The 56,703-nt window shown below is 59.8% G+C and carries 53 protein-coding genes, 2 tRNA genes and 1 pseudogene (1 of these 56 running past the window's edge); 33 read left to right on the top strand and 23 right to left on the bottom strand.

Going from position 1 to position 56,703, the window contains the following annotated elements; translation table 11 throughout:
• Positions 1–45: 45 nt before the first annotated feature.
• Positions 46–1,614 carry an RNA-directed DNA polymerase gene (locus C7U61_RS16090; protein ID WP_106999005.1) on the top strand — a complete coding sequence of 523 codons (1,569 nt, stop codon included), beginning with the start codon at positions 46–48 and terminating at the stop codon, positions 1,612–1,614.
• A gap of 118 nt (positions 1,615–1,732) precedes the next feature.
• Positions 1,733–2,881, top strand: coding sequence for an IS110 family transposase (locus C7U61_RS16085; protein ID WP_106999004.1), 1,149 nt, complete (start codon positions 1,733–1,735; stop codon positions 2,879–2,881).
• 255 nt (positions 2,882–3,136) lie between these two features.
• On the opposite strand, the pseudogene C7U61_RS16080 reads toward C7U61_RS16085, so the two are convergent.
• A pseudogene (locus tag C7U61_RS16080) lies at positions 3,137–4,275 on the bottom strand (IS3 family transposase); the annotation flags it as partial.
• Between the two features lie 77 nt (positions 4,276–4,352).
• Between C7U61_RS16080 and C7U61_RS16075 the strand changes: the two are divergent.
• On the top strand, positions 4,353–5,366 hold the full coding sequence (locus tag C7U61_RS16075; protein ID WP_106999002.1) for an IS110 family transposase: 1,014 nt from the start codon (positions 4,353–4,355) through the stop codon (positions 5,364–5,366).
• A 634-nt stretch (positions 5,367–6,000) separates the two neighbouring features.
• Here the strand turns inward: C7U61_RS16075 and C7U61_RS16070 are convergent.
• Positions 6,001–6,075: transfer RNA gene (locus C7U61_RS16070), tRNA-Thr, on the bottom strand.
• Between the two features lie 258 nt (positions 6,076–6,333).
• On the opposite strand from C7U61_RS16070, the gene C7U61_RS16065 reads away from it, so the two are divergent.
• From C7U61_RS16065 to C7U61_RS16005, 13 genes are all read left to right on the top strand, one after another.
• A complete protein-coding gene (locus C7U61_RS16065) occupies positions 6,334–6,528 on the top strand; it encodes a hypothetical protein (protein WP_106999135.1) in 195 nt (64 codons plus the stop codon).
• Between the two features lie 144 nt (positions 6,529–6,672).
• Entirely contained in the window at positions 6,673–7,965 is a 1,293-nt protein-coding gene (murA, locus tag C7U61_RS16060) for a UDP-N-acetylglucosamine 1-carboxyvinyltransferase (protein WP_106999001.1), read from the top strand.
• A 209-nt stretch (positions 7,966–8,174) separates the two neighbouring features.
• Positions 8,175–8,615, top strand: a complete 441-nt coding sequence (locus C7U61_RS16055) for a DUF2948 family protein (RefSeq protein ID WP_106999134.1) — start codon at positions 8,175–8,177, stop codon at positions 8,613–8,615.
• A gap of 59 nt (positions 8,616–8,674) precedes the next feature.
• The gene (gene hisD, locus C7U61_RS16050; protein WP_106999000.1) at positions 8,675–9,973 is read left to right on the top strand and encodes a histidinol dehydrogenase; all 1,299 of its coding nucleotides are present in this window, start codon (positions 8,675–8,677) and stop codon (positions 9,971–9,973) included.
• A gap of 3 nt (positions 9,974–9,976) precedes the next feature.
• Entirely contained in the window at positions 9,977–10,450 is a 474-nt protein-coding gene (locus tag C7U61_RS16045; protein WP_106998999.1) for a UPF0262 family protein, read from the top strand.
• 5 nt (positions 10,451–10,455) lie between these two features.
• Complete coding sequence (locus tag C7U61_RS16040; RefSeq protein WP_106998998.1) at positions 10,456–10,938, top strand: low molecular weight phosphatase family protein; 483 nt, start codon at positions 10,456–10,458, stop codon at positions 10,936–10,938.
• A gap of 141 nt (positions 10,939–11,079) precedes the next feature.
• Positions 11,080–11,298: a translation initiation factor IF-1 gene (gene infA, locus C7U61_RS16035; RefSeq protein ID WP_004117876.1), complete on the top strand. Its 219-nt coding sequence runs from the start codon at positions 11,080–11,082 to the stop codon at positions 11,296–11,298.
• A 113-nt stretch (positions 11,299–11,411) separates the two neighbouring features.
• Positions 11,412–12,032 carry a Maf-like protein gene (locus C7U61_RS16030; protein ID WP_106998997.1) on the top strand — a complete coding sequence of 207 codons (621 nt, stop codon included), beginning with the start codon at positions 11,412–11,414 and terminating at the stop codon, positions 12,030–12,032.
• A gap of 5 nt (positions 12,033–12,037) precedes the next feature.
• Positions 12,038–12,253, top strand: coding sequence for a DNA gyrase inhibitor YacG (gene yacG / locus C7U61_RS16025; RefSeq protein WP_106998996.1), 216 nt, complete (start codon positions 12,038–12,040; stop codon positions 12,251–12,253).
• A gap of 196 nt (positions 12,254–12,449) precedes the next feature.
• Positions 12,450–12,525: transfer RNA gene (locus tag C7U61_RS16020), tRNA-Phe, on the top strand.
• 334 nt (positions 12,526–12,859) lie between these two features.
• Positions 12,860–14,806 carry a PrkA family serine protein kinase gene (locus C7U61_RS16015; protein ID WP_106998995.1) on the top strand — a complete coding sequence of 649 codons (1,947 nt, stop codon included), beginning with the start codon at positions 12,860–12,862 and terminating at the stop codon, positions 14,804–14,806.
• A gap of 18 nt (positions 14,807–14,824) precedes the next feature.
• Entirely contained in the window at positions 14,825–16,096 is a 1,272-nt protein-coding gene (locus tag C7U61_RS16010) for a YeaH/YhbH family protein (protein ID WP_106998994.1), read from the top strand.
• Positions 16,096–17,646, top strand: a complete 1,551-nt coding sequence (locus C7U61_RS16005; protein WP_106999133.1) for a SpoVR family protein — start codon at positions 16,096–16,098, stop codon at positions 17,644–17,646. Before C7U61_RS16010 ends, C7U61_RS16005 begins: the two co-directional genes overlap by 1 nt.
• Here C7U61_RS16005 and C7U61_RS16000 read toward each other — a convergent pair.
• The 6 genes from C7U61_RS16000 to C7U61_RS15975 all read right to left on the bottom strand — a co-directional run bounded on the left by C7U61_RS16000 (position 17,643) and on the right by C7U61_RS15975 (position 24,180).
• A complete protein-coding gene (locus C7U61_RS16000; RefSeq protein WP_106998993.1) occupies positions 17,643–19,103 on the bottom strand; it encodes a DHA2 family efflux MFS transporter permease subunit in 1,461 nt (486 codons plus the stop codon). The genes C7U61_RS16005 and C7U61_RS16000 overlap by 4 nt on opposite strands.
• Before the next feature lie 209 nt (positions 19,104–19,312).
• A complete protein-coding gene (locus C7U61_RS15995; RefSeq protein WP_106998992.1) occupies positions 19,313–20,194 on the bottom strand; it encodes a DUF6030 family protein in 882 nt (293 codons plus the stop codon).
• Between the two features lie 240 nt (positions 20,195–20,434).
• The gene (locus C7U61_RS15990) at positions 20,435–21,145 is read right to left on the bottom strand and encodes a copper homeostasis protein CutC (RefSeq protein ID WP_106998991.1); all 711 of its coding nucleotides are present in this window, start codon (positions 21,143–21,145) and stop codon (positions 20,435–20,437) included.
• Positions 21,135–22,061 carry an ROK family protein gene (locus C7U61_RS15985; RefSeq protein WP_106998990.1) on the bottom strand — a complete coding sequence of 309 codons (927 nt, stop codon included), beginning with the start codon at positions 22,059–22,061 and terminating at the stop codon, positions 21,135–21,137. Before C7U61_RS15985 ends, C7U61_RS15990 begins: the two co-directional genes overlap by 11 nt.
• A gap of 101 nt (positions 22,062–22,162) precedes the next feature.
• The gene (locus C7U61_RS15980) at positions 22,163–23,524 is read right to left on the bottom strand and encodes an ATP-binding protein (RefSeq protein WP_106998989.1); all 1,362 of its coding nucleotides are present in this window, start codon (positions 23,522–23,524) and stop codon (positions 22,163–22,165) included.
• Complete coding sequence (locus C7U61_RS15975) at positions 23,521–24,180, bottom strand: response regulator transcription factor (RefSeq protein ID WP_106998988.1); 660 nt, start codon at positions 24,178–24,180, stop codon at positions 23,521–23,523. The genes C7U61_RS15980 and C7U61_RS15975 overlap by 4 nt, the downstream gene beginning before the upstream one ends.
• Positions 24,181–24,400: 220 nt before the next feature.
• On the opposite strand from C7U61_RS15975, the gene C7U61_RS15970 reads away from it, so the two are divergent.
• The 9 genes from C7U61_RS15970 to C7U61_RS15930 all read left to right on the top strand — a co-directional run bounded on the left by C7U61_RS15970 (position 24,401) and on the right by C7U61_RS15930 (position 34,205).
• Positions 24,401–24,856: an RbsD/FucU family protein gene (locus tag C7U61_RS15970; protein WP_106998987.1), complete on the top strand. Its 456-nt coding sequence runs from the start codon at positions 24,401–24,403 to the stop codon at positions 24,854–24,856.
• A 55-nt stretch (positions 24,857–24,911) separates the two neighbouring features.
• Positions 24,912–25,865, top strand: a complete 954-nt coding sequence (locus tag C7U61_RS15965) for a sugar-binding transcriptional regulator (RefSeq protein ID WP_106998986.1) — start codon at positions 24,912–24,914, stop codon at positions 25,863–25,865.
• A gap of 145 nt (positions 25,866–26,010) precedes the next feature.
• Positions 26,011–27,327 carry a sugar ABC transporter substrate-binding protein gene (locus tag C7U61_RS15960; protein ID WP_106999132.1) on the top strand — a complete coding sequence of 439 codons (1,317 nt, stop codon included), beginning with the start codon at positions 26,011–26,013 and terminating at the stop codon, positions 27,325–27,327.
• A 145-nt stretch (positions 27,328–27,472) separates the two neighbouring features.
• Positions 27,473–28,345 (top strand): sugar ABC transporter permease, encoded by an 873-nt coding sequence (locus C7U61_RS15955; RefSeq protein ID WP_106998985.1) that lies wholly within the window; start codon positions 27,473–27,475, stop codon positions 28,343–28,345.
• 1 nt (position 28,346) lies between these two features.
• Positions 28,347–29,177, top strand: a complete 831-nt coding sequence (locus C7U61_RS15950) for a carbohydrate ABC transporter permease (protein ID WP_106998984.1) — start codon at positions 28,347–28,349, stop codon at positions 29,175–29,177.
• 19 nt (positions 29,178–29,196) lie between these two features.
• Complete coding sequence (locus tag C7U61_RS15945) at positions 29,197–30,201, top strand: ABC transporter ATP-binding protein (protein WP_106998983.1); 1,005 nt, start codon at positions 29,197–29,199, stop codon at positions 30,199–30,201.
• A gap of 142 nt (positions 30,202–30,343) precedes the next feature.
• Complete coding sequence (locus tag C7U61_RS15940) at positions 30,344–31,825, top strand: mannitol dehydrogenase family protein (protein ID WP_106998982.1); 1,482 nt, start codon at positions 30,344–30,346, stop codon at positions 31,823–31,825.
• A gap of 101 nt (positions 31,826–31,926) precedes the next feature.
• Positions 31,927–32,601 carry an HAD family hydrolase gene (locus C7U61_RS15935; RefSeq protein WP_106998981.1) on the top strand — a complete coding sequence of 225 codons (675 nt, stop codon included), beginning with the start codon at positions 31,927–31,929 and terminating at the stop codon, positions 32,599–32,601.
• A 20-nt stretch (positions 32,602–32,621) separates the two neighbouring features.
• Positions 32,622–34,205, top strand: a complete 1,584-nt coding sequence (locus tag C7U61_RS15930; RefSeq protein WP_106998980.1) for an FGGY-family carbohydrate kinase — start codon at positions 32,622–32,624, stop codon at positions 34,203–34,205.
• A 5-nt stretch (positions 34,206–34,210) separates the two neighbouring features.
• Here the strand turns inward: C7U61_RS15930 and C7U61_RS15925 are convergent, their stop codons facing one another.
• The gene (locus tag C7U61_RS15925) at positions 34,211–35,062 is read right to left on the bottom strand and encodes a MurR/RpiR family transcriptional regulator (protein WP_106999131.1); all 852 of its coding nucleotides are present in this window, start codon (positions 35,060–35,062) and stop codon (positions 34,211–34,213) included.
• A gap of 254 nt (positions 35,063–35,316) precedes the next feature.
• Here C7U61_RS15925 and C7U61_RS15920 point away from each other — a divergent pair, with 254 nt between their 5' ends.
• A complete protein-coding gene (locus C7U61_RS15920) occupies positions 35,317–36,039 on the top strand; it encodes a sulfate transporter family protein (protein ID WP_106998979.1) in 723 nt (240 codons plus the stop codon).
• On the opposite strand, the gene nth is transcribed toward C7U61_RS15920, so the two are convergent.
• Positions 36,036–36,815 carry an endonuclease III gene (gene nth, locus C7U61_RS15915; RefSeq protein ID WP_106998978.1) on the bottom strand — a complete coding sequence of 260 codons (780 nt, stop codon included), beginning with the start codon at positions 36,813–36,815 and terminating at the stop codon, positions 36,036–36,038. The genes C7U61_RS15920 and nth overlap by 4 nt on opposite strands.
• Before the next feature lie 22 nt (positions 36,816–36,837).
• Between nth and C7U61_RS15910 the strand changes: the two genes are divergently transcribed.
• Positions 36,838–37,341, top strand: a complete 504-nt coding sequence (locus tag C7U61_RS15910) for a DUF2244 domain-containing protein (protein WP_106998977.1) — start codon at positions 36,838–36,840, stop codon at positions 37,339–37,341.
• Between the two features lie 111 nt (positions 37,342–37,452).
• Positions 37,453–38,325 carry a bifunctional helix-turn-helix domain-containing protein/methylated-DNA--[protein]-cysteine S-methyltransferase gene (locus tag C7U61_RS15905; RefSeq protein ID WP_106998976.1) on the top strand — a complete coding sequence of 291 codons (873 nt, stop codon included), beginning with the start codon at positions 37,453–37,455 and terminating at the stop codon, positions 38,323–38,325.
• Between the two features lie 129 nt (positions 38,326–38,454).
• Here C7U61_RS15905 and C7U61_RS15900 read toward each other — a convergent pair whose 3' ends face one another.
• The gene (locus C7U61_RS15900; RefSeq protein WP_106998975.1) at positions 38,455–39,444 is read right to left on the bottom strand and encodes a sugar-binding transcriptional regulator; all 990 of its coding nucleotides are present in this window, start codon (positions 39,442–39,444) and stop codon (positions 38,455–38,457) included.
• Between the two features lie 500 nt (positions 39,445–39,944).
• On the opposite strand from C7U61_RS15900, the gene tal reads away from it, so the two are divergent.
• Positions 39,945–40,910, top strand: a complete 966-nt coding sequence (gene tal, locus C7U61_RS15895) for a transaldolase (protein ID WP_106998974.1) — start codon at positions 39,945–39,947, stop codon at positions 40,908–40,910.
• A gap of 124 nt (positions 40,911–41,034) precedes the next feature.
• Here tal and C7U61_RS15890 read toward each other — a convergent pair whose 3' ends face one another.
• Both C7U61_RS15890 and C7U61_RS15885 read right to left on the bottom strand, forming a co-directional pair.
• Positions 41,035–41,871 (bottom strand): amidohydrolase, encoded by an 837-nt coding sequence (locus C7U61_RS15890; protein ID WP_106998973.1) that lies wholly within the window; start codon positions 41,869–41,871, stop codon positions 41,035–41,037.
• Positions 41,872–41,936: 65 nt separating this feature from the next.
• Positions 41,937–42,728, bottom strand: coding sequence for an IclR family transcriptional regulator (locus C7U61_RS15885; RefSeq protein ID WP_106998972.1), 792 nt, complete (start codon positions 42,726–42,728; stop codon positions 41,937–41,939).
• Positions 42,729–43,208: 480 nt separating this feature from the next.
• Here C7U61_RS15885 and C7U61_RS15880 point away from each other — a divergent pair, with 480 nt between their 5' ends.
• On the top strand, positions 43,209–43,940 hold the full coding sequence (locus C7U61_RS15880; protein ID WP_106998971.1) for an SDR family oxidoreductase: 732 nt from the start codon (positions 43,209–43,211) through the stop codon (positions 43,938–43,940).
• 108 nt (positions 43,941–44,048) lie between these two features.
• Complete coding sequence (locus C7U61_RS15875) at positions 44,049–44,723, top strand: DUF1345 domain-containing protein (protein ID WP_106998970.1); 675 nt, start codon at positions 44,049–44,051, stop codon at positions 44,721–44,723.
• 31 nt (positions 44,724–44,754) lie between these two features.
• On the opposite strand, the gene C7U61_RS15870 is transcribed toward C7U61_RS15875, so the two are convergent.
• The 7 genes from C7U61_RS15870 to C7U61_RS15840 form a co-directional block, all read right to left on the bottom strand.
• A complete protein-coding gene (locus tag C7U61_RS15870; protein WP_037196276.1) occupies positions 44,755–44,928 on the bottom strand; it encodes a DUF1328 domain-containing protein in 174 nt (57 codons plus the stop codon).
• A gap of 209 nt (positions 44,929–45,137) precedes the next feature.
• Positions 45,138–46,565 carry a gamma-aminobutyraldehyde dehydrogenase gene (locus C7U61_RS15865; protein WP_106998969.1) on the bottom strand — a complete coding sequence of 476 codons (1,428 nt, stop codon included), beginning with the start codon at positions 46,563–46,565 and terminating at the stop codon, positions 45,138–45,140.
• A gap of 13 nt (positions 46,566–46,578) precedes the next feature.
• Positions 46,579–47,394, bottom strand: coding sequence for an ABC transporter permease (locus C7U61_RS15860; RefSeq protein WP_106998968.1), 816 nt, complete (start codon positions 47,392–47,394; stop codon positions 46,579–46,581).
• Positions 47,384–48,358 (bottom strand): ABC transporter permease, encoded by a 975-nt coding sequence (locus C7U61_RS15855; RefSeq protein ID WP_106998967.1) that lies wholly within the window; start codon positions 48,356–48,358, stop codon positions 47,384–47,386. The genes C7U61_RS15860 and C7U61_RS15855 overlap by 11 nt, the downstream gene beginning before the upstream one ends.
• Entirely contained in the window at positions 48,355–49,341 is a 987-nt protein-coding gene (locus C7U61_RS15850; protein ID WP_106998966.1) for an ABC transporter ATP-binding protein, read from the bottom strand. Before C7U61_RS15850 ends, C7U61_RS15855 begins: the two co-directional genes overlap by 4 nt.
• 182 nt (positions 49,342–49,523) lie before the next feature.
• The gene (locus tag C7U61_RS15845; RefSeq protein ID WP_106998965.1) at positions 49,524–50,684 is read right to left on the bottom strand and encodes an ABC transporter substrate-binding protein; all 1,161 of its coding nucleotides are present in this window, start codon (positions 50,682–50,684) and stop codon (positions 49,524–49,526) included.
• Between the two features lie 191 nt (positions 50,685–50,875).
• Positions 50,876–51,784, bottom strand: coding sequence for a LysR family transcriptional regulator (locus C7U61_RS15840; protein ID WP_106998964.1), 909 nt, complete (start codon positions 51,782–51,784; stop codon positions 50,876–50,878).
• A 195-nt stretch (positions 51,785–51,979) separates the two neighbouring features.
• Here C7U61_RS15840 and C7U61_RS15835 point away from each other — a divergent pair, with 195 nt between their 5' ends.
• The gene (locus C7U61_RS15835; RefSeq protein WP_106998963.1) at positions 51,980–52,816 is read left to right on the top strand and encodes a hypothetical protein; all 837 of its coding nucleotides are present in this window, start codon (positions 51,980–51,982) and stop codon (positions 52,814–52,816) included.
• A gap of 41 nt (positions 52,817–52,857) precedes the next feature.
• Here C7U61_RS15835 and C7U61_RS15830 read toward each other — a convergent pair whose 3' ends face one another.
• Genes C7U61_RS15830 through gltX form a run of 3 tightly spaced genes read right to left on the bottom strand, consistent with a single transcriptional unit; the run spans position 52,858 to position 56,147 of the window.
• Complete coding sequence (locus C7U61_RS15830) at positions 52,858–53,124, bottom strand: hypothetical protein (protein WP_245410807.1); 267 nt, start codon at positions 53,122–53,124, stop codon at positions 52,858–52,860.
• Between the two features lie 52 nt (positions 53,125–53,176).
• Complete coding sequence (gene lysS, locus C7U61_RS15825; protein WP_106998961.1) at positions 53,177–54,673, bottom strand: lysine--tRNA ligase; 1,497 nt, start codon at positions 54,671–54,673, stop codon at positions 53,177–53,179.
• A 16-nt stretch (positions 54,674–54,689) separates the two neighbouring features.
• Positions 54,690–56,147 carry a glutamate--tRNA ligase gene (gene gltX / locus C7U61_RS15820; protein WP_106998960.1) on the bottom strand — a complete coding sequence of 486 codons (1,458 nt, stop codon included), beginning with the start codon at positions 56,145–56,147 and terminating at the stop codon, positions 54,690–54,692.
• 360 nt (positions 56,148–56,507) lie between these two features.
• Here gltX and C7U61_RS15815 point away from each other — a divergent pair, with 360 nt between their 5' ends.
• A protein-coding gene (locus C7U61_RS15815; RefSeq protein WP_106998959.1) for a hypothetical protein crosses the window boundary here: on the top strand, positions 56,508–56,703 show its beginning. The gene runs 215 nt beyond the window's last position; 196 of the gene's 411 nt are visible here — the first part of the coding sequence; its start codon is at positions 56,508–56,510; its stop codon lies off the right edge, out of view.

The raw sequence follows: 56,703 nt of genomic DNA, 5'->3' as shown, positions 1-56,703 counted from the left end.
TGCTCCTTTCATCTAGGATAAACTCAAACACACGATATAGATTCCATGCCGAGCATCGACATTCAGAAGGCCCTTCTTTCGAAAGGTTATTTTCCGAAGGAGCTGCCACCAACATTTACAACTGCCGACTTTGGCGCTTCGTCGGTTGAAATTCTCGGCGAATGGAGGGCAGCAAAGGTCTTCTCCACAAATGAGAAGGTTGGCAAGACGGCTTTGAAGAAAAAGCGACGTGATGCTTACACCTATGATGTCGATAGTGCGGAAGCAGAAATCATCACGAAACCGAAGCGTGGTTACGAGCGCCGTAATATTCATATCACGCACCCAGTCCCCCAAGCTTTGTTGACTCATGAGCTTTCGCAAAATTGGGCATCGGTGCAAAAGTGGCTTTCGAAGCAAACTTTCTCTGCAGATGAAATTCGGGTCTCCGAAACCTTCGATAGGTCGATTAAAGGGATAAATTTCCCTTTGCATCGGGCAAAGAAGGCCTATCTGGAGGCTACATCTGATTGGTTGGTGAAGACTGATATCACCCGATTCTATCCGTCCATTTATACCCACTCGATCCCTTGGGCAGCATACGGGAAAGAGCAAGTTAAATCAGCGATGTCCTCTTACAAGGGATCGCTCGCAGATCGCCTAGACGTTCTCGTACGGGCGTGTAACAGAAACCAGACCATAGGCATTCCGATCGGCCCCGAAACGTCTAGAATTCTCGCGGAAATCATCTCGGCCAGGATTGACGTGGATTTTCATACGAAATGCCCGTCAATTGGCTTCGAATCGGTTGACCGTCTCCAAGATGATTGGACGATTGGAGTCGAGACATTGGAGAGGGCGGAAAACGTTCTTTCAGTGATAACGACTATTTACCGAGCTTATGGCCTTGACATCAACGGTAGTAAAACGTCGGTTGAGAGGATTATTGCGTCACAACAGAGTGCATGGACGTCGGAAATCGGGGCGTTTCTTTCCCATAGAAGGGGTAGGCTATCGGGAGCACGCTTGCGAGAATTCCTAAACCTATGCCTGAGGCTCCAGGCTGAATTTGCATCAGACCCGGTTATCAACTACGCACTGTCTGTCATCGAGAGTTCGACGGTTCAACCATCAGATATCGAAGGTATGGAATCATTCCTTCTCAAGGCCGCTGTTGTTGCCCCAAACTCAATGGAGCGCATCTGTCGAATATTGCTGAATCTCCAGCACGTAACAAATAAGGTCTCCGCCAGGAGGATTGTAGACCGGTTCTTGGTTTTGGCTGAGCGGAACCTTGAGAATGGGCATTTATACGAGGCCATATGGTTACTCCATACGATCAGAGGACTTAAACGCCCCGTCTTTTCTAAACGTATCTGCGACCTTGCTGAAAACACCCCGTCTAGCGCGTTGGCCTTGATACTGTTGGACATAAGCAGCAAGGGATTGGGATTTGCAGCGCTTCCGAAAGCTCGCTGGGAAGCGCAAATCTCCGAAGAGAGCGTTTTAACCGATTGGACCTGGCTGTTAGGTTATGAGGGATTCAGACACGGCTGGTTGTCAGATACCAAGTCCCTAATGACGACTCCTGGAGTGCTCCCCATTTCACCGGACATGTCGGCTAGTTTGATTTAGCCCTGATGAACTGCCGTGGGGAAGCCATCTTGAGCGCGGAATGGGGATGGATTTCGTTGTAGATGCTATGGACGAGCCGCCCGGCTTATCCGCTTCATCGACAACGAGGAGGCCTCCGATGAACGAGAATGCCAAGCCCAGTGTGTCAGTGTATGCAGCCATTGAGTTGAGCAAATCGACATGGCTAGTTGCAGTGCTTTCTCCCAACTCAGATCGCGTGAAGCTTCGGCAGGTTCGAGGCGGCGATACCGCAGCGCTTGTCGGGATGCTGGAGCGCGAGCAAATGAGCGCGACCCAGGTGGATGGTTGTCCCGCCGAGATCGTGGTTTGCTTTGAGGCCGGGTATGACGGCTTTTGGTTAGCGAGGTTCTTGCGGAAGCGAGGCATACGCACGTCAGTACTCGACTCCACCAGCTTCTTGGTCAACAGGCGAAGCCGTAGGGCGAAGACCGACCGGCTAGACGCAGAGTCCATGGTTATGATGTTCAAATCTTTCGATCAGGGTGACCGAACGGTATGCCGCGAAGTTCGTGTTCCCACGCCGGAGGAGGAAGATGCCAAACGTCTTGACAGGGAACGCTTACAACTCTCGGCAGAGCGGACACGCCACGTGAACCGCATTCGTGCTCTGCTCAATCTTCACGGTGTCCGTGAGGTCAAGGCTCTCTGGGGAGGAGACTGGCGCGGATGGCTGCAGGTGGTGAGGACAGCCGATGACGAACCACTCGGCAAATTCCTTGCAGCAGAGCTAACGAGGGAGTTCGAACGCCTGGAACTGGTCCACGCGCATATTCGTGATCTCGACCGTCAACTCGAAGAAGGCCTACGGGATGGTGCATTGGGCATTCCCAATGTCGATAAAGTTCGCCGCATCGCCACGCTCAAAGGTATTGGCAGACTGAGTGCTGTACTGTTGGTGTCAGAGGTATTCCATCGACAGTTCGCCAATCGAAAGTGTTTGGCGAGCTTTCTCGGTCTGGCACCAAGTCCATATGCGAGTGGTGCTGTGAAGCATGATCAAGGGATCAGCAAAGCCGGTAACCGGTTCGCGAGGCGGCTTCTCGTTGAACTTGCGTGGTGCTGGTTGAGGTATCAGCCGACAAGCGCTTTGTCCCAGTGGTATCGGGGTACGTTTGGGGCGGGCTCGGGCAGATCTCGCAAGATCGGAGTTATCGCGCTGGCTCGAAAGCTTGCAGTCGCCATCTGGCGTTTTGTTGAAGACGGCTTAGTCCCCCAGGGCGCTTCACTGAAGCCGGAAGCCCCATAACAGTTCCAAGCGCCGACGGGCGACTGGAGAGAAGAGCGGCTGCCGAGATTGAAGATGGTCTGGATAACATCCACCGTGTTGTAGTGTAGCGCTGCTCTTCCGCACTGCTTGGCCCCCCATGAATGGGATCGTGGTTGAGATCAGATTCTCGCCGAATACAAGTCGATGCGCCGAGTGCGCTTGCATGCCAACGCAGTCCAGTCAGGAGTTAGAAGGAGAAGCCAATGACTGCTTGACAGAACCTGCCTCATACAAATCTTCAATCCATCCGTCGATGAGCCGGAGCGCCGTTTCGGAGTCCGGTAGAGCTGATAGGCGGATGTAATCCCGTTTCAGAGTTTTCACGAATGCCTCGGACATGCCGTTCGACTGAGGGCTGGCGACCGGAGTGAAGCAGGGCGTCAAATTGAGCGCCTGGGCAAACAGCCGTGTCTCCCGTGCGGTATAGGCCGAACCATTGTCGGAGAGGTGCTCGATAGCATGCGGGGCTCGGGTTGCGCCGAAGCGTTTCTCGACCGCCTCCAGCATCATGTCGCGTACGTCTGAGCCGGAGATGCCTGCATTGGCGACTGCCGCCCAGGCGATGATTTCGCGGTCGAAGGCGTCGATGATGAAGGCGAGACGAACGACTTCGCCATTCCAGCAGGTGAACTCCAAACCGTCGGAGCACCAGCGCAGGTTCGAGCGCATGACCATGACCTTGCCGTCATGGATGCGGCCCTTGCGAACGGCCGTATGCTTCTCCAGCAACATTGCGTGGTTGCCCATGATGCGATGAACCCGCTTGGCGTTGACGACAGGCTGATCGGCGGCTCGCCTTTCGCGATTGAGGAGCGCGGCGATCCGCCGATAGCCATAGGTTGGCCTTTGATCCACCAGCCTGCGAATGGCGGGCAGAAGCTCTGCATCCTCGGCCTTGTGATAGGGCCCGCGCGGCGTCGATCTGCCTTTTAACCGTTCGATGAGGTTTGAACGGGAAACGCCAAGCGTGTCTGCGACGGTCTTCATCGGGAACCGTCCTTCGGCAACAAGATCGGCCGCGATATCCGTTTTTTTGAGTCCGCTTTGGAAAGGGCTTCGCGGAGGATTTCGACCTCCATCGTTTTGCGGCCGAGCATGCGCTCCAGCTCGCGGACGCGGTCCTCCAGCTTCTTCACTTCCGAATTGCCAACAACCGGCTCGTCAGAATCCACGGCTGCAGCACCTCCCTCACTCAAGAGCCTGCGCCACCGGTAAAGCAGATTGGGCGCAACGCCATGGCGGCGAGCGGTGGAAGATACCGTCTCGCCTGGCTCGAAACTCTGCTCAATGATTGTCAGTTTCTGCTCGGTTGTCCACCGCCTGCGGCGAACATCACCCGTCAGCAATTCAACGTGTCGATACTCGTTAGACATAAGCCTGATGGAGTGGACGCCTCCTTCGCCACCGTTGTGGCAATATCGAGGATGTCCAGCACCAGGAGGTTGACCCTATGACACAGATAGTTCTCATCGGCTTGGATGTCGCCAAGCATGTTTTCCAGCTGCACGCCGTAGCTGCAGACGGACGTGTCGTTTTCCGTCGACAGGTCCGGCGACCGCAACTCACCACGCTGTTGATGTCAGTTCCCTCCTGCAGGATAGCGATGGAGGCTTGTGGCACAGCACATTATTGGGGGCGGCAGCTGGAAGAGCTAGGCCATGAAGTGCTTCTGATACCTCCGGATTACGTCAGGCCATTCGTGAAGAGGCAGAAGAACGATGCTGCTGACGCCGAGGCAATCGCGGAGGCGGCGCAGCGGCCGGACATGCGCTTCGTTCGTGTAAAGAGTGAGGCATCGCAGGCCGCGAGTGTTATCTTTCGCGCACGAGATCTGGTGGTGCGCCAGAAGACCCAGCTTCTCAATGCGATACGAAGCCATCTGGCAGAATTTGGTTACATCTTCCCGCAGGGTGCAGCCGCTTCTGCAAAGATGCTGGAGGTGATCGAGAATGATGATGATCTGCCGCCCGCAGCTCAAAGCATCCTGCGTTCGTTGTGGCAGCATCTCTCATCGTGTGAAGCTCAGCTAATAGACTTCGACAAGGAAATCCGAAAGCGGGCGCGTGAGGACCTAGATACGCGTCGGTTGACTTCTGTGCCGGGGATTGGCCCGGTGACAGCGGCAGCAATTGCGGCCCTTGCTCCCGATCCAGCGACCTTCCGGAAGGGACGTGACTTCGCGGCATGGGTTGGCTTGACCCCGCTTGAGCGATCCACCGGAGGAAAGCAGCGGTTCGGACGAATATCCAAAATGGGCGAACGGACGCTCAGACGTCTGCTGATCATGGGCGCCAGTGCCGTCGTCTCTTGGGTGAGGCGTGGGAAGATCAATCCAAGCGCTTGGCTCGCCAGCATTCTGCACAGAAAGCCACCGATGCTGGCGATCGTAGCGCTAGCGAACAAGATGGCTCGCGTCGTCTGGGCAATTCTAAAGCACGGAGGATCCTATATGCAGCCAGCCTAATGAATACCCGTGCAGCAATGAAGGTCTCAGGATCGCATGGCCGAAGAGTTTGAACGGGGCTCGGAGAACCAGATTGAGGATAAGTGCTGGCAGCACGTAAGCCTGAAGTGGATCGAGCTCGCGTAATCCATACTGGCTGGCGGCGGTGCTTCGCCGCAAAAGAAGCCGAACACATGTCCGCACCAAACTTCGACGCCATCACACGAAGATTCTTCTTGCGCACCCGGAGGCGTCCACACATGTCCTCAAGCCTGTGCTTGAGCCTTTCTGCTTATGCCGAGTGTCCGGTCGAAATTGGGGGCAGTTCAACTCCCTTTTTTAAGCCCATGGCGGACAGGAACGTCGTGTTTTACGACGATACGAAGAACATACGGACCTCGCGGAGCACGGTTGCAAAACGACTACAAGTCCGACGGGGAGACAATGCCGAAATCCGTCTAATGTGGAAGCTTATCCGAGGATTTGACACCGAGGAATATTAGTGGGCTTTATCGGGTCAAAATTACGCAGATATTCTTAGACCGCGGTCTGTGCATCTTTGCTCGGCTGGGCCATTCTCAAAACTATGCGTGTACCCGTGAGCGGTTACGGAACCCTTGAGAACCAGAATGTTCAGCATTTTCAGGGGGAAAACTGGTGCTGCTAGAGAGATTTGAACTCTCGGCCTCTCCCTTACCAAGGGAGTGCTCTACCCCTGAGCTATAGCAGCATTCCGTGGCGCCACTTAAGTGCGCCGTATTGGGCGAGGCGGCTATTGCCATAGGTCGGGGCGGAGTGCAAGCCGCAAATTGCAAGTTCTTTGAAAGATAGCTGGAAAAAATGTGTCGGTCTTTTGAAGGCAGGCGTTTTCCGCTATGGGAAAATCATGGCTGCGGACAAGACGAAAATCGATGGTGGGCGGGCTTTGCGGGGCGGTTCGGCGCCCGGTGGGGCAGGTGACGGGTTTGGCGATGAAGCGGGTGCGCCCGTGGGCGGCAAGCAGGTCACGGAAGCGGATCGGCGGCGCGAGCGTGCCGCGCAGAAGCTGCGGGAGAACCTGTCCCGCCGCAAGCAGCAGGTGCGGGCGCGGCGTGCCGGGCAGGCCGACGAGACGGATGGGCTGCCGGCGGCAAAGCCTGTGAATAGTGCTGAAACCGCCGCAAAAAGGGACGAATCGCAATGATTGATGTCGCCCATCATCAAACGAATTGATGCGTTAATCTATTTCGTCTAAAGAGCGCCTTTTACCAAGGTGCACGAAACCTGGCGCCGGCACTCAAGGCGCCCGGGACTATCAGGAAAGGCGGGCCTCGCCCGTATTGCTTATATGGATCGTATCAGGATTGTCGGCGGCAATGAGCTCAACGGTATCATTCCGATCTCCGGCGCCAAGAATGCCGCCCTGCCGCTGATGATCGCCTCGCTTCTGACAAGCGATACACTGACCCTCGAAAACGTGCCGCATCTCGCCGATGTCGAGCTTCTGATGCGCATCCTCGGCAATCACGGCGTCGATGTCGCCGTCAACGGCCGGCGCGAGCGCCAGGAAGACGGCTATTCCCGCACAATCCATTTCACCTGCCGCACCATCGTCGATACGACCGCGCCTTATGAGCTCGTCGCCAAGATGCGCGCGAGCTTCTGGGTCATCGGGCCGCTGCTCGCCCGCGAGGGCCAGGCGCGCGTCTCGCTGCCCGGCGGCTGCGCCATCGGCACGCGTCCGGTCGATCTCTTCATCGAGGGCCTGCAGGCGCTCGGCGCCACTATGGAAATCGACGGCGGCTATATCAACGCCACCGCGCCGAAGGGCGGCCTCATCGGCGCCCGCTATGACTTCCCGAAGGTTTCCGTCGGCGCGACGCATGTGCTGATGATGGCCGCCACGCTTGCCCGCGGCACTACGATCATCGGCAATGCGGCTCGCGAGCCGGAGATCGTCGATCTCGCCAACTGCCTGATCGCCATGGGTGCCAAGATCTCCGGCGCCGGCACCAGCACGATCACCATCGAAGGCGTCACCTCGCTCTCCGGCGCCCGCCACCGCGTGCTGCCCGACCGGATCGAGACCGGCACCTATGCCATGGCCGTCGCCATGGCCGGCGGCGATGTCACGCTCGAAAACACCGATGTGGCGCTGCTCGACACCGCGCTCGAAAGCCTGCGCCGCGCCGGCGCCACGGTTTCGCCCACCAATAACGGCATCCGAGTCATGCGCAATGGCGGCGGCATCCAGCCGGTCGACGTCACCACCGATCCGTTCCCCGGCTTTCCGACTGACCTGCAGGCGCAGTTCATGGCGCTGATGACCCGCTCCGGCGGCATTTCGCACATCACCGAGACCATCTTCGAAAACCGCTTCATGCATGTGCAGGAGCTTGCCCGCCTCGGCGCCAAGATCTCGCTGGCAGGCCAGACCGCGCGCATCGAGGGCGTGCAGAAGCTGAAGGGCGCCCCCGTGATGGCGACCGACCTTCGTGCCTCCGTCTCGCTCGTCATCGCCGGTCTTGCCGCCGAAGGCGAGACGGTGGTGTCGCGCATCTATCACCTGGATCGCGGTTTCGAGCGGCTGGAAGACAAGCTGACGCGCTGCGGCGCAGTGATCGAGCGCATCAGCGACTAAGGCCTGTCTCTGTCGCAAAGTCGCGACAAAGTTTTGCGCGACGTGTCCTTTTCCACCCGTCGGCGCGAAGAGAGCGGGCAAGCCCGCTTTCTTCGGTTGCGTCTTTTGCGCTCCCATTTTATGTCCATCATAGGGAAATCTCGCACAGGGAAATCTCGGCAATGGCATTTGCCGGCCGTTTGACCGGCGCGATCGGAGATGAAGGACGAATGAGCGATCTCAAGCTAATGGCACTCGACACCGAGGACCTGGATGTCATCTCTGCCTATATGCAGGATAGCGTCTTCAAGGTCGGCGACATGTCCTTTGCGCCGAAGCAGGAGCAGTTTTCGCTCGCAGCCAATCGTTTCGTCTGGGAGCAGTCGGATCGGCGCAACAAGCCTTATGAACGCCATCGTTCGGCGCTGGTGTTCAAGCGCGTCAAGGCCGTGCGGTCCACTGGCATCGACCGGCGCAAGCGCGACGAGGTGTTGTCGCTGCTCGCGATCCGCTTCGAGCAGAAGGGCGAGGGGCCTGACGGCACGATCGAGCTTGCCCTTGCCGCCAATGCCACGATCGCGCTCGATGTCGAATGCATCGAGGCGCAGCTTGCGGATATCGGCGGCGCGTGGGAAACGGCCCACAAGCCTCGACATCCGGATGCGGGTTGATAGGCTCAGAACGGTTGAATGCGGCTGCTGAAGGCGGCCTCGATGGAAGGATTATCAGTTTGGCTATCTGGCTGGATCAGGCGTCGGAAGGGTTCGAGCAGCAGTTCGCCGCATTCCTGACGACCAAGCGGGAAGTGTCCGAGGATGTGAATGCGGTGGTGCGCGGCATCATCGACGATGTGCGGTCGCGCGGCGACGCCGCCCTTGCGGACTATTCCAAAAAATTCGACGGCGTCGATTTCGCCGTAACGCCGATGCGCGTCAGCGAAGCCGAGATCGATGCGGCGATTGCCGCTGTTCCGGCCGAAGTGCTTGGCGCGTTGAAGGTCGCCGCCACCCGTATCGAATCGCATCACCGCCGGCAGCTGCCGAAGGACGATATTTATGAAGACGATCTCGGCGTCGGTCTGGGGTCACGATGGACGGCGATCGAAGCTGTCGGCCTCTATGTGCCGGGCGGCACGGCGAGCTATCCGAGTTCGGTGCTGATGAACGCCGTGCCGGCCAAGGTCGCCGGCGTCGAGCGCGTCGTCATCGTCGTGCCGGCCTCAGGCGGCGCCGTCAATCCGGCCGTGCTTGCTGCCGCCCGTATGGCCGGCGTTGAGGAGATCTACCGCATTGGCGGCGCGCAGGCGATTGCAGCGCTCGCCTATGGCACCGAGACGATCAAGCCGGTCTACAAGATCACCGGCCCCGGCAATGCCTATGTGGCGGCCGCCAAGCGCCAGGTGTTCGGCACCGTCGGCATCGACATGATCGCGGGCCCGTCCGAAGTGCTCGTCATCGCCGACAAGAATAACGATCCCGACTGGATCGCCGCCGATCTTCTGGCGCAGGCCGAGCACGATGAAAGCGCGCAATCAATCCTCATTACCGACGATGCCGAATTCGGCCGGGCGGTGGAAGCGGCGGTCGAGCGGCAGTTGAAGCAGCTCAGCCGCTCGCAGACGGCGGCAACCAGCTGGCGCGATTTCGGCGCCGTCATCCTGGTCTCCGATCTGAAGCAGGCGGTACCGCTTGCCAACCGCATCGCGGCCGAGCATCTGGAGCTGGCGGTCGACGATCCTGAGCCGCTCTTGGCCGGTGTTCGCAATGCGGGCGCGATCTTCGTCGGCCGTCATACGCCGGAGGTGATCGGCGACTATGTCGGCGGCTCGAACCACGTGCTGCCGACGGCTCGCTCCGCGCGCTTCTCCTCCGGGCTCTCGGTACTCGATTTCGTCAAGCGCACGTCGATCCTGCGGGTTGGGCCGGAGCAGCTTCGCGCACTCGGGCCGGCGGCGATCGCGCTTGCCAATTCCGAGGGGCTGGATGCCCATGCGCGGTCGGTTGCGATCCGCCTCAATCTCGAGGGGTAAGGCATGGCCAAGGGCGTCTTCCGGCTGAGCGATGTGGTCCTGGACGACACGATCGGCCGCTCGACGCCCGATGTCGAGCATGAGCGCGCCGTCGCCATTTTCGACCTCATCGAGGAAAACAGCTTCACTCCCGTCGGGCATGAGGGCGGCCCCTATCTGCTCAATCTTTCGCTGGTCGATCAGAAGCTGGTTTTCGATATCCGCATGGAAGACGGCGGTGTTGTCGCTACCCATATCTTGTCGCTGACGCCGTTTCGCCGCATCGTGAAGGATTATTTCATGATCTGCGAAAGCTATTACGAGGCGATCCGCTCGGCCACGCCAAGCCGCATCGAGGCGATCGACATGGGGCGGCGCGGTATTCACAACGAAGGCTCGCAGACGCTGATGGACCGGCTGAACGGCAAGATCAGCGTGGATTTCGATACGGCGCGCCGGCTCTTTACGCTCGTCTGCGTGCTCTACTGGCGCGGGTGACTGCTATGGACGAGCCGCAGGCGATCGAGCACAATGGCGGATCGCCCGGGGGCAAATCCCCCGGCGCCATCCTCTTCATGTGCGGCCTCAATGCCATCCGCTCGCCCATGGCCGAGGCGATCGCCCGGCAGATGCTGCCGCAGGGCACTTATATCGCCTCGGCGGGGGTGCGGGCCGGCGAGCGCAATCCCTTCGTCGATATCGTGCTTTCCGAGATCGGGCTTTCGCTCGGCCGCCGCCAGCCGCAGACCATGGAGGAGCTGGAGGATGATTTCTTCGATGTCATCATCACGCTCTCTCCCGAGGCGCATCATGCCGCGCTGGAACTGACGCGCGCCAATGCCGTCGACGTCATCTATTGGCCGACGATAGACCCATCCGCGACGGACGGAACGCGCGAGCAAATTCTGGATGCCTATCGCGGCGTGAGGGACTATCTTCTCGGCCTGATCGAGAGCAGGCTGGTGGAACATCGCGGCTCGCTATAGAGCTGCGAATGAAACTAATGCAGAAACCCTTATCAACGAGGTTCACAAAACCGCGGCGATTGTGTAGTTTCCGCGCAAATTTCCGGCGACCCCCGCTTTTTGGCATGGGCGCCGCCCCAACCGACAGGAAAAGAAGCTTTAATGCCGAAAGAAGAAGTCCTCGAATTTCCCGGTGTCGTCACCGAACTCCTGCCGAACGCGACCTTTCGCGTGAAGCTGGAAAACGAGCACGAGATCATCGCCCACACCGCCGGCCGCATGCGCAAGAACCGCATCCGCGTTCTGGCCGGCGATAAGGTGCTGGTGGAAATGACCCCTTACGACCTGACCAAGGGCCGCATCACCTATCGTTTCAAATAGTCCGCCGTTCTGGAAGCATAGATCAGAGCATGATGTCGTCCGAAAACCTCTGACACTTTTCGGCATCATGCTCCAGAACCGGCTCTCATTCCCGCATGACAGGTCGAGATCTGATGGCGTTGAAACATAAGCTGATACTGGCCTCCGGATCGCCGCGTCGCGTCGAGCTCCTGCATCAGTCAGGCATAGAGCCCGCGCGCCTCATGCCCATGGATATCGATGAGACGCCGAAGAAGTCGGAGCATCCGCGCTCGCTGGCGCGGCGTCTTTCGGCTGAGAAGGGCGATGCCGCCTTTGCGGCCATCAAGAGCGACGCCGCCTGGCAGGGGAGCTATATTCTTTCCGCCGATACGGTGGTCGCCGTCGGACGGCGCATCCTGCCGAAGGCGGAATTCGTCGACGAGGCGGCTGCGGCCCTGCATCTGCTTTCCGGCCGCGGCCATGTCGTCTATACCGGCATCTGCCTGATCACGCCGGACCGCAAGGCTCGCCAGAAGGTCGTGGAAACCAAGGTTCGCTTCAAGCGTCTCTCCCGCCGGGATATCGATATGTATCTTGCCTCCGGCCAGTGGCGGGGCAAGGCGGGAGCCTATGGCATTCAGGGGCTTGCCGGTTCCTTCGTGCAGAAACTTGTCGGTTCCTACACCAATGTCGTCGGATTGCCGCTTTATGAAACCATGCTGCTGCTGGTAGGCGAGGGCTTCGATGTCCACGCCGGATGGCAGGAAGGATAGTTGTCATGACGAAAGCTGAAGAGATCAAGGTCGGTTCGAAGGTCGAACCGCTGCGAAAGACGCGTCCCTGTCCGGAATGCGGCCGTCCTTCGCTGCGTGAACATTACCCCTTCTGCTCGGATCGCTGCCGATCCGTCGATCTTTCCCGGTGGCTCAACGGCTCCTATGCCATTCCCGTCAGCGAGGACGAGACGAAGGCCGACGGCTCCGATCAGGACTGAATACGGATTTCCAAAGAGGTTCGGTGTTGCGAACCCCTTCTTTTTGTTCGGGAATTGGCAAAATTCCATTTCCTGTCAAAAAAGAGTCATTTGCGGCTGGACATGGCCGAACAAGATGCTATAACCCCGCTCGCTTCTGGGGCGAACCAACCGCCCGGTGCCTTCTAAGGCTCCTTCTTGGACGTGAAGCACGGATGCCCAGATAGCTCAGTTGGTAGAGCAGCGGATTGAAAATCCGCGTGTCGCTGGTTCGATTCCGGCTCTGGGCACCATCTTTTCTCCCCAATCATACGGACAATGAAGCTTGACGCTGGCTTCGATCAGTTCATCGCTGCGATCGTGTATTCGCAGGAATACGCGGCCATAGGCTGACGGAGGTTGCATAACCAGTGGGTGCGTTGTGTGGCAACAACAATCCTGTGGTTGCGTTTCATTAATTCGGTGCATGACCCCATCAAGATATTGATGACATTTGGAATCAAGCGTACGAATTATTGACAGATCACCTATTGATTCGAAGCGAGTCATACCGCACTTTAGATACAGCGGGATCAAGTGATCTCGTAAAAGCCGGCGTTAATTGCAATAGCAAGCTACCGAGGCGCCATGTTAAACAACGATGTTCTGTTCAACACGTTCGCCCGTACTTTTGAAGCACGGCGCGAAGTCGAGATGTCATTCTCAGAATACCTGGAAGCGTGCCGGGACGATCCGCTCATGTATGCAAATGCAGCGGAGCGGCTGCTGGCAGCGATGGGCGAACCACTGCTGATCGATACGGCCAAAGATACAAGGCTTGGACGTATCTTCATGAACCGGACCATCCGGACTTATCCGGCTTTTTCCGGCTTTTTCGGCATGGAAGAGACGATCGAACGCATCGTCGCCTTCTTCCGCCATGCGGCTCAAGGTCTGGAGGAGCGGAAGCAGATCCTCTATCTGCTCGGGCCCGTCGGCGGCGGCAAGTCATCGCTCGCCGAGCGGCTGAAATCCCTGATGGAAGTCCATCCTATCTATGTCCTCAAGGCCGGAAACGAGCTGAGCCCGGTCTTCGAAAGTCCGCTCAGCCTGTTCGATCCCGTCACTATGGGGCCAATGATCGAGGAGCGCTACGGCATTCCGCGCCGCCGTCTGACCGGCCTGATGAGCCCCTGGTGCCTGAAGCGGCTGGAAGAGTTCGAAGGCGATATTTCCCGCTTCCGCGTCGTCCGGATGCAGCCCTCAAGGCTGCGGCAAATCGCCGTCGCCAAGACGGAGCCGGGCGACGAAAACAACCAGGACATCTCCTCGCTGGTCGGCAAGGTGGATATCCGCAAGCTCGAAAGTCTCGCGCAGAACGATCCGGACGCCTATAGCTATTCCGGTGCATTGAACCGCGCCAATCAGGGCATTCTCGAATTTGTCGAAATGTTCAAGGCGCCGATCAAGATGCTGCATCCCCTGCTGACGGCGACGCAGGAAGGCAATTACATCGGTACGGAAAATATCGGTGCCATACCATTCTCCGGCATCATTCTGGCGCATTCAAACGAGTCGGAATGGCAGACCTTCAAGGCCAATAAGAACAATGAGGCATTCATCGACCGCATCTGCGTGGTGAAAGTGCCTTATTGCCTCAGGGTCACCGAAGAGCAGAAGATCTATGAGAAGCTCATCGAGGAATCCGAGCTCAGCGACGCGCCCTGCGCGCCGTCGACCCTGGAGACACTCGCCCGCTTCACGGTTCTGACGCGGCTTTCCAAGCATGAGAACTCGACCGCTTTTTCCAAGCTTCGGGTCTATGATGGCGAGAGCCTGAAGGAGACCGATCCGAGAGCCCGCAGCGTGCAGGAATATCGCGACGCGGCCGGTGTCGACGAGGGCATGGACGGGGCTTCCACCCGTTTTGCCTTCAAGGTGCTGGCGGCGACCTTCAACTACGATACGACCGAGGTCGGCGCCGATCCGGTGCATCTGATGTACATGCTGGAGCAGGCAATCCGCCGGGAACAGCTGCCGCTTGAAACCGAAAAGCTCTATATCGAGTTTATCAAGAGTGAATTGGCACCGCGCTATGCGGAGTTCATCGGCAACGAGATCCAGAAGGCCTATCTGGAATCCTATGCGGATTACGGCCAGAACCTCTTCGATCGCTACGTCGACTATGCCGACGCCTGGATCGAGGATGTGGACTTCAAGGATCCCGATACGGGCCAGCTTCTCGACCGCGAGCTTCTGAACCAGGAGCTCACCAAGATCGAAAAGCCGGCCGGTATCGCCAATCCGAAGGATTTCCGCAACGAGATCGTCAAATTCTGCCTGAGGGCACGAGCGAGCCATGGCGGCAAGAATCCGTCCTGGACCAGCTATGAGAAGATCCGCGAAGTCATCGAAAAGCGGATGTTCTCCCAGGTCGAGGACCTTCTGCCCGTCATCTCGTTCGGTTCCAAGAAGGACGGGGAGACGGAGAAGAAACATGGCGAATTCGTCGAACGGATGATGGCGCGGGGCTACACCGAGCGTCAGGTCCGGCGGCTTGTGGAATGGTACATGCGTGTGAAACAGGCTGGATGAGCCACCAAGGAAGAAGGAATGCACATTGTTGACAGGCGCCTGAACCCAGGCGGAAAAAGTCTGGAAAATCGTCAACGGTTTTTGCGAAGAGCAAAAGCGCTGGTGCAGAGAGCGGTCTATGAATCCTCTCAAAATCGCGACATTCAGGACATTCTGAAGGGTGGCGAAGTCAGCATTCCCCTGGATGGAACCGAGGAACCTCGGTTCCATCGTGGCCCAGAGGGCCTGAAGGAACACATTCTTCCCGGTAACAAGGACTTCATCGAAGGCGATATCCTGCCGCGGCCCGAAGGCGGCGGCGGCAAGGGCCGCGCAGGTGGCGACGGCTCCGGCGAGGATGCCTTCCGCTTCATTCTGACGCGGGACGAGTTCCTCGATCTCTTCCTCGACGATCTCGAATTGCCCGATCTTGCCAAGCGCCGCCTGATGTCGGCGGATCAGATCAACCCGGTGCGCTCGGGCTATTCGGTGACGGGATCGCCCGCCAACCTCGCCATCAACCGCACGATGCGCCTTGCCATGATGCGCCGTGTCGCGCTTCACCGCCCGAAACCGGAAACGGTCGAAAAGCTCATCGAGGAGGCCGAGGAGTGCACGGACGAGAAGCGCCGCGCACAGCTCGAAGAAGAGATCAAGAGGCTGGAATCGAAGGTCCGGCGCATTCCCTATATCGACCCGATCGACATCCGCTATCGCCGCTTCGAGAACGAGCCGAAACCGGTGGCGCAGGCCGTCATGTTCTGCCTGATGGATGTCTCGGGTTCGATGACCGAGCATATGAAGGATCTCGCCAAGCGCTTCTACATGCTGCTTTATATCTTTCTGACCCGGCAGTATCGCCGCGTCGAGATCGTGTTCATCCGCCACACGGATGTCGCTGAGGAGGTGGACGAGGAGACCTTCTTCCGCAGCCCAGCGACCGGCGGCACCCAGGTTTCGAGTGCGCTCGAGGCGATGCGGCAGATCGTGCGTGACCGCTTTCCGGCGTCCGACTGGAACATCTACGCGGCGCAGGCATCGGACGGCGACAATGCCTATTCCGACAATGCGACGACGGCGGCTCTGATGACGAGCGAGATCCTGCCCGTCTGCCAATATTTTGCCTATCTCGAAGTGGGGGAATCGCGCAGCGTCGCGATATCGTCGGGCTCGGCGATCTGGTCGCTTTATGAGCGGATGCAGGCAGCCTGGCCGGTGCTTTCCATGCGGCGTGTCAGCGATCGCAGCCAGATCTATCCGGTCTTCCACGATCTCTTCCAGCGTCGGACGGCGGAAACAAGGAGCGGATGATGGCAAAGAAGGCATCGATGGAGCGGCTTTTCGAAGGCGCGGACTGGGATTTCGCCACCATCCAGCGAATTCACGATGCCTGCGAAAAGATCGCTGTCGACGACCTCGGTCTCGATGTCTATCCCAACCAGATCGAGATCATCACCGCCGAGCAGATGCTCGACGTCTATTCCTCGATCGGCATGCCGCTGTTCTACAAACACTGGTCCTTCGGCAAGCACTTCGCCCATCATGAGGCCTTTTACCGCAAGGGTCTGCGCGGCCTTGCCTATGAGATCGTCATCAACAGCTCGCCCTGCATCTCCTATCTCATGGAGGAGAATACGGCGACGATGCAGGCGCTCGTCATCGCGCATGCCGCCTTCGGCCACAATCACTTCTTCAAGAACAATTATCTCTTCAAGCTCTGGACCGATGCCGAAGGCATTCTCGACTATCTCAATTTCGCCAAGAGCTACATCGCGCGCTGCGAGGAGCGCTATGGCCACGCCGCCGTCGAGCGCACGCTGGATGCCGCCCATGCGCTGATGTCGCATGGGGTTCATCGCTATGCCGGCAAGAAGACGCCGGACCTGCGCGACGAGGAGAAGCGCGAGCGCGAGCGGCGCGAATATGACGAGAAGATTTTCAACGATCTTTGGCGCACGGTTCCGAGCGGGCCTGGCAAGAAGACCCACGACCTCGATCTGGAGCGCCGGCGTGCGCTGGCCGGTTTGCCGCAGGAGAACATCCTCTATTTCCTGGAAAAGATGGCGCCGCGGCTGAAACCCTGGCAGCGTGAGATCATCCGCATCGTGCGCCATGTCGCGCAATATTTCTATCCGCAGAGCCAGACCAAGGTGATGAACGAGGGCACGGCGACCTATGTGCACTATCGCATCATGACGCGGCTGCACGAGCTCGGCGGCATCGGCGACGGCGATTTTCTGGAATTTTTGAAATCGCATACCAACGTGGTTTTCCAGCCGACCTTCAACGATCCCCGCTATTCCGGCCTCAATCCTTACGCGATCGGCTTTGCCATGATGCAGGATATCGAGCGCATCGTGACGAAACCGGAGGAGGAGGATCGCCAGTGGTTCCCGGAGATCGCCGGCACCGGCGATGCCATGGCGGTGCTGCGCGATCTTTGGGCCAATTATCGCGACGAGAGTTTTGTTGCGCAGTTCCTCAGTCCGCACCTGATGCGCAAGATGCGCATGTTCCAGCTGACGGATGATCCGGAGGAAGAAGAGGGGCTGAGGGTTGCAGCCATTCATGACGAGCGCGGCTATCGGCGTATACGCCGCGAGCTGTCGCGGCAATATGACGTCGGCTGGATCGATCCCCATATCGAAATCGTCGATGTCGATCTTGCCGGCGACAGGCGGCTGCTGCTCAAACATACGGTGCTGAACGGCGCGATGCTTGACGACATGGATGCAAAGCGCGTCTTGCAGCATCTGGCCGATCTGTGGAGCTATGACGTGCTGATGCAGGAAGTCGACCGCTCCGGCGCAGTACTTCGCGATCATCTCGTTCATCCGCGTGCTTCGGCACTTGCGGCTTAGCCCCGACTACGGCTGGTTTTCGGCTGGCGTTGATGGCCGCTCACCTGCACGCCATCCTCGGGCTGCAGTTTCAGGAAGCCGGGTATGCCGAGCAGCGGTATGACCGCCATCAGCAGGAAGGCCAGATGGAACTTGTCCGGCGTGAGCGGCGAGCCGTCCAAAGTCACCAGCCCCAGAAGCATGGCGGCGACGGAGACGCCGAAGCTGACGCTCAATTGCTGCAGCACACCGCCCAAGCTGGTCGCGCGGCTGAGCTGTGCCGCGGGGGTATCGGAATAGGACAGGGTGTTTGACGTCATGAACTGTCCGGCCCGCGCCAGCCCGAAGATGAAGACGTAGACGATGATGAACCAGTGCGGCGTATCGGGCGTGATCAATGCAAAGCCCGCGACCACGGCGGCGCCGAACACGGCGCTCCAGGTCAGCATGCGATCGAACCCATAGAGCTTCAGCAGCTTTGCCGAGACCGGCCGTACGGCCAGCGCGCTCAGGGCGCTGACGAAGGTCAGCGTGCCCGATACGATCGGACTCAAGCCGAAGCCGACCTGCAGCATCAGCGGCAGCAGGAAGGGCACACCGTTCAACCCGACGCGACAGATACCACCGGCAAGCGTGCCGATGCGGAAGGTGCGCAGCCTGAAGAGGGTGAGATCCACGGCTGGCGACTCCACGCTTTTCGCATAGCGGATGAAGCCCACCAGCAGCAGACCTGCGGCGGCAAGCGTGAGGACAATGGCCCAGACGGGGATGGCCGGGCGGCCGATATTCTCGATGCCGTATTGCAGCAGCACGCAGCCGAGGCCGACCATGACGAAGCCGGGAAAATCGAATTTGATCGGCGCGCCGCGCTCTGTATCCTCGACATAGCGCAGTGCCATGGCCATGCCGATCAGTCCGAAGGGCAGGTTTACCCAGAAGATCCAGCGCCAGGACAGATAGGTTGTCAGAAAGCCGCCAAGTACCGGCCCGATCACAGGCCCCATGACGGCGGGCAGTGTCATGTAGGTCATGGCAGTCACGAGCTGGCTGCGCGGAAAACTGCGGATGAGGATGAGGCGCCCGACCGGCGTCATCATCGCGCCGCCGAAGCCCTGCAGCGCGCGCGTGGCGATGAGCATCGGCAGGCTGGTTGCCAGTCCGCAGAGGATCGAACCGATGGTGAAGATGAAGAGGGAAAGCGTGAAGATGCGCCGGGCGCCGAAGCGATCCGCAAACCATCCGCTCACCGGAATGAACATGGCAAGCGTCAGGATATAGGTCGTGACAGCCAGATTCATGCGAAGCGGTGTCGTATCGAGGCTCTTGGCGATATCGGGAACGGCGGTAATCAGAATGGTCGAATCCAACTGCTCCATCAGGAAGGCGACTGCGACCACAGCGGGGATGATGTAGCGCAGGCGGGGATTGCGTTCGACCGCAAAAGCCTGACCCTGCGGATTGGGATCTATCGAATCCATGAAATGAAACGGCTTTCCAACGCCCGGCCGACGGACCGGCGCGTTTGACGATTTGCATGAATCCCTTCGGAAACCGCGTTGTGCTCTCGGGAAACATGATGCTGATGGCCGGTGTTCCGCCGACCTTCGGAATCGCTGCCTATATGAACACCATCCATGGCGCAGCGCAACAGGAACCCGGCTTTTCAAATCGGCGGGAGTCCATATGGTCAGTCGGTCGATGGGGGAGAGGGCAATGTCCAGCGTGCCTTGTCGAAGACGATCGATGTTCGCAGCTGCTCGGGCGATGTTCTCCGCAATTCCAGCTGCAGGTTGAAATTGTTGTTGCTCTGGAATTCCTTGAAAAAGGCAAGCTTGGCGCCGAAGGCTTGCAGCGTCACGTCCTGCAGCTTGCCGATCGCCTCGAGCGCGGCCTGAAAGTCCAGCCAGCGGGTCTCGTTCAGCAATAGGACGACAGTGTCGACGAAGGTGCCGGCAATGGCCTTGCCGTCGTCATTGTCGGGCATGATGACCTTGATGCGGATGGCATCGATTTCGCCTGATGGTTTGCCTCGGGCGATGATAAAGAAGGATGCAGCCTTGGGATCGCCATAGGTGCCCTTCTGGATGGCATAGCTGCACTCCGAAGTACCGGCGCCCAGCTCGCTTTGCCGCCATTCGCCCACGGACAGGCCGAACTTCCGGAGATCGGCGCAAAGCATCTGACCCGATATCCGCCAGCTGCGCACGAAGGCGCTCAGCAGCGCGTCGACGGGCTCGTCCAGCAGATGGGACCTTTTCTTGACGGATGTCTTGGCGGCAATCGTCGCCGGCTTGACCCGGACGTTTCGTGCTGCCGGGGCTGATGCTTTCGGTGCCGCCGCCTGAGGCGTGACTGCATGGGATGGCTGCTGTTCCTGGACGGGCGCGGTCGGTGCGGCTGCGTGTTCTTCCGGTTTCGGAAACAGATCGAGATGATAGCGATCATCCAGCGCCCGCAGATTATGCATATCGTTAGCCAGGAGCGCAGTTGCCAGGATGATCGAACCGATGACAACGGCGGCAATCCAAAAGACAGCCCTGCTTTTCTTGCGAGGTGGCGCCACCGACATGATTCAGATCACAGCTACTCCCGAGGAAACTTACCTTGCTGCAATAACTATATGTTGCGCAGCCATGTTCATGACTACAGCATATGCGTTTATGAACGATTGATCATTCTAATGTTTCTTTTGTCAATTCATGATGTTGCTCAAAGCGGATCGCGATCTTGCGCGGCCGGTTCTCGTGTTCCGGGCTTTCCGCCTTTGGGGCTCCTGCTGCAGAGCCGCTGCCGTCCTATGCAGTCAGCTTTAGGCGAAATATGCCTTCAGCGCCCTGACGGTGGCGGCATCCGTGCGGCGGGCCGATGGCGCCGAGAAGCCGAGGGCGATGACTCGCGCATCCGTCTCGAAGACGGTTGCCGAGCAGGAGGCATGGATCTCACTGATCTGCAGGCGCGGCCATAGGTGGCCGACCGTCGCAAGCGTCACGCCGGAACCGGGCATGATGGAGATGCGGCCGGCGGCGGCCGCAATCGCCTGTTCGAGCATATCAAGCCCTTCCGCCGCGGTCTTTGCGCCGCCGGATGTCAGGATGCGCTCGAAGCCGAGGGAGACCGCGGCATCGACGGCTTCCTCGATGTCGGGTACCAGATCGAAGGTGCGGTGCAGCGTCTTGCCGAGGCCTTCCGCATGGGCAGCGAGAGCCGTGAGCGTGTCAACATCGAGCCGCCCATCCGGCAGGGAGGCACCGAGCACGACACCCGACAGCCCGGCGGCGCGCGTCGCGTCGATATCGCGCTTCATGATATCACGTTCATCCGCCGAGTAGACGAAGTTGCCGGCGCGCGGCCGAATAATTGCATATGCGGGGACGGGCATCTTGGCGGCTGCGGCCATCAGCCCGGCACTTGGCGTCAGCCCGCCGAGAGGGAGTGCACTGCAAAGCTCGATGCGGTCGCCGCCACCCTCGACGGCGGCCTTGAGGCCGGCAATATCCTCGACGCAGACCTCAAGCAGCATGGATATGCTCTCCGGCATATTGCAGGCCCAGCAGGGCGGCACCGATGAGCCCCGGTTCCAGCTTGCACTCGCTGGGCACGACAAGCGGTCTGCCGAACTTGCGCAGGATGCGGGCACGCACCGCCTCGTCCAGCCTTGCCAGGAGCGGTTCGACGTTGGAAAGGCCGCCGCCGACCGGCACGATGGTCGCCCCGGTTATGTTGACGGTGAGGGCAAGTGGCGAGGCGACCAGATCCACCATAACGTCGATCGTGCGTTCCGCGCGGCTTTCGCCCTTCAGCCATTGGCCGATGATCTCCTCGCTGGAGAGTTCCAGGCCATGAAGCGTCCTGTGCAGGCGTTCGATGCCGCGGGCGCCGCCGACGGTGTCGACGCAGCCCTTCTGGCCGCAGCCGCAGGGATAGGCGGGAATGGCAATCGGCGGATTGCCGGCGAAGGAGGCGATGATCGGGCCATGGCCCCATTCCCCGGCAAAGCCGCCCGCAGCGTTGACCAGCCGGCCATCTGCGACCAGACCGCCGCCGACGCCTGTGCCGAGAATGGCGCCGAACACGATGCGATGGCCGCGGCCTGCGCCCGACATGGCTTCGGCCATGGCGAAGCAATCCGCATCGTTGGCAATCAGCACTGGATAGCCAAGTTCCGCTTCGAGGTCGGCGGCAAGGTGCCGGCCGTGAATGCAGGGAATATTGGCGCAGGTCAGCGCCTGCGTATCGGGATCGACGACGCCGGCGATGGAGAAGGAGAGGCAATCCGGCTTGCCTTCCGCCTCCGCGATCACGTCGCGCAGGGCGGCGACGAATTCTGTGAACTCCTGCCTGGGCGTCGGGCGCCGCGTCAGCGGAACGATATCGGTCATGGAGCGGGCAATGCCGCCCTTGATGGCGCTGCCGCCGATGTCGAAGGAAACGATCATGGATACCGACCTGCTGGAAACATGGCGCACTTGCTCGCACCCTTTGCCGGTCTTTGCAAGATCATCTTTTGCGGGGCAATCCGTCCCGAGAGGGGGTGTCGTCAATCCGCCGCCGGAAGCGGCAAGGTAATTCTAGCTTCGAAACCATCGGTCCTGCCGGTCGCCGGCGACAGCAGATCGAGATGACCGCCAATCTGGCCGACGATGCGCTCGACGATCGACAATCCCAAGCCGGAGCCCGCCGCTTTCGTCTTGCCGCGCCGGAACCGCTTCTTAAGGCCGGCAAGCTCATGGGCGGACAGGACGGCTGCACGATTGATGACCCGGACGGTGCGGTCGTCGACGCTGACCGTCACTTCGTCATCGGCCGGGCCATGGATCAAAGCGTTTTCGATCAGGTTGCGCATGACGATCGCAAAGGCGTCGATATCGACATTGCGGATCAGTTTTCCCGAAGTCTCGTTCTTCAGCAGGACGCGGCCGGCCGTGCCGGTATCGCGGTCGTAATCGCCGATGACGGTTTCGATGACGGCGAGAAGATCGGCCGGTTTGTCTCCGGCGCCGATCCCGGCCTGGGCGCGGGAAAGCTGCAGCAGCTTTTCGGCCAGCCGACCGAGATTGGAGAGCGACGTCTCGATGCGGCCGGCGCGTTCCGTCAATTGCCCTTGCGGCAGCTCGGCAATCAGCCGCTGCGTCTGGGCAAGGGCGCCAGCAATCGGAGTGCGCAGCTCATGGGCGCTGTTGGCGGTGAATTCCCGCTCCGCTTCAAGGGCGAGCCGCAGGCGCTCCAGCAGCAGATTGACGGAGCGGGCGATCGGCTGCAGTTCGAGCGGCAGTGTTTCGCTCTCGATGGGCGCCATGTTGCCGCCATCCTTGGTGGCGATCTCGGAGCGCAGGCGGTCGATCGGTCGGAGCGATCGGCCGACGATGATGCCGATGGCGATGATGCTCGCCGGAATGAGCGCCAGCAGCGGCCAGAGCAGCGCGACGCCGCTTTCGCGCGATGCCTCGCGGCGGTTCTTGAAGGCGTCGGCCACGTGCAGGAAGATCGTCCCGTCGGCAGAGGATTCGGTATAGATCCGGTATCGCGACGTATTGTGGAAGCCGATCTTCAACGGCACGTCATAGGCGATTGGAGGAGCATCATGGGAGTGCAGGATGACCTTGCCGTTCCCATCGAGCACCTGATAGGTCAGATACTCCCGGTTCAGGCCCTTATTGAGCTCTTCCAGGCTCTGAGGATCGCCGGAACGGTCGCGGTTGGCGAGATCGTCGAGTACCAGCGGCAGCAGGCGCTCGGCGGTTTCCTGCAATGTGCCGTCGAAGGTCTCGGAGAGTTCTTTATTGACGACATAGACGCCGATGCCGACCGCAATCAGCCAGAAGACGACGACGGTGCCGGTGAGCGCAGTGATCAGGCGGCGGGTGATGCTGGCACGGCTTGCGGTTTTGGGCTCACTCATCGGTCGCCCAGGCAATAGCCGACGCCGCGGGCTGTCCTTATGCGGTCCTTGCCAATCTTCTTGCGCAGGCGGCTGACATAAACCTCCACCGTGTTGCTCTCGATCTCGGAGCCGAAGGCGTAGAGCGCTTCCTCTATCTTATCCTTGGAGACGATGGCGCCCGGCCGGGTGATCAGCAGATCGAGCACGGCCCATTCCCGGCCCGTCAGAATCACATCCCTGCCCGCCAGCTTGACGCGACGCTGTGGCTGGTCAATTTCGAGGTCGTCAAAGCGCAGGGTCGGCTGCGGGCTGCCGGCATAACGCCGGGCAACGGCTAGGATCCGGGCCGTGAGCTCGCCGAGGTTGAACGGCTTGACGAGGTAATCGTCAGCGCCGCTGTTCAGGCCTTCGATGCGGTCCGAAATCTGATCGCGTGCCGTCATGATGATGACGGGCGTTTCATCCGGCCTGCGGCGTAACTGCTTCAAGAAATCGATGCCGCTGCCATCCGGAAGCTGGAGATCCAGCAGGATGAGGCCGTATTGCACGGCGCTGGTAACCTCCTCCGCATCGGTCAGGTTTCTGACCAAATCCACGGCATGAGGCCCTGCCGCGATATGGTCGCGAACCGCGCCGCCGATCGTGTCGTCGTCCTCCACCACAAGAATGCGCACCTGCACCTCTCAACCGTTGAACGTACTTCAGTTAATGCCGACGAACCTATCGGGTCAATAACGGCTGAAATAAGCCATGGCTGGATACACAGTTCATGGTTCGCCGACGCATCGAAAACGTTCCCGGGACCTATGGACAGACAGAAACGTGATGGTTACTTGTTTGCGCGAAGAACGAAGCGGCACGGTTGCCGCCACAGGCTATCGGAGGATATCGGTCATGCTGAAGGGAATTTCGCCGCTGTTGAATGCGGATGTACTCTACGCACTCAAATCCATGGGGCATGGCGATATGCTCGCCGTCGTCGATACGAATTTCCCCGCTGAATCGGTGGCCAGCCAGACCGTTCTGGGCGAGCTGCTTCGCATCGACAATGTGTCGTCCGCCGATGCGGTTGCGGCAATCTTGTCGCTGATGCCGCTCGATACCTTCGTCGATGACGCGGCGGCACGCATGGAAGTGGTTGGTGCGCCGGATGAGGTGCCGCAGGTGCAGCGCGAAGTCCAGGCCGTGATCGACAAGGCCGAAGGCAAGCATTGGCCGCTGACGCCGGTCGAGCGTTTTGCCTTCTACGAGCGTGCCAAGGATGCTTTTTGCGTCATTCAGACCGGTGAGCGCCGTTTCTACGGTTGTTTCACCTTGACCAAGGGCGTCATCCCGCCGGAAGCTGAGTGACCCCGCACTCTTGATCCGGATGGCGGCAAGGGCGCTGTTTCGATAAAGGAAGGCGATGGCGAGAAAGCTGGATTCCCAGGGGCGGCTTGACGATGCGGCGCGAGCCGGTTGGCTCTATTATGTCGCCGGCCGGACGCAGGACGAAATCGCCGTCGCGATGGGAATATCCCGGCAGTCGGCCCAGCGGCTGGTGTCGCTTGCCGTCGCGGAGCGGCTGATCAAGGTCCGGCTGGATCATCCGATCGCCGCCTGTCTGGAATATGCGGCAGCGCTCAAGAAGAAATTCAACCTGCGGCATGTCGATGTCGTGCCGAGCGATCCGGACAGCACATCCTCCACCATCGGCATCGCCGAAGCCGGTGCAGCCGAAATCGAACGCTGGCTGCGGCGGGCCGACCCGATCGTGCTGGCGATCGGCACGGGGCGCACGCTGAAGGCCGCGGTCGATCAACTGCCGGCGATCGAATGTCTGCAGCATCGGGTTGTGTCGCTCACGGGCAATATCGGCCCCGACGGTTCGGCCGCCTATTACAACGTCATCTTCAGCATGGCCGATGTCGTCAAGGCGCGGCACTTTCCGATGCCGCTGCCGGTACTGGTGTCTTCCGCGGAGGAGCGCGAGCTGTTGCATGCGCAGGCGCTGGTGCGCTCGACGCTCGATATCAGCGCTCAGGCCGACGTGACATTCGTCGGCGTCGGTGAGATGGGCGTCGAGGCGCCGCTCTGCCTCGACGGCTTCTTGGAAAAGGACGAGATGCTGGCGCTGATGGACCGGGGCGCCGCGGGCGAGATCTGCGGATGGGTTTTCGATGGCAATGGCAAGCTCATGCCGAACGATGTCAATGAACGCGTCGCCAGTGCGCCCCTGCCGTCACGCGATACCTGTAGCGTCATCGGAATCGCCAAGGGACGGCGTAAATTCCAGGCAATCAAGGCTGCTGTTGTCGGCGGCCAGATCAATGGTTTGATCACCGACGAGGCAGTGGCCGAATTTTTGCTCAAAGCCTGAGCAAAAAATTTCCCTTATGGAAACAAAAGGATAGGCTCCTTGCTCGGCAATGCAGCAACGAATCTGCCTTGACATTTTGCCGCAAGGAGTGAGTAATTGCCCACGAGCAAAGCGAATGCTCATTTTAGTCTTCTGGGAGGAAGATATGAAATTGAAAACTTTACTGCTGGGCGCTTGCTCGGCTCTGATGTTTGCTGGCCTGGCGTCTGCCGAAACCCTCACGATTGCGACTGTCAACAACGGCGACATGGTCCGTATGCAGAAGCTGACGGACGATTTCAAAGCCAAGAACCCCGGCATCGACCTGCAATGGGTCACGCTTGAAGAAAACGTATTGCGCCAGAAGGTTACGACCGACATCGCGACCAAGGCAGGCCAATATGACGTGCTCACCATCGGCACCTATGAAGTGCCGATCTGGAGCAAGCTCGGCTGGCTTGCCTCGCTCGACAAGCTGTCCGCCGACAAGAACTACGATGTGGATGACCTTCTCCCGGCCATTCGCAGCGGCCTGACCACCGACGGCAAGCTCTACGCAGCACCGTTCTACGGCGAAAGCTCGATGGTCATGTATCGCAAGGACCTGTTCGAGAAGGCCGGCCTCAAGATGCCGGATGCGCCGACCTGGGATTTCATCGCCGATGCTGCCCGCAAGATCACCGACAAGGATCATGAAGTCTACGGCATCTGCCTTCGAGGCAAGGCGGGCTGGGGCGAGAACATGGCATTCCTGACGGCGATGTCGAACTCGTTCGGCGCGCGCTGGTTCGACGAGCAGTGGAATGCACAATTTGACCAGCCCGAATGGAAGGACACGCTCGACTTCTACGTCAAGCTGATGAAGGACGCCGGCCCTCCGGGCGCTTCGTCCAACGGCTTCAACGAAAACCTCTCGCTGTTCCAGACCGGCAAGTGCGGCATGTGGATCGACGCGACGGTTGCCGCCTCCTTCGTTTCCGATCCGAAGCAGTCGAAGGTTGCCGACAAGGTTGGCTTCGCACTGGCCCCGGACAAGGGCCTCGGCAAGCGCGGCAACTGGCTCTGGGCATGGAACCTTGCCATCCCGGCGTCATCGAAGAAGATGGAAGCTGCTGAAAAGTTCATCTCCTGGGCAACGAGCAAGGACTACACCAATCTCGTCGCTCAGAAGGAAGGCTGGCTGAACGCACCTCCCGGCACCCGCACCTCGCTCTATGCGAATGCGGACTACCAGAAGGCAGCACCTTTCGCCAAGATGACGCTCGACTCGATCAACTCGGCCGATCCGACCCATCCGACCGTCAAGCCGGTTCCCTATGTCGGCGTCCAGTTCGTTGCCATTCCTGAATTCCAGGGTATCGGCACGGCCGTCGGCCAGCAGTTCTCGGCCGCTCTCGCCGGCCAGATCTCGGTCGATCAGGCTCTCAAGGCTTCGCAGCAGCTCACCACCCGCGAAATGAAGAAGGCCGGCTACCCGAAGTAAGTCTTCGAACCGATCGGAAAGCAGTGCCCCCTCTCGAGCACTGCTTTCCTCTAGGCCGCCGAGCGCCGAACTGCCCTTGGCGGCCCTTTTGTTTCAGCCGGTCCGCGGTCACCTCTCCCTGCTTAAAGATAGGTCGGTCCTTGCTATGGCAACGTTGCACACCCGTTCCACCGCGCGCATCATGATGGCGCCTTCGGTTCTGCTCCTCTTTGCGTGGATGATCGTCCCGCTCGTGATGACGATCTATTTCTCGACGCTGAACTACAATCTCCTGAATCCTGTGCCGCCGGATTTTATCGGCTTTACGAACTACGAGTTCTTTCTCACGGATCCGGCCTTCTTTGGCGCTTTGATGAATACGCTCGTGCTGGTCGGAGGCGTGCTCGTCATCACGATCGTCGGCGGCATCGCGCTCGCGCTTCTTCTGGATCAGCCGATGTTCGGCCAAGGGATCGTGCGCATCCTGGTGATAGCGCCGTTCTTCGTCATGCCCACGGTTGCGGCGCTGGTCTGGAAGAACATGTTCATGAACCCGGTCAACGGGCTCTTTGCCTATCTTTTCAAATTGGTCGGCCTTCAGCCGATCGACTGGCTGGCTAGCGTGCCACTGTTTTCGATCGTCATCATCGTTGCCTGGCAGTGGCTGCCCTTTGCGACGCTGATCATGCTGACGGCCTTGCAGTCGCTGGACGAGGAGCAGAAGGAAGCGGCCGAAATGGACGGCGCCGGCTTCTTCTCGCGCCTCATCTACATCGTTCTGCCGCACATGGCCCGCGCGATTACCGTCGTCATCCTGATCGAGACGATCTTCCTGCTCTCCGTCTTCGCGGAAATCCTGGTTACGACCAATGGCGGTCCGGGAACGGACAGCACGAATCTCACCTATCTCATTTATTCGCAGGCTCTGCTGCAGTTCGACATCGGCGGCGCGTCCGCCGGCGGTATCGTGGCGGTGGTTCTTGCCAATATCGTCGCAATCTTTCTCGTCCGCATCGTCGGCAAGAATCTGGAGGCGTAAGATGGCTCGCAGCGTTTCTACCCGTCGCAAGGTCGTCGTCTCCGTCGTCGCCTGGGCGATCGCCATCCTGATCTTCTTCCCGATCCTGTGGACGCTGCTGACCAGCTTCAAGACGGAAGGCGATGCGGTGGCGACACCGCCGCAGCTGCTCTTCTTCCACTGGACGACGGAAAACTATTCCGAGGTGCAGGCGCGTTCCGATTATTTCCTGCATTTCTTCAATTCGGTCATCATCGCATTCGGCTCGACGATCCTCGGCCTCATCATCGCCATTCCCGCCGCCTGGGCCATGGCCTTTTCGCCGACCAAGCGCACGAAAGATGTGCTGATGTGGATGCTGTCGACCAAGATGATGCCGCCCGTCGGCGCGCTGATCCCGATCTATCTGATCTTCCGCAACAGCGGCCTGCTCGACAGCCGTATCGGACTGGTGGCGGTGCTGACGCTGATCGACCTGCCGATCATCGTCTGGATGCTCTACACCTATTTCAAGGAAATTCCCGGCGAGATTCTCGAAGCAGCCCGCATGGATGGCGCCAGCCTGATGAAGGAAATCGTTTATGTGCTGACGCCGATGGCCATTCCGGGCATTGCGTCGACGCTGCTGCTCAACATCATCCTTGCCTGGAACGAGGCCTTCTGGACGCTCAATCTCAGCACGTCGAACGCGGCGCCGCTGACGACCTTCATCGCCTCCTATTCCAGCCCCGAGGGATTGTTCTATGCCAAGCTTTCGGCGGCTTCGACCATGGCGATCGCTCCGATTCTCATTCTCGGCTGGTTCAGCCAAAAGCAACTCGTCCGCGGCCTGACCTTCGGCGCGGTCAAATAAAGACTCCAGGGAGAGAAACATGGGCAGCATTACCCTTCAAAAAGTCTCGAAGGTCTTCGGCGAAGCCAAGGTCATTCCGTCGATCGATCTAGAGATCAAGGATGGCGAGTTCGTCGTCTTCGTCGGCCCATCGGGCTGTGGCAAGTCCACGCTCCTGCGTCTGATCGCCGGCCTCGAGGATGTATCCGGCGGCAAGATCGTGATCGACGGCAAGGACGCCACGCAGAGCGCGCCGTCCGAACGCCGCCTGGCCATGGTGTTCCAGTCCTATGCGCTCTATCCGCATATGAGCGTGCGCAAGAACATCGCCTTTCCGCTGAAGATGGCCAGCATGCCGCAGGCGGAAATCGATAGGAAGGTCGAAGACGCCGCGCGCGTCCTGAACCTGACCGATTATCTGGACCGCAAGCCGCGCCAGCTGTCCGGCGGTCAGCGCCAGCGTGTCGCCATCGGCCGCGCCATCGTGCGCCAGCCGGCAGCCTTCCTGTTCGACGAGCCCTTGTCGAACCTCGACGCGGCATTGCGCGTCAACATGCGCCTCGAAATCAGCGAGCTGCATCAGCAGCTGAAGACGACGATGGTCTACGTGACGCACGATCAGGTCGAGGCCATGACCATGGCGGACAAGATCGTCGTGCTTAATCGCGGCAATATCGAGCAGGTCGGCTCGCCGCTGGAACTCTATCGCAGCCCGCGCAATCTCTTCGTCGCCGGCTTCATCGGCTCGCCGAAGATGAATTTCGTCAAGGGCGCCTATGCCCAGAGCCTCGGCGGCGACACGATCGGCGTGCGCCCGGAGCATATGGTGCTGTCCACCACCTCGGGCGACTGGCAAGGCAAGGTGCTCGTGGCCGAGCATCTCGGCTCCGATACCTTCCTGCATATCGATGTCGACGGGATCGGCACGGTGACGGCACGCGGCTCCGGCGATTTTCCGGCCCGCGCCGGCGATACCGTCTACCTCACGCCCGACAGGGCGCATATCCATCGGTTCAACGCCGAGGGAATGGCGATCGCAGCCTGAAGACGTTGGCCGTGCGCGATCGGCGCACGCTCAACGTACATTTCTCTCGTCCGCATCGATCGATCCTTGCGGGCGGGCAAGCATACCAGCCGGCGCGGTCCCCCAGCCCCCGGAGCCAAAGACCTTTAGAAGGACCAGAGACATGACGTGCAAATTATCGCTCGCAACTCTCCAGCAGGCGGCGGCAAAAGCGGCCATTCCTGCCTATGACCGGAAGTCGCTTTCGGCGGGCATCGTGCATTTCGGTGTCGGCAATTTCCATCGCGCCCATCAGGCCGTCTATCTCGACGATCTTTTCAATGCCGGCCAGAATCACGACTGGGCGATCATCGGCGCCGGCGTGCTGCCGTCCGATGCGGCCATGCGGGAAAAGCTTGCCGCTCAGGATTTCCTGACGACCGTCGTCGAGCAGGACAATAATCGCACGGCTGCGCGCGTGACCGCGCCCATGATCGATATCCTTCCTGTCGGCGATGCCAAGGCCATCATCGCCAAGTTTGCCGATCCCGCGATCCGCATCGTGTCGATGACGATCACCGAGGGTGGCTACTTCATCGATGCCTCGGGCAAGTTCAACCCCGCCCATCCGGCGATCGTTGCCGACGGACAGAATCCGGATACGCCGAAGACGGTGTTCGGGCTGATCGTGGCCGGCCTCCAGGCGCGGCGCGCCGCCGGCCTGCAGCCTTTCACCGTCATGTCCTGCGATAACATTCCCCATAATGGCGGCGTCACCAAAGCCGCCGTCGTCGGTACGGCGAAGCTGTCCGATCCGGCCTTTGCCGACTGGATTGCCGCGAATGTCGCCTTCCCGAACGGCATGGTGGACCGCATCACACCTGCAACGGGTGCGCGCGAAATCGACTTGCTCAAAGAAGCTTTCGATATCGAGGACAACTGGCCGGTCTATTGCGAAGAGTTCAAGCAATGGGTGCTGGAAGATAATTTCCCTGCCGGACGACCGGCGCTGGAAAAGGTCGGCGTGACCTTCGTGCCCGATGTCACGCCCTATGAGCACATGAAGATCCGCATCCTCAACGGCGGCCATGCGGCAATTGCCTATCCGGCGGCTCTGATGGATATCCATTTCGTGCATGAGGCCATGGAAGAGCCGCTGATCCGCGCCTTCCTCGCCAAACTTGAAAATGACGAGATCATCCCCGTCATCCCGCCGGTGCCGAATACGGTGCTTGCGGATTATTTCAAGCTGATCGAACGGCGTTTCTCCAATCCGAAGATTGCCGACACCATACCGCGCCTGGCTCAGGACGGCTCCAATCGCCAGCCGAAATTCATCCTGCCATCGACGGCCGATCGTCTTCGCCGCGGCGAGGATATCGTCGGCCTGTCGCTCGTCTCGGCGCTGTGGTGCCGCTACTTCGCCGGTAAGAGCGACAGCGGCAAGGAGATCGCCTTCAACGACACCAGCGCCGACCGGCTGCATGAAGCGGCACTCAAGGCGAAGGACGATCCGAATGCTTTCCTGGTGTTCGACGACATCTTCGGCGAAGTCGCCAAATCCGATCTCTTCCGCAAGCGCTTCGCGCATGCACTGAAAACGCTGTGGGAAAAGGGTACCCGCGTCACCCTGCAGCTATACTTGGACAACAAACTCGCGGAATGATTTTCGAACGGCCGGACTTCTCCTGTTCCGGCCGTTTTCCATTGTCTTGCCGGTGTTTCGGATAGGGCGGGACTACGAATAGAATTCAGGTTGGATCTGTGATGGCGGATGCGGGAACAGGGCTCGTAATCTTCGATTGCGATGGTGTGCTTGTCGACAGCGAGCCGCTGTCGGTCAGCGTGCTCATCCAGGCGATGCATGATGTCGGGGTGAAGATGAGCGAGGAGGATGTCTATAGCCGCTTCCTGGGCAAGAGCCTGGCGACGCTCGTCGATACGATGCAGACGGAATTCGACGTCTTTATCGACCAGGCGTTTCTCGATCGCATCCGCAACGATCTCTACGAGCGCTTCAAACACGAGCTGAAGCCGATCGAAGGGATCGCCGCGACGCTGGATGTGCTTCCGCTGCCGCGTTGCGTTGCCTCGTCCAGCCAGCTGGAGCGCATCCGCCTCTCGCTCGGCGTGACCGGTCTCCTCGACAGGCTGGAGCCGAATATCTTCAGCGCCAGCATGGTGAAACGCGGCAAGCCGGCGCCGGATCTCTTTCTTTATGCGGCCGAAAAAATGGGTGTGGCGCCGAAGGAATGCATCGTCGTCGAAGACAGTCCGGCGGGGATTACGGCGGCGCGCGCCGCCGGCATGACGGTGTTCGCCTTTACCGGCGGATCGCATGCTCATTCGCCGAGCTACCGGGCGGAGTTGGAGCAGCTTTCGCCGGAAGTCGTGTTTGACGCGATGCCGGAATTGATACAACTTGTCCGCAACAAGAGATAAGTGGGCGGGACCTCTTTTGCATGCGTGATCACGTGGTTGCGGTCGATATCGGCACAGGCAGCGCGCGCGCCGGTGTCTTCACGGCGGGCGGCTCACTGCTGGGCAAAAGCGAACATCCGATCCTGATGAATCGCCCGCGTGAGAACCATGCCGAGCATGATTCCGAAGACATATGGGCTGCCGTCTGCATCGCCGTTCGCGCCGCGATGAAGGCTGCAGGCGTCGATTCCTCCGTCGTTGGCGCGATCGGCTTCGATGCGACCTGTTCGCTGGTCGTGCGCGACCGGGATGGTCGTCAGCTCACCGTGTCCACCGGCGGCGAGAAGCGGTTCGACACCATTGTCTGGCTCGATCATCGGGCGCTGGCCGAGGCGGATTACTGTACGGCGACGCGGCATGCGGTGCTCGAATATTCCGGCGAGTTCATGTCGCCCGAAATGGAAATGCCGAAGCTGATGTGGGTGAAGGAAAACCTGCCGGAAAGCTGGGCGCAGGCCGGCTACTTTTTCGACCTTGCCGATTTCATGACGTGGAAGGCCACCGGTTCGCTTGCGCGGTCGCGGTCGACGCTGGTGGCGAAATGGAACTATCTCGCGCATCGCGAACCCGGCTGGCAGGCCGATTTTCTCAATGTGATCGGCCTTGGCGATCTGCGCGAGCGCGGCAGCCTGCCCGACGAGAGCGTCGCCGTCGGCCGGTCCATCGGCACGCTGACGGCCGAAGCGGCGCAAGCGCTGGGTCTCGACCGTGAATGCCATGTCGGCGCGGGCTTGATCGATGCCTATGCGGGCGCGCTTGGCGCGCTTGCAGCCCATGCCGGCGACGCCGACATGCTGGAGCATCAACTGGCATTGATCGCCGGAACCTCGAGCTGCGTGGTTTCCTTTGCGCGTGAGCGCAAGCGCAGCACCGGCATGTGGGGGCCTTATTATGAAGCTGTCTTTCCAGGCATGTGGCTTGCCGAGGCCGGGCAGTCGGCCACGGGCGCGCTGCTCGACCATATCGTCAGCATGCATGCGGCCGGCGGGCCGCCGACAGCGGCTTTGCACGACCGGATCGTCCGGCGGATCGCGGAATTGCGGCTGGAGGAGGGCGATACCCTTGGCGGGCGTATCCATGTGCTGCCCGATTTTCACGGCAATCGCTCGCCGCTTGCCGATCCACATGCGCTGGGTGTCATCAGCGGCATGACGTTGGACGCCTCCTTCGATGGCCTTTGCCGACTGTACTGGCGCACCAGCGTCGGCATTGCGCTCGGCATTCGCCATATCCTGGATCGGATGCGCGATTACGGCTACGTGCCCGACACGCTGCATGTCGCCGGCGGCCATGTAAAGAATTCGGTGCTGATGGAGCTTTATTCCGACGTGACCGGCTGCAAGGTCGTGATCCCGAAGATGAACGAGACGGTGCTCCTGGGCACGGCAATTGCTGCCTCCGTCTCCTGCGGGATTCATGAAAGTCTCGGAGTTGCCGGCGTCGCCATGTATCCGGGCGGTCATGAGCGGCTGCCGAATGCCGAAAAGAGGAAGCACTACGATCGCGACTACCGGCGTTTCCTCGCCATGTATCGCCACCGCGCGGAGCTGGACGCCATGGAATAGGCAGTTTACCGGAGCGGTGCCTGGGCGAACATGCCCCGAAGCTCTTCTATACGGCGCGCTCTTGTTTCCGCCGTTTCACCCACTGCCTGAGCAACCGAAGTTGCCAGATATTCCAGCAGCGCCATTATGGCTGAAAGATTTTCGCGGCTGTTGGCGTGCTGCGGCGGCAAGGACAGCGTGATGTTTGAGAATTCATGCGCCCATTCCGTGAATTGGCCTGTCACCAGCAATACCTTGTAGCCTGCCCGACGAGCCGAGCGAGCCAGAAGCCGTGACGCGACGAAGCTCGGGGAGTCGATGATAACGAGCAGTCCGTCCTCGGCGGGCTTGCCGAACAGCTCGATATAGCTGCCATTGGCGCCGTCGAGGAAGAGCACCTGATCGCGGGCAAAGATGAGGCGATCGCGGAAATAGCGACCGATCCCGGCGAGATTGGGGTGTGAGGTGACGAAGACATTTCCGGAGGACAGAATTGTCGAAACCGCGTCGCGCCATTGCGGCTGGCCGGCGAGCTTGTAGATATGCTGCAGCATCTCGACCAGCTCGGCAATCTGCGTTGCAAGCGGGTGCCCTTCGCTCGCATCCTTCTGCAACTGTTCCAGGATATTGGGCAATTGCGAGGTGACGCTGGGTGCATTTTCCTTGAGGTGAACCTTTATGCCGTCCAGACCATGATAGCCGAGCGACCGCAGAAACCGACCTACCGTCATCGGGCTCAATTCCAGCCTGTCGGCGACGGAGGAGGCTGTCTCGAACGGTAGTTCGTTCAAATGCTCGGAGAAATACTTAGCAATTCTTCGTTCGGCCGGAGTGCCGATCTTTATATATTGTCTAAGTTTCTGGCTAAGGTCTTCCAAAATTTGCGCCTCTTTGGTGGTCTTTTCGATGTTGTGTCGCGCCAATTTCTACGCCCCATTGGCTATTCAATTCCGATCCGGGCGCCGTTCTTGTTGCGGTTGTTATTCTTAATGTGGCCTACAGAATATATTAGTGCAAAATGTATTACAATAATTCAAATTTTTAATTGTCATAATCATATATCTTTGCGGGATATTGATATCGCTACAACCGCTTCTTACGTGTTCAGCTGCCACCACGAGAGATAGAACGAATGATTGGCCTTGCTGCCCGCCGCGCTTTCGAAAATCTTTTTGCGCCCGAGACGCGCAAGGTTTTCTGGAAGGTTCTCGGCCTTACATTGCTGGCGCTTCTCGTGCTCTGGTTCGTCCTGCGCGGCGCTTTCAATTCCTTCGTATTGCCCTGGCTGCAGGGCTTCATGCCTTCCACTTCGGATTGGGGCGGCTGGCTCTCATTGTTTCTTGCCATCTTCGCGGGCATTGCATTGGCATTGGCGATGGCGCTGCTGATTTCACCGGTCACGGCGCTGATTGCAGGCCTATTTCTCGACGATGTCGCCGAAGTGGTGGAAAGACGCGATTATCCGAACGATGCGCCGGGAGCCGCAATGCCCGTCGTCGCGGCGATGAAGAGTTCCCTGCGCTTTCTCGGGGTCGTCATTGTGGGTAATATCGTGGCGCTGTTTCTGCTGTTCATTCCGGGCGTCAATCTCGTCGCCTTCTTCCTGGTGAACGGCTATCTGCTCGGTAGGGAATTCTTCGAATTCGCCGCCATGCGCTTCCGTCCGCCGGACGAGGCGCGGGAATTCCGCGTCAAGCACGGTTTCACGGTCTTTCTGGCCGGCCTGGTGATTGCCGCCTTTCTGGCCATCCCGCTGATCAACCTGCTGACGCCGCTCTTTGCTGCCGGCATGATGGTGCATCTGCACAAGCTGATCTCGCACAGGGAGACGAGCCTGCGGTCAAGACAGGCTTAGCCTGCGGCTTCCGCTCCGATGACCTGAGGCGGGAGTTCGATCAGGGGAGCGGGTATGTCACAGGTTTTTTCCGGCGAGCGACAGAGGTCGGCAATGACGCAGCGTTCGCATTCCGGCTTGCGCGCCTTGCAGACATAGCGGCCATGCAGGATCAACCAATGGTGCGCATGATAGAGATACTGATCGGGGATGATCTTCATCAGCCGCTGCTCGACTTCGTCGGGCGTTTTCCCGGGAGCCAGCAACAGCCGGTTGGCGATGCGGAAAATATGCGTGTCGACGGCCATCGTCGCCTGGCCGAAGGCCATGGAAAGCACGACATTCGCGGTCTTGCGGCCGACGCCGGGCAGGGTCATCAACTCTTCGCGGGTGCGCGGCACCTCGCCGCCGAAATCCGTCATCAGCTTTTCCGACAAAGCCATGACGTTCTTCGCCTTGTTGCGGTAAAGGCCGATCGTCTTGATATATCCGCGGATGCGTTCCTCGCCGAGATCGAGCATCTTCTGCGGGGTATCGGCGACGGCGAAGAGGGCGCGCGTCGCCTTGTTGACGCCGGCATCGGTCGCCTGCGCCGAAAGCGCCACGGCAACGACCAGCGTAAAGGGATTGACGTGCTCCAGCTCGCCCTTGGGTTCCGGCCGCTGGACGGAGAAGCGCCGGAAGATCTCTTCCAGATCCGCCTTGGAATATAGGCTCTTTCCCGCGGGCTTGCGGCCTGCGGTCGCATTTGACTTTTTCACGGTTTGGGCGCTGGATTTGATCTTTGGATTTGCCATAAACGACCTATACTCAAGTCCTATGACGAAACGCAACGCCGATACGGCCGCAGACGGCGCCAGGCCGGTTTTCGCCGCCGAATTGTTTCCCCATCGCTCGCTGCCGCGAAAGGGGTTCAGGGTCATGCTGGCCTTGGCGGGCATCTTCTGCCTCTTCTACAGCATTCTCTTCGTCACGCGCGGCGCCTGGCCGATCGGCATTTTCTTCGGCGCGGATTTCTTCCTGCTCTATGGCGCCTTCTGGCTGAATTATCGCTCGGGGCGCGTGCGCGAAGAGGTGACGGTATCTCGCACCAATGTATCCATTCGCAAGTTCTCGCCGACTGGCCGCATGGTGGAGCATGATTTCAACCCGTTCTGGACGCGTTTCCTCGTTCGCCGCCACAGCGAGATCGGCGTCGTGTCGATGCATGTCCGCGACAGAAATCACGACACCGATGTCGGCTCCTTCCTTAATCCGGAGGATCGCGAGAGCTTTGCCAAGGCCTTCAAGCGGGCATTGGCGACCGTGACGCAACGGATATGAACGGCCTTCCCAGAGCGGCGATATCACATTTTTGCAGAGAGACCACTTGCGCAAGAAACGGGTGGTTTTAGCCCTCTTGCCGTGGTTTTCTCCTTTTCAAGGAGAAAGATCATGAATGCCATTGCACAGCTGAAGAAAGACATCACCCCGGAAGGTCAGGATTATGACACCGTGCGGGAGGTCATCGAGCTCATCACCGAGGAATATCGCGATCAGCCGTCCTTGGAGATGCTGGCCGAAAGGCTCGGCCAGTCGCCGACGCAATTGCAGAAGACGTTCACGCGCTGGGCCGGGCTGTCGCCCAAGGCGTTCCTTCAGGCCGTCACGCTCGATCATGCCAAGCGTCTCCTGCGGAAGGAAGATCTGCCGCTGCTGGAGACCTCTTTCGAGGTCGGCTTGTCCGGACCCAGCCGTCTGCATGATCTCTTCGTCACGCATGAGGCAATGTCTCCGGGCGAATGGAAGGCGAGGGGCAGCGGTCTGGTGATGCGCTATGCTTTTCATATCTCCCCCTTCGGCCTCGCCTTGATCATGGTCACCGACCGTGGCCTTGCCGGCCTTGCCTTCAGCGATCCTGGCAATGAAAAGGCGTGCCTGGCCGACATGACCTGCCGCTGGCCGAATGCCGAGTTCATCGAGGATCCGCGTGCGACGGCACCTTACGCGGCGCGCATCTTCGAGCGTTCGAACTGGTCGAGCGACCAGCCGCTGCGCGTTGTGCTGATCGGCTCGGATTTCCAGCTTCGCGTCTGGGAGAGCCTGTTGAAGATCCCGATGGGCCGCGCAGTGACCTATTCCGACATCGCAAGAGATATCGGCCAGCCGACGGCAATGCGGGCCGTCGGGGCGGCTGTTGGCCGCAACCCGATCTCTTTCGTGGTGCCCTGCCACCGTGCGCTCGGCAAGAATGGGCAGCTGACGGGGTATCATTGGGGGCTGACGCGCAAGCGGGCGATGCTAGGGTGGGAAGCGGGGGATGCTTGAGGTGAGCTATTCGAAAGTTCTGCGATTGCTGAGCCTCTGATACCCCTCTGTCCCTGTCGGGACATCTCCCCCTCGTGACAGAGGGGGTGTGCACTTTCCAAGCACTCGGAGCTGACGGCCGAAGCGCTCTCAAGCCGCCTTCGCTATACTCATCCGCAGCAGTGCCTTGGCGGCACTTTCATCCGTGATCAACGTATTGCAGCCGATGCGCTTGATGGTGGCGCTGATCGCCTGGGCACGATGGGCGCCGCCGGAGGAGATGACGATGTGCTTTGCCTTTTTCAGCGTATCGAGATCGACGGACATGACGCGCTTGTTGATCGGATGATCGACGGAATTGCCGTCGGCGTCGAGGAAGTTGAACATGGTGTCGCAGACGCAGCCCATTTCGATCAACTCTTCCAGCTCACGCTTCGAGATGAAGCCCTCCGACAACGAGGTCGATTGCGGGCCGATGTCACCACAGGAGACGATGGCGAGATCGAGGTTCTCCGCCAGGCGGTAGATGGCCTCCAGCCCGCATTTCTCGATGAGATTGCGTTTGGTCTCGACGGAGTCGACGAGAAGCGGCGCCAGGAACATGTAGCATTCGGCACCCAGCTGACTCGCCAGACGCCAGGTATAATCGATCGGATTGGTCTGATGGACGGCGACGATGCCGCCGAGCAGGGAAACCACCTTGCAATTGTCCCGGCGTGTCGGGCGAAAGCTTGCGAGCGAAGCCGTCATCGTCCGGCCCCAGCCGACGCCGATCGTATAGTTGTCGGGGATGGCTTCGGTCAGGAACTGGCCAAGCGCCAGGCCGACGCTCTTTGCCTGCGCGTTGACGTTGCCGCCGGCCGGCTCGGGAACGACGATCGCTTCATCGAGCCCAAAGGTACGTTCGAGCTTGATCGCCAATTCAACGCAGTCGTCGATGCCTTCGGTGATCCAGATCTGCACCTCGGCGCGGCGCATGGCCTCATCCAGCAGGCGGATGACGGTGGTGCGGCTGATGCCCAGCTGTTCGGCCACATCTTTCTGCGTCAGGCCCTGGTTATAATAAAGCCAGGCGGCGCGAAGCCTCAGGGACGAGGTCTCCGAATAGGCGGTGTGGGTTCCGCGTCTCAGTTTGGCCACAGGTCCTCCAGCGAGATTGTCGCATGCGCCGTTTAACGTCATGGTCCGCCTGAGATGCGAAAAGGAATGACGGCGGAGGACTGGAGCAGGCGAGATCGGCTCTTCTGCTGCCGATATTCTATGACATGAAACTTATGTCAATCGAATTGCACAAATGTCCTTGACTTTTCGGTGCGAGATTGCTGATAGTCAGTGGTGAGGAATTCGGTCTTGTCCAATCGAGGAGGACAATGTGCGAGTGCTGCTGCGAGCAGGTGCCAGACCGGACAGGGAGCTATATAGGGCGCCCGGTGCCGGTGAAAAGCCTGCTTTCGGAAGGTTGTTTCTTCACCGCTCGGCCGTTCACCGGAAATGGAACTTTCGCGCTTTTTATCCCGTTACCGACACATAGGAGAAGGAAGGCCGCACCCCTGACGCCTTCGGCCCCGTCCGACGAAAAGACCGGATCTGCCGCCAACATCTCCCAACCCTATGGGCTTCATTCAACAAGGATACCTGTTATGACTTCCAAGCTTGATCAACTCCGCGCCATGACGACGGTCGTGGCCGATACCGGCGATATCGAGGCAGTCGCCCGCCTGAAGCCGGTGGATTGCACCACCAACCCGACTATCGTGCTGAAGGCGCTCGGCACGCCGATGTTCGCCGATGCGATCAAGGAAGCCGTGGTCTGGGGCAAGAAGCAGGGCGGCACGTCGGAAGCGATCGCTGCCGCCGTCGGCGACCGTCTGGCGATTTCCGTCGGTGCAGCCCTTTCCGGCCTGGTCCCGGGCCGTGTCTCGACCGAGGTCGATGCCGATCTTTCCTTCGACACCGAAGCTTCGATTGCAAAGGCGCGCGCCATTATCGCTGCCTACAAGGAGCGCGGCATCGAGCGTGATCGCATCCTGATCAAGCTCGCCTCCACCTGGGAAGGCATCCGTGCCGCCGAAGTGCTGCAGAAGGAAGGCATCGACTGCAATCTGACGCTGCTCTTCAGCAAGGCCCAGGCCATTGCCTGCGCCGACGCCAAGGTATTCCTGATCTCGCCCTTCGTCGGCCGCATTCTCGACTGGTACAAGAAGTCGACCGGCAAGGACTACACGGCTGAGGAAGATCCGGGCGTCATCTCCGTGCGCGACATCTATCACTACTACAAGTCCAACGACATCAAGACGATCGTCATGGGCGCCTCCTTCCGCAACACCGGCGAAATCGAAGCGCTGGCCGGCTGCGACCGCCTGACGATCAGCCCGAACCTGCTCGACGAACTTTCCAAGGACGAAGGCAAGCTGGAGCGCAAGCTCTCGCCGGAAAACAAGGGCGCCGCCGGCAAGATCGCCGTCGACGAAAAGACCTTCCGCTGGATGATGAACGAAGACGCGATGGCAACCGAGAAGCTTTCCGAAGGCATCCGTGCCTTCGCCAAGGATCTCGGCACGCTGCGGGCCATGGTCAGCAAGGAACTGCAGCTCGCCGCTGCTTGAAGGTGACCGGCTTCTCTCCATCGAGGGAGCTATGACTCGAGAGGGTGCTGCAGGGATGCGGCACCCTTTTTGTTGGAGGAAAGAGCTGCTGGCGGGCATTGCCTTGATAAAAATGCGCCCGGTCTCAGAGAGACCAGAGTCGCCGTGCATTGAGGTGATAGAGCCGGTTGCGTTCGTCGGCACTGACGCCGTGCATCAGGGCATGGGTGGCGGCGACCCACGCGGAGAGGCTGCCGCCAAGTGTGCAGACCGGCCAATCGCTGCCCCAGATGACGCGATCCCAGCCGAAGCTTGCGATGCAATGTTCGACGAACGGGCGCAGCGTTTCCGGCGACCAGTTGTCCGGATCGGCATAGGCAACGACGCCGGAAATCTTCACGATGACATTCGGCCGTTTCGCAGCCTCGCTGACGCCTAAGGACCAGCTTTCGCTCCTTCCGTCCTTCACGGCCGGCACGCCACAATGATCGAGAATGAAGCGAACATTGGGGTTGAGGTCGATGGGTGCGATCGCCTTGGATATCTGGTGCGGCAGGACGCAGAGATCGAAGGTGAGCCGGGTATTGCTGAGCCGCTGCAGATTTTCGCGGAAGAGGACACCTTCCGAGACGTCATCCGGCACGACATGCAGCACGCGGCGGAAGCCTTTGACGAAAGGGTCGGCGAGCGCGCGCTCGAGGTATGCAGGAAAGTTTGCACTTTCAGGACGGCAGGCGGCGATGGCGCCGCGCAGCAGGCTGCCAGGCTCGCGGCCCAGATCTTTGACGTATTCGGTCTCGCGCTCGATATCCGCTTCGGCGACATCGACTTCCATGTGCAGCGTGTCGGTGATTCCAAGGCGCTTGGCCTCCAGCGCATAGTCTTCATAGAAGCTGTCGCGATCGAGTGCGCCGGCATCCGCCAGCCAGGGATAGGCCAGCCGCTTGCGGTCGACGATGTGGAGATGGCTGTCGAAAAGCATGGCGTTCCTCCCATAGGTGCTGGCTTTCTACATACTCACAGAAAAATTATTCATTCAAATAAAAATTATAACTCGGCCTTATCCACCGTTCCTGCGACGGTTTCGGAGATCGCCTTGGCTGCTTGCCGCACATATTCCACCACCTGCTGGCGCGTCGGCGCCTTCGGGTTCACGGCCTCAATGTAGGGGCATGTCAATGCGGCCAGCGCGTTACCATCCATCGCCAGAACGGGTGCGGAAATATTGTGAACGCCGCTTGTCTGTAGGCTGTCCATGGTTTCGAAGCCCTTCTCGCGGATCGCCGAGAGCTTCTCTTGGAGATCGGCCGGCGGCTCCTCGGGATCCGGTTCCTGGCGTCTTTGCTCATTGATCATCATCTGGCGCTGCTTTTCATCCTTGAATGCCAGGAGAATATGGCCTGAGCCGGTATTATAGAGATTGAGCTGGGCGCCGACACGGATCGAGATGCCCCAATAGGTCGGCGAATCCTGCTGGGCGATGACGACGACCGAGCCGCGATCGTATATTGCCAGATGACAGGCCTGCTCGGCCCGATTGGAGAATTCACGCATCAGTGGCGTGGCGAAAGAGACGAGGCGGCGCACCGGCGCATGGTAATGCGCGAGGCCGAAAAGCTTCAGGGTCAGATAGAAGCGATCGCCGTCTTGCCGTTGCACATAGCCGCGCCGTACAAGACGATCAAGCATGCGATAGAATTCGTTGGGGCTCTTGTTGAGCGCCTTGGCGATTTCCGCCTGCGTCAGCCCGCCATCGATCCTCGCCAGCAACTCCAGAATGTCGAGCCCCTTATCCAAGGCCGGTGCACGATAGCGGTCGCTGTCGTCTTCTATGGTCATGAACAAAGCCCTCATGCGATCAAATATAATAATCATTCATATATGAATGATGGTGTTTTACAAGGGTGCGATCACCACTTGACGACCAATGAATAAGATGTTTGCTTATAAATTATGGATTCATGAGAGGGCCGGAGCAACCGGACGAGAGGTGTGGGCTTACAGGGAGGAATTCGATGAATTGGAGGAGCCCGGTCTTGCTGATATTTCTCTCCGGGAAGAACCATTTCGGGTTCGGCCGCGGCATGACGGCTGCATGGCATTTCAACGCCGCACGTCGATCGATGGATTAGCGATGGACTGCGAAGTGGCGAGCAACATACAGTCCTCGTCGATGAGTTGAAGGGCCGCTTTGTGCAATCCTCGAAGGTGACACGAGGCTATGCCAAGTAATTGTTATTGCATGATCTATCCGAGGTGCTGGCTACGCGGCCGGCGGAACTGGATAGGATCATAGTTCCCAAGGAAAGGATCAGGATTATGGGTCACGGGTTGGAAGGCAGGAAGGTCGTCATCACGGCGGCGGGGCAGGGCATCGGCCGGGCATCGGCGGAGCGCTTCATCTCGCTTGGCGCGCATGTCTACGCCACCGATATCAACGAGCAGACGCTTTCGACGCTGGACGGCGCGACCAAGCATGTCTTGAACGTGCTCGACAGCGCCGCGGTGAAGGCCTATGCGGAAGAGCTCGGACCTATCGACGTGCTCTTCAATTGCGCCGGCTTCGTCCATGCCGGCACGATCTTGGACTGCGAGGAGAAGGATTGGGATTTCTCCTTCAACCTCAACGCCAAGGCGATGTACACCACCTGCCGGGCCTTCCTGCCGGGCATGCTGGAGAAGGGCAAGGGCTCGATCGTCAACATGGCCTCGGTCGCTTCTAGCGTGAAGGGCGTGCCCAACCGTTTCGCCTATTGCGCTTCCAAGGCCGCCGTCATCGGCCTCACCAAGTCGATCGCCGCCGATTTCGTTGCCAAGGGCATCCGCGCCAACGCCATTTGCCCCGGCACGGTCGACAGCCCCTCGCTGCACGAGCGGCTCAGGGCAACCGGCGACTACGACAAGGCGATGAAGGATTTCATCGCCCGCCAGCCGATGGGCCGCATCGCGACCGCAGAGGAAATCGCTGCGCTGGTGACTTACCTTGCCGGCGACGAGGCCGGCTTCACCACCGGCCAGATCCACGTCATCGACGGCGGCTGGACGGGCTGAAGTCCTATTTTTCTCCATCGGAGGCTTCGTGTTGCGGGGCCTCCTTTTATTTGCCACTCTCGTTTGCGAATCGGCTTGCGGTGGGCGATTTGCGATCGGGAGAGCGGTATGGATGCGAACGGATTTTTGCATCGTTCAAGGGGTTTCGTACTGTGGCGCAAGCACCATGTGATGGTGATCTCGGTCCTTGCTGGTATCGCCGTCTTTCTGCTTCTGACATCCAGAGAGATCAACGCAAGTAATCTGCTGATCGCCTGGGACGTGACCGCCGTCGTCTTCATCGTCTATAGCCTCTATCGCATGCTGACGGCCGATCCGCAGCGCATCCGAAAGCGCTCCGCCGATCTTGATTTCTCCGATGGGTTTCTGCTGTTTCTGTCGATTGCCGCGGCGCTCGCAAGCATCGGCGGCATTGCGCTTGATTTGCTTGGGGTGAAGGATGCCTCACCGGAAGTCGCCTTCTTTCGTGTGATGATGGCGATCGTGACGATCCTGATATCCTGGACCTTCCTGCATACGCTGTTCACCATCCACTATGCGCACCGGTTCTACCGTATTCCGGGCAAGGGGCAGGGGCTGAAGTTCGCCGAGCCGGTGGAGGAGCCGATCTATTGGGACTTCCTCTATTTTTCCTTCACGATCGGTGTGGCAGCGCAGACCGCCGATATCGGTATTTCCACCGTTTCGATGCGTAAGCTCGCGCTTCTGCACGCGATTCTCTCGTTCCTATTCAACACGACGATTCTGGCGCTCGCCATAAATGTCGGGGCGAGCCTGATCTAGGCCCGCCCCTTCGATAGTCGCGGCTATATTGCTAGACGACCGCATTGCCGGCCATGACGGCCAAAACCAGGAACACCAGGAAGATGATCAGGAAGATGGCGAACAGGACGCGCGCAATAGTTGCAGTTGCCGCGGACACGCCGGAAAAGCCGAAAAAGCCGCTGATCAGCGAAATCACAAAGAAAATGAGAGCCCATTTCAGCATTTAGCTGTCTCCTCTGCGTTGTACTTCTTAAAGACGCGGGAGGAGGGTGATTTGTTCCGAGGGCGGTTTGGTTAAGGCTCGATTCTGCTGGCTAAGGCTGGATCGGGCCTCGTTCATATTGGAGCTTACCGGCCCTTCGCATGGCTCAGGGCGTTCGGCGCTGTAATCGATCCACTGGATCGATTACTTCGGCGACGCCGAACCGCGCCTCACCCATGATTGATCATCACATGCCGCACAGCGGTATAGTCTTCGATCGCATAGACCGACATATCCTTGCCGTAGCCGGATTGCTTCAGGCCGCCATGGGGCATTTCGTTGACCAGCATGAAGTGGGTGTTGATCCAGGTGCAGCCATATTGCAGCCGCGCGGCCGTCTGCATGCCGCGGCTGATGTCCTTGGTCCAGACCGAGGAAGCCAGGCCGTAGTCGCTGTCGTTGGCCCAGGCAACGGCATCGTCGGTATTGGTGAAGCGGGTTACGGAGACCACAGGGCCGAAGACTTCGCGGCGGACGATCTCGTCATCCTGCGTAGCGCCGGCGACGACGGTCGGGGCATAGAAGAAGCCGCGCTCGCCGGAAATCTTGCCGCCGGTAGTGATCTCCATGTGCTTGTGCTCGGCGGCGCGAGTGACGAAGCTCTCGACACGGTCGCGCTGGCGCTTGGAGATCAGCGGGCCGATCTCGTTCTCGGTGTCGTCGGCGAGGTTGAACTTGATGCTTGACACGGCTGACGTCAGGTCGGCGACGAAGTTGTCGTAGACCTTGGCATCGGCATAGATGCGGCAGGCGGCGGTGCAGTCCTGGCCGGCATTGTAATAGCCGAAGGTGCGGATGCCTGACACGACGGCGTCGATATCGGCATCGTCGAAGATGATGACGGGAGCCTTGCCGCCAAGCTCGAGATGCGTGCGCTTCACCGTCTTGGCCGCGGCCTGCAAGACCTTCTTGCCGGTGGCGACATCGCCGGTGATGGAGACCATGCTGATCTTCGGGTGGTTGATCAGCGCATTGCCGACGCTCTCGCCGCGGCCGAGGACGACATTGACGACGCCTTCCGGCAGGACATCCGCCAGCAGCTTTGCCATCTTCAGAGCCGTCAGCGGCGTCTGTTCGGAGGGCTTGAAGACGACGGTGTTGCCGCCGGCGATTGCTGGCGCCAGCTTCCAAGCCATCATCATCAAGGGGTAATTCCACGGTGCGATCGAACCGACGATGCCGATCGGGTCGCGGCGGATCATCGAGGTATGGCCCGGCAGGTATTCGCCGGCGACCGGGCCGTGCAGGTTGCGCACCGCGCCGGCGAAGAAGCGGTAGCAATCGACGATCGCCGGAATTTCGTCATTGAGCACGGCGTTGATCGGCTTGCCGCAGTTCAGCGCTTCGAGTGCAGCGAAACCTTCGGCATCCTTCTCGATGGCATCGGCGATCTTGAGGAGATAGGCCGAGCGTTGGCTGGGTGTGGTCTGCGACCAACTCGTGAAAGCCTTTTCGGCAGCGTCGACAGCGGCATCGATCTGGCCGAGCGAGGCTTCCGGGAGGTTTAGCACGGTCTCGCCCGTCTTCGGGTTGAGGACGCGTTCTTCCGTTTCCGTACCGGCTTCGAAGCGGGCGCCGATCAGCATCCGGGTATCCATGATTATTCCCCTTTCATTTGCCGCCGCCGGCGATCTGGTCGCCGTCGCGGGTAAGATAGTAAGCTGCCAGGATCGGCAGGAAGGTGACAAGCACGACGACCATGGCGACGACGTTGGTCACGGGTCGCTGGCGCGGGCGAATGAGTTCCTCCAGCATCCAGATCGGCAGCGTCATCTGCTGGCCGCCGGTAAAGGTGGTGACGATGACTTCGTCGAAGGAGAGCGCGAAGGCGAGCATGCCGCCGGCGAGCAGCGCCGTGCCGATGTTCGGCAGGACGACATGGCGGAAGGTCTGGAAGCCATCGGCACCAAGATCCATCGACGCTTCGATCAGCGAGCCGGAGGTGCGGCGGAAACGGGCGACGGCATTGTTGTAGACCACGACGACGCAGAAGGTCGCATGGCCGAGAACGATCGTCCAGACCGAGAAGGGGATATCGAACAGGCTGAAGGCGGAGCGCAGCGCAATGCCGGTGATGATGCCGGGCAGCGCGATCGGCAGGATGACCAGCAGCGAGATTGCCTCACGGCCGAAGAATTTCGTCTGGCTGACGGCGGCGGCGCAAAGCGTGCCGAGGATCAATGCGATGATCGTCGCGATGGTCGCCACCTGCACCGAAAGCGCCAGCGCCGACCAGACATCCGGCCTGTTCCACGCGATCCCGAACCATTGCAGCGTCAGCCCCGGTGGCGGCCACTGATAGCTCTTTTCCTCCGTCGTGAAGGCATAGATGAAGATCAGGAGGATCGGCAGATGCAGGAAGAGCAGGCCGCCAGCGGCTGCGATCTTCAGAGGCAAGGAGGCGCGTTGCCCACGATCAGAGCGCATCGAAAGCTCCCTGCTTTTTGGCGATCCAGAGATAGATGGCCATGATGACGATAGGCACGACCGAGAAGGCGGCGGCCAGCGGCACGTTGCCGGCGGTTCCCTGCTGCGTATAGACGGCCTGGCCGATGAAGAGGCGCGAGGAGCCGATGATCTGCGGTATGATGTAGTCGCCCAAAGTCAGCGAAAAGGTAAAGATCGAGCCGGCAACGACGCCCGGCAAAGCGAGCGGCAGCAGTACCGTGCGGAAGGTCTGGTTCGGCGTTGCGCCGAGATCCGAAGAGGCTTCCAGCAGGTTGGCCGGGACGCGTTCGAGTGCCGCCTGCGTCGGCAGGATCATATAGGGCAGCCAGATATAGACGAAGACGAGGAAGGTGCCGATATAGCTGACCGAGAGCGAGTTGCCGCCGATGATGGGGAGGGCGAGCACGCTGTCGAGCAGCCAGCCGAGATGCAGCTTGGCGAAGATCCAGGTGAGAATGCCTTCCTTGGCGAGGATCAGTTTCCAGGCATAAACCTTCACGAGATAACTCGACCAGAGCGGCAGCATGACGCCGAGATAGAACAGCGCCTTCCATTTTCCCTGCGCGTAGCGGGCTGCGTAATAGGCAATGGGGAATGCGACGAAGGCGGAGGCGACAGTCACGAGGGCGGCCATGACGACCGTGCGCACGATAATATCGAAATTCGTCGAATTCAGAAGCTGCGCATAGGTCGAGAGGGTGAATTCGTAGTTCACCATTCCCGAGAAATCGTCGATCGAGAAGAAGCTCTGCAGCAATAGCGCGATCAGCGAGCCGATATAGATGATGCCGAGCCAGAGCAGCGGCGGCGTCAGCATCAGGAACAGCAGCAGCTTCGGGCGGCGCCAGAAGAGATCGGAGAGGCGGCCGAAGACGCCACTGCGGCGCGGCAGGATCGAGGCCGGCGCCTGGCTCGGCGAGGCGGGGAAGGCGGCGGCGTTCATGCGGCGTCGTCCATATAATGAACGTCCGCGGGTTGCCAGGAGAGGCGGACCGAGGTGCCAGCGTCCGGGGCTGATTGCCCGGCGGGTACCGTCACATGCAGGCGAGTGCCATTTGTCTCCACCGAGAGGCGGGTCGCGACACCGAGAAAGCTCGTCGCTTTCACGGTGGCCGCCACGCCGCTCTCCTCGGTCAACCGGATGGCCTCGGGGCGCAGGCTTGCCCAGCGCCGTTCGCCGCCGAGCGACGACATGACCTCGGGAGCAATGACGTTGGAGGAGCCGACGAAATCGGCGACGAAACGGGTCTTCGGCCGCTGATAGATGTCGTGCGGCGTGCCATGCTGCACGATGCGGCCTTCGTTGAAGACGGCCACACGATCGGCCATGGACAAGGCTTCGCCCTGATCGTGGGTGACGAAGACGAAGGTGATGCCGAGTGCGCGCTGCAGGCTCTTTAATTCCTCCTGCATCTGCTCGCGCAGTTTCAGGTCGAGAGCGCCGAGCGGTTCATCGAGCAGCAGCACCTTCGGCTTGTTGACCAGAGCGCGGGCGAGCGCCACGCGCTGGCGCTGGCCACCGGAAAGCTGGCCGGGGCGGCGGGTGCCATAGCCCGGCAGCTTCACCAGCTCCAGCGCCTGTTCGGCGGCCTTCAGCCGTTCGGCCTTGCCGACACCCTTTACCATCAGTCCGTAGGCGACGTTGTCGAGGATATTGAGATGCGGAAACAGCGCATAATCCTGAAAGACCGTGTTGACGTTGCGCCTATAGGGCGGGACACCTTCGGCGGTTTCGCCGAAAATCTCCAAATGGCCGCCTGTAGGCTGCTCGAAGCCGGCGATCAGCCTGAGACAGGTGGTCTTGCCGGAGCCGGAAGGGCCGAGCATGGCGAAGAACTCGCCGGGCGCGATCTCCAGATCGACGCGGTCCACAGCGCGAACCTGGCCGAAATGGCGCGACACCTGCTGAAAACGAACGGCGTTCATTGGTTTCTCCAAGGAGAGGTTGGTTTCTCCTTCTCCCGGAGGGGAGAAGGTGGCCCGAAGGATCGGATGAGGGGGCGACATAAGCTGTCCTTCGCTTGTCGCTCCAGACATTCGTCACTTCGTTCCTCATCCCCTCATCTGCCTTGTCATGCATCTTTTCCCCGTTGGGTAGAAGAGGAAGACTATCGTCCCCCAATCACGCCGATATAATCCGATACCCAGCGATGATAGGGCACGCATTCGTTCTGCGTGCTGCACTTCGCGACCGGCGTCTTCCAGAAGCGGATCTTGTCGAAGTGGTCATAGCCGTTGGTGGCGCAACCGCTGTCGGTGAGCAGTTCATTGCCTTTGCAGGCAGCGGGAACCGAGGGCACGGCGCCGAACCAGGCGGCGGCATCACCCTGAACCTTGGCTTCAAGCGAGTGTTCCAGCCACATATAGGCGCAGTTCGGATGCTCGCTGTCGGCATGCAGCATGGTGGTATCGGCCCAGCCCGTCGTTCCCTCATCCGGGAAGGTGGAGGCGATCTTCTGCTTGTCGGCCTGCAGCAGGTTCACCTGGAACGGCCAGGAGCCGGAAGCGACGACGCCTTCATTCTTGAAGTCGTCGGTCTGGATCATCGCATCATGCCAATAGCGGCTGACGAGCTTGCGCTGGCCGCGCAGCAGCTCGAGAGCGGCCTTGTACTGATCTTCGTTGAGCTCGTAGGGGTCCTTGATGCCGAGTTCGGGCTTGTGGGCCATGAGATAGAGAGCGGCGTCGGCAATATAGATCGGACCGTCATAGGCCTGCACGCGGCCCTTGTTGGATTTGCCGTCCGGGAGCGTCATCTCTTCGAAGACCACATTCCAGCTCTTCGGCGCCTGACCCTTGAAGGCGTCGGTGTTGTACATCAGCACGTTCGGGCCCCAGAGATAGGGAACGCCATAATGGACGCCGTTGACCGTGTGCCAGGGGGCATTCTTCAGGCGTTCGTCGAGGTTCTTCCAGCTGGGGATCAGATCGGTGTTGATCGGCTGCACGCGCTTGCCTGCAACAAGGCGCAGCGACGCGTCCCCGGATGCGGTCACCAGGTCGAAGCCGCCTTCATTCATCAGGGCGACCATTTCATCCGATGTCGCCGCCGTCTTGACGCTGACCTTGCAGCCGGTTTCCTTCTCGAAGCCCGTGACCCAATCGTAATTCTTATCGCTTTCACCGCGCTCGATATAGCCGGCCCATGCGACGATGCTGACGGCGCCTTCGCCCTTACCGAGCGTCTTCAAGGGCTCGGCGGCAATGACCTGCGTTGCGAAACTAAGGCATGCGAGCGCGGCCGTGCATGATTTCAGCAGATGCTTCATCGGACTCTCCCGGTTTTTAATCTTGATATAGCGGAGCCAATAGCTGGCTTCTTGTTCCCGGAAGAAAAGGTGGCGCGATTTCGCTGCATTCGCAAATTCATTTATCAGAAAGACGATATCGGAATTTCCGATAGATACAGGTAGAATCCGCCGCTCTACGGAAAGGCTCGCTGGCCAGAGATAGAGAACCGCTACCGCTGGCGTCCTGTGCGCATGCTTTCCGCAATGCCGACAAAATCGCGTGCCGTCTGCGGCAGGCTCGATCCCTTGCGCCAGACCATGCCGACCTGGACGACCGGGAGGGAGCCGGAGACGTCGCGGCTCTCGATGCGATCGCCTTCCAGCGACCAGGGACGATAGACGAGATCCGGTAAAAGCGCGACGCCGGCACCGGTTGCAACCAGGCTGCGAACCGCCTCGACAGAGCGGGTGCGGAAGGCGACGTGCGGGCGGGCGCCGAGCGCACTCAAAAGCTTGCCCGTATTCTCCTCGATCTCGTCGATGGTCAGCATGATCAGCGGCTCGCGGCTGATATCCGCGACGCTGATGATGTCGGCCGAGACGAGGGGGTGGCCCATCGGCAGCCAGAGACGATAGGGCGAGGTCTCTAGAATCTCAGCCTGCAGGGCCATGCGGTCGCGCAGATTGGAAATGACCATGACGGCAACGTCCAGTTCGCCACCAACCAGAAGATGCTCCAGATAGCCGCCATTATCCTCAATGGCGCTGACCTCAACGCCAGGGCAGGCACGGCGATAGCGCGCCAGAAGATCGGACAGGACATAGCCGGCAACGAGCGATGTCACGCCGATATTCAGGATGCCGCCGGCTTCGTTCCGCTTTCCGGAAAAGCTGGTGCGGGCATCGGAAACGGTCGCCAGGATCTTCGTCGCATGGCGCAGGAACTGGTGACCGTTATGGGTGATCGACAACCCGCGCGGATGGCGCTCGAACAGCTCGACGCCGAGATCGCTTTCCAGTTCCTTGAGCGCTTCGGTCACAGAGGATTGCGAGATCGACAGGTTCTGCGCGGCCCGCGTCACGGAGCCCTGTTCCGCCACGGCGACGAAGTATTGCAGCTGTCTCAGGGTGAAGGCCATGCTCCGGTTAGAGCATGTTCGCGCCAGCAAAGGCAAGTGCTCGTCATAGCTGTGAAAGTTTGGACCTTTTTTGGTAACGACGCCTGAGGCAGCATAAGTTTTACCTCAGTTTTAAGTATTCCGAAACGCCAATTCCCTAACGTGAGGGTTGATCATTTTTGTCGGCTTGGAGTGGTTTATGCGGGAGCAGTTGGCGTGAGCGCCTTACTGCACATTTTCCGGGTACCCCGGAAGTTTGTCGTCCTGATCGGCGGAGTGGCCCTTCTTGTGGGGTCCTCCGGCGTTTTTGCGCTTTATATCGGCAAGGACAGGCTGCTCGGTCTCGTATCCGCCTCCCCCAACGGGCTTCAGTGCACGGACGTCAATCTCGTTACCATTCGCAAGGACAACCGCTTCTGGGTTCGCAAGTATATTCGCACTGAACCGACCGACGGGTTGACGCGGGTCAGAACCGCGCTTCGCGTTGCCAAGGCCGTCTATCAGGAACAGAAGCCGGATCTCGTCCAGGTTGTGGTTCTCGACAAGAACGGGCCGACGTTGCGTTCCGACCTGCGCGGCCGGGCTCTCGGCGCCGATGTCGTCTATGTGGCCCATCCCGACCGGCTGGTCGACGGCAGCTCCGAAGCACCGCTGATGGCGCGCTATTATGATGGCGGCGCCAGCAATGCCGGCCTCTTCTATGGTGAGCAGATTACCATGCTGCCGCAGGATATCGATGCGGCGGTCGCCGGATTGAAGAACCTGTCCGACTGCGACAATTCGCTGGCAGCGGACAATGGCGGCGACGCCAAAAAGGATAAGGTGAAGGCGGCGATCGCTGCAGAAGAGAAGACGGCTTCGAAACAGGCCGAGAGCCACGATGCCAAGCCGGCATTGCCGGAGCCGAAATCCACCGGCAATGTGCAGCCGGGCTATGATGAGAACGGCGAGTTCATCGGCGCCGATGCCGGTTCCAAAGGCAAGAGCCCGTCACCGGGATTGGACCCGACCATGACGGGTGCGGCCGACCGCCGCTCGCCGGTCACCAACTGATCTGAACCGGCTTTGCGCTGCCGGGCGGAAAGGCTACTGCCTCATTCGGCCAGATGTTTCTCGCCGATAGCCTGATAGAGCGCGAAAAGCGCCTCGTGGACTTCGCCCGCGAGACGATAGAAATCGGGATTCGCCAAGATGGCGGGGTGCTGCAGCAGCTGGTCGTCGGTCATGTCGAGCATGATTGACACTGCGTGCATCGCCTCGTGGCAGCCGAACGTTCCCGGCGCGTATTGCGAGAGATCGATATCGCCGATCTCGGCAAGATCGGCCAGCCGCTGATGCTCGCTATCGTCTGCGGCTGACATCTCTTTATCCGTCATAATACGCACCTTTGATGTTCGCAGGACCCAACTGGTCTCAATCGGCCTTGTTGCGGCGTGCCGGGAAAAGGATGATATCACGGATCGACGGCGAGTTGGTCAAAAGCATGATGAGGCGGTCCACACCGATGCCGAGACCGCCCGCGGGCGGCATGCCCTGATCGATCGCGTCGAGGAATTCCTCGTCCAGTTCCTTCTGCTTCTCGCCGCGCGCATGGGCCTGCTCAAGCTGTTCGACCATGCGGGCGCGCTGCTCTTCCGGATCGTTGAGTTCGGAAAAGGCGTTACCGAGTTCCCAGGCGTTGCAGTAGGTCTCGAAACGCTCGACGAGGCGCGGCTCGCCCGGCACTTCCTTGGCGAAGGGCGAGATGTCCTTCGGGAAATGCGTAACGTGCGCCGGCTGGATGAGCGTGCCCTCGACCTTCTCTTCGAAGATGAAGGCAAGGCATTCGCCCCAGGTTGCGTCCTTCTCGACGGCAAAGCCGGCGGCCTTGGAAGCGGCTCGGGCTTCTTCGTCGGTCTTGATCGCCAGGAAGTCGATGCCGGTCGCCTCCTTGACGGCGTCAGGCATCGGCACGCGGCGGAACGGACCCTTGAAGGATATCTGCTTGTCGCCAAAGGCGAATTCGGTGCTGCCGTGGATCGACATGGCAAGCGTCGAGAACAGACGCTCGACGAGGTCCATGATGTCCTCGTAGTCGGCATAGGCCCAATAGCACTCCATCATCGTGAATTCGGGATTGTGCCGGGTGGAGACGCCTTCGTTGCGGAAGTTGCGGTTGATCTCGAAGACCTTGTCGGTGAGGCCGGAGACCAGCGTGCGCTTCAGGAACAATTCCGGCGCGATGCGCAGGTACATGTCGAGCTTCAGCGTATTGTGATGGGTCTTGAACGGCTCGGCGGTGGCGCCGCCATAGACCGAATGCAGCATCGGCGTTTCGACTTCCATGAAGCCGTCATTTTCCATGAAGCGGCGGATGCCGGAGACGATGCGGCTGCGCTGCTGGAAGCGGAGCTTCGATTCCTCGTTGGTCATGATGTCGAGGTGACGCTTGCGATAGCGCAGCTCGATATCGGATAGGCCGTGCCACTTTTCCGGCATCGGCAGCAGCGACTTGGTCAGCATGGTGATCTGCTGCGCATTGATGGTCAGTTCGCCGCGCTTGGTGCGGCGCACGAGGCCGGTGACGCCGATGATATCGCCGAGGTCGATCATCGGCAGCAGCGAGCGCGCCTCTTCCGAAGTCACGTCCTTGTGGCTGAAGATCTGGATCTTGCCGGAGGCGTCATGAATATCCATGAACATGCCGGAGTTGCGCGAGGAATAGACGCGGCCTGCCACGGTGACGACATCGCCGGTTTCGGTATCCGGCTCCAGGCCTTCGTATTTCGCAGCCAGCTCGGCATTGGTCATGGTCCGGTGGAAATGCGCCGGATAGACGTCGCCGATCTTTTCGCGCAGCAGCTTCAGCTTCTGGCGGCGAACTTCCGTTGCGTCGGAGGAGAGGGCGGAGGCTTCGGTCTTGTCGTTCATGGTTTTAAAGTCCGGTTCAATTCTTCGGGCCGACGAGGGTCGCAACGGTCTGGGCGGCCAGTTTCAGCCGCTGGCGGACGACGGACCGGCCGAGGATCGCCATGCTATCGAAAAGCGGCAGGGAGCGCGACGAGCCCGATACGGCGACGAAAAGCGGCGCGACGATGACCTTCAGCTTCTTGCCCATGCGGTCTGCAATGGCGCGCAGTTCAGCTTCGATCGTCTCGACATTCCATTCGAGGATCTTTTCGAGGTCCGGCTGCACCGTGTTCAGGATTTCCAAGAGCTCTTCCGGCGTCGACTTGATCTTCGCAAAGGCGGCGGGATCGAGGTTGAGGTCGGACTTGAACAGGAAGCCGGTGAGATCAGGCAGTTCGCCAAGCTTGGTGATGCGCGACTGAGACAGCTTCAGGCCTTCCTTCAGGCGGTCATTTTCCATCGCCCAGGTCAGCACCCGGTGCCGGAACTCTTCTTCCGAAAGCTTCTCGCGGATCCAGCGGCCGTTCAGCCAGTCGAGCTTCTGGATATCGAAGATGGCGCCGGCCTTGGAGAGGTTTTCCGGATCGAACTTTTCGGCGAGCTCATCCATGGTCAAAAGCTCTTCGCCTTCGGCGATCTGGATGAAGAACAGGCCGAGGAAGTTCATCAGCGCTTCGGGGATATAGCCGAGAGCCGTATAATAGGAGATCGAGGTCGGGTTCTTGCGCTTCGACAGCTTCGACTTGTCGGCATTGCGCATCAGCGACAGGTGCATGAACACCGGCGGCTCCCAGCCGAGATACTGATAGATCAGAATATGTTTCGGCACCGAGGCGAGCCATTCTTCGCCGCGCGCCACATGGGTGATCTTCATCAGATGGTCGTCGACGACATTGGCCATGTGATAGGTCGGCATGCCGTCGGCCTTCAAGAGGACCTGCATGTCGACGGCGTCCCACGGAATTTCGACGTCGCCGTAGACGCCGTCATGGAACTTGCAGGAGCCCTCGGTCGGGATCTTCATGCGCACCACATGCGGCTCGCCCGCCGCAACGCGCGAGGTGACTTCCTCGGCCGTAAGGTTCAGACAATGGCCGTCATATTTCGGCGGCAGACCGGCGGCGCGCTGCGCCTCGCGCATCTTCTCCAGGCGCTCCGGCGTGCAGAAGCAGCGGAAGCCGTGACCGGCCGTGACGATCTGCTCGACGTAGGGCTTGTAGAGTTCCTTGCGGTCGCTCTGGCGGTAGGGGCCGTAGGGACCGCCGATATCAGGACCTTCGGACCATTTCAGGCCGCACCATTTCAGAGCGTCGAGAACCTTCGTCTCGAATTCCGGGGTGGAGCGTGTCGCGTCGGTGTCCTCGATGCGCAGGATAAACTCACCGCCGTGTTTCTTGGCGAAGAGATAGTTGAAGAGCGCGATATAGGCAGTGCCGACGTGCGGCTCGCCCGTGGGGGAGGGTGCGATGCGGACGCGAACGCCTGAAGTGGTCATTTTGTTTGCCCGTCATAAAAGGCCGGGCCGCGCTTGGGACAAGCGCCGTCCAGCCGAAGATGTCTATCTGGATCAGGAAACCGGCCGGAAAAGGGCGTCTTGCCGCTTCTATCAGCGTTTTCCGTATGGCTGGCCTTAGGCCATATTCAAGGGATGACGTCAAGGGAAACTGCGCCGCAAGCGCGGGCAGGGGCACCGAGTGCGCTGCAATGCATCGAAAAGATCCGGCCTTCCAAAGTCACCAAGCGCATTTACTGTTCGTAAGGGCTTCGGGATAAAAGCCTCACGCTTGCCGAATTTGATTTGCAATTTTTACGGCACTGGCGAAATAGGTTTTCAATCGTTCATTCCGGGGATGCTATGAAGAAACTGATTTTGAGCTTGCTGTTGGCGGTCTCGATGATCGACGCCGCCGCTGCCCAATCCACTATTACGCGCGATGGCTCGGCGAAACTGATCGAATCCTACCGCGCCTATATCGGCAATGACGATCTCTATAATTCCAAGGGCGAGCGCCTGACGGCGCCCTGGCAGATCATCCGCCAGGACCGCGCGA

This window comes from Rhizobium sp. JAB6, assembly GCF_003024605.1.
Lineage (GTDB): Bacteria > Pseudomonadota > Alphaproteobacteria > Rhizobiales > Rhizobiaceae > Rhizobium.
This window is presented reverse-complemented; position numbering and strand designations above follow the sequence as displayed.

Coding starts and splice junctions, on each gene's coding strand:
- C7U61_RS15990 (WP_106998991.1), bottom strand. CDS start 21,145: ATGCTGCTTGAGGTCTGCGTCGAGGATATTGCCGGCCTCAAGGCCGCC.
- C7U61_RS15890 (WP_106998973.1), bottom strand. CDS start 41,871: ATGCTTTTCGACAGCCATCTCCACATCGTCGACCGCAAGCGGCTGGCC.
- C7U61_RS16055 (WP_106999134.1), top strand. CDS start 8,175: ATGAGCGATCTCAAGCTAATGGCACTCGACACCGAGGACCTGGATGTC.
- C7U61_RS15845 (WP_106998965.1), bottom strand. CDS start 50,684: ATGAAGCATCTGCTGAAATCATGCACGGCCGCGCTCGCATGCCTTAGT.
- C7U61_RS15920 (WP_106998979.1), top strand. CDS start 35,317: ATGATTGGCCTTGCTGCCCGCCGCGCTTTCGAAAATCTTTTTGCGCCC.
- tal (WP_106998974.1), top strand. CDS start 39,945: ATGACTTCCAAGCTTGATCAACTCCGCGCCATGACGACGGTCGTGGCC.
- C7U61_RS15970 (WP_106998987.1), top strand. CDS start 24,401: ATGCTGAAGGGAATTTCGCCGCTGTTGAATGCGGATGTACTCTACGCA.
- C7U61_RS15980 (WP_106998989.1), bottom strand. CDS start 23,524: ATGAGTGAGCCCAAAACCGCAAGCCGTGCCAGCATCACCCGCCGCCTG.
- C7U61_RS16045 (WP_106998999.1), top strand. CDS start 9,977: ATGGCCAAGGGCGTCTTCCGGCTGAGCGATGTGGTCCTGGACGACACG.
- C7U61_RS15840 (WP_106998964.1), bottom strand. CDS start 51,784: ATGGCCTTCACCCTGAGACAGCTGCAATACTTCGTCGCCGTGGCGGAA.
- C7U61_RS15830 (WP_245410807.1), bottom strand. CDS start 53,124: ATGTCAGCCGCAGACGATAGCGAGCATCAGCGGCTGGCCGATCTTGCC.
- murA (WP_106999001.1), top strand. CDS start 6,673: ATGGATCGTATCAGGATTGTCGGCGGCAATGAGCTCAACGGTATCATT.
- C7U61_RS15855 (WP_106998967.1), bottom strand. CDS start 48,358: ATGAACGCCGCCGCCTTCCCCGCCTCGCCGAGCCAGGCGCCGGCCTCG.
- C7U61_RS15880 (WP_106998971.1), top strand. CDS start 43,209: ATGGGTCACGGGTTGGAAGGCAGGAAGGTCGTCATCACGGCGGCGGGG.
- C7U61_RS16005 (WP_106999133.1), top strand. CDS start 16,096: ATGGCAAAGAAGGCATCGATGGAGCGGCTTTTCGAAGGCGCGGACTGG.
- lysS (WP_106998961.1), bottom strand. CDS start 54,673: ATGAACGACAAGACCGAAGCCTCCGCCCTCTCCTCCGACGCAACGGAA.
- C7U61_RS15860 (WP_106998968.1), bottom strand. CDS start 47,394: ATGCGCTCTGATCGTGGGCAACGCGCCTCCTTGCCTCTGAAGATCGCA.
- C7U61_RS16085 (WP_106999004.1), top strand. CDS start 1,733: ATGAACGAGAATGCCAAGCCCAGTGTGTCAGTGTATGCAGCCATTGAG.
- C7U61_RS16000 (WP_106998993.1), bottom strand. CDS start 19,103: ATGGATTCGATAGATCCCAATCCGCAGGGTCAGGCTTTTGCGGTCGAA.
- C7U61_RS15910 (WP_106998977.1), top strand. CDS start 36,838: ATGACGAAACGCAACGCCGATACGGCCGCAGACGGCGCCAGGCCGGTT.
- C7U61_RS15930 (WP_106998980.1), top strand. CDS start 32,622: ATGCGTGATCACGTGGTTGCGGTCGATATCGGCACAGGCAGCGCGCGC.
- C7U61_RS15950 (WP_106998984.1), top strand. CDS start 28,347: ATGGCTCGCAGCGTTTCTACCCGTCGCAAGGTCGTCGTCTCCGTCGTC.
- C7U61_RS15935 (WP_106998981.1), top strand. CDS start 31,927: ATGGCGGATGCGGGAACAGGGCTCGTAATCTTCGATTGCGATGGTGTG.
- C7U61_RS15985 (WP_106998990.1), bottom strand. CDS start 22,061: ATGATCGTTTCCTTCGACATCGGCGGCAGCGCCATCAAGGGCGGCATT.
- C7U61_RS16075 (WP_106999002.1), top strand. CDS start 4,353: ATGACACAGATAGTTCTCATCGGCTTGGATGTCGCCAAGCATGTTTTC.
- C7U61_RS15995 (WP_106998992.1), bottom strand. CDS start 20,194: ATGTCGGTGGCGCCACCTCGCAAGAAAAGCAGGGCTGTCTTTTGGATT.
- C7U61_RS16010 (WP_106998994.1), top strand. CDS start 14,825: ATGCACATTGTTGACAGGCGCCTGAACCCAGGCGGAAAAAGTCTGGAA.
- C7U61_RS15865 (WP_106998969.1), bottom strand. CDS start 46,565: ATGGATACCCGGATGCTGATCGGCGCCCGCTTCGAAGCCGGTACGGAA.
- C7U61_RS16040 (WP_106998998.1), top strand. CDS start 10,456: ATGGACGAGCCGCAGGCGATCGAGCACAATGGCGGATCGCCCGGGGGC.
- C7U61_RS16015 (WP_106998995.1), top strand. CDS start 12,860: ATGTTAAACAACGATGTTCTGTTCAACACGTTCGCCCGTACTTTTGAA.
- C7U61_RS16090 (WP_106999005.1), top strand. CDS start 46: ATGCCGAGCATCGACATTCAGAAGGCCCTTCTTTCGAAAGGTTATTTT.
- C7U61_RS15870 (WP_037196276.1), bottom strand. CDS start 44,928: ATGCTGAAATGGGCTCTCATTTTCTTTGTGATTTCGCTGATCAGCGGC.
- C7U61_RS15965 (WP_106998986.1), top strand. CDS start 24,912: ATGGCGAGAAAGCTGGATTCCCAGGGGCGGCTTGACGATGCGGCGCGA.
- C7U61_RS15885 (WP_106998972.1), bottom strand. CDS start 42,728: ATGACCATAGAAGACGACAGCGACCGCTATCGTGCACCGGCCTTGGAT.
- gltX (WP_106998960.1), bottom strand. CDS start 56,147: ATGACCACTTCAGGCGTTCGCGTCCGCATCGCACCCTCCCCCACGGGC.
- C7U61_RS15960 (WP_106999132.1), top strand. CDS start 26,011: ATGAAATTGAAAACTTTACTGCTGGGCGCTTGCTCGGCTCTGATGTTT.
- C7U61_RS15955 (WP_106998985.1), top strand. CDS start 27,473: ATGGCAACGTTGCACACCCGTTCCACCGCGCGCATCATGATGGCGCCT.
- C7U61_RS15940 (WP_106998982.1), top strand. CDS start 30,344: ATGACGTGCAAATTATCGCTCGCAACTCTCCAGCAGGCGGCGGCAAAA.
- C7U61_RS15945 (WP_106998983.1), top strand. CDS start 29,197: ATGGGCAGCATTACCCTTCAAAAAGTCTCGAAGGTCTTCGGCGAAGCC.
- yacG (WP_106998996.1), top strand. CDS start 12,038: ATGACGAAAGCTGAAGAGATCAAGGTCGGTTCGAAGGTCGAACCGCTG.
- infA (WP_004117876.1), top strand. CDS start 11,080: ATGCCGAAAGAAGAAGTCCTCGAATTTCCCGGTGTCGTCACCGAACTC.
- C7U61_RS15875 (WP_106998970.1), top strand. CDS start 44,049: ATGGATGCGAACGGATTTTTGCATCGTTCAAGGGGTTTCGTACTGTGG.
- C7U61_RS15905 (WP_106998976.1), top strand. CDS start 37,453: ATGAATGCCATTGCACAGCTGAAGAAAGACATCACCCCGGAAGGTCAG.
- nth (WP_106998978.1), bottom strand. CDS start 36,815: ATGGCAAATCCAAAGATCAAATCCAGCGCCCAAACCGTGAAAAAGTCA.
- C7U61_RS15850 (WP_106998966.1), bottom strand. CDS start 49,341: ATGAACGCCGTTCGTTTTCAGCAGGTGTCGCGCCATTTCGGCCAGGTT.
- C7U61_RS16030 (WP_106998997.1), top strand. CDS start 11,412: ATGGCGTTGAAACATAAGCTGATACTGGCCTCCGGATCGCCGCGTCGC.